Source organism: Bacillus sp. FSL H8-0534, from assembly GCF_038005885.1.
GTDB classification, from domain to species: Bacteria; Bacillota; Bacilli; order Bacillales; family Bacillaceae_G; genus Bacillus_A; species Bacillus_A pseudomycoides.
Map to the genome: position 1 here is coordinate 115,343 of NZ_JBBOUC010000002.1, position 57,671 is coordinate 173,013.

Genomic DNA, 57,671 nt, shown 5'->3' on the forward strand with positions numbered 1-57,671 from the left:
TCAGGTCCATCTGCTCTTACTGGAAGTGTTACAACAATCCCCATTTTAATAAAATCTTTACGCTCAATAGCGTTTTCAAAAGCGATTCTCGCAAATTTTGCTTGATCTGCTTTTATCTCTGCCATAGGGTATTGTTGTGCAACTTTTTGTAATTCTTGTCTAATTACAGGCTTGTTATGAAAAGCGGAAAACTCTTCAATCGCCTTAATAATTGTAGAAGTTCCTGTTCCTCCACCTAAGCCTGCAAAGAATAACACAAGTTCATCAGATGGTCTTACACGTTCCGTGATAAAATCTTTTAATTTTTCTTTTGCCTCATCATTTGATTCAAGTACCTTTACTGCACGCTCAGGATTTTTACCTAAACCACCTAATTTAAGTGAAACTTGGTTGCTTTTTGGTACATTTTTTAGTTCTGCTAGATCTCCATCATTACTGTTTAATGCTAAGCAGTTATATACTGATGTTCCATCTGTATGTTTATATTCAGCAAATTTATCTACCATTCTAGTACCAGCCTGACCAAAACCAACCATCGTCATCTTAACTGCTACTTCATTCTTCAAGAAATTTTTCGCCATTATTTTATCTCTCCTTATTTACTTATTTACTTTTTTTCTTTTCCCTAACTCAATAAGTACTTGTTGTCCTCTATAAGTTGAGATTAAAAATTTATACGGGTGCATAGACTTTTCATAGATTAAAGACATTGATGATAGTGTACTAACACTTATTTCAGCTGAACGTCTTGATATATTTGTGCGTTCAACCTCTAATGAATAAGATTTGCCTTTTGTTTTCTTTACTCTCCTATCTATGACTACATTTTCTACTATTTCATTAATTGATATGCCCCTCATGTATTTGGTTTCTTGAAATTGTTTATTAACGATGTTTCCTATGTATAGAAATACACTATATAGTATCTCATCTTGTTCAAGAATATCTGCGAACATGTTCACTACTTCATCTGTAAATTTTATCGTTTGATACTTCTCGCTTAAAACCTCGTTCAAGTTGTCCCCCCCTTAAACCATTGGTTAATTATTCCTAGAAACATAGTACATCATTATAAGGCGTATATCAAGTCATTATATATAAAACTTATATATAGAACCTATAAATTCCATTATTAGAAAACCCTTTATTTCACAAGCTTTCATTTATACAACGTATATATACAGTGTATATATAATATATTAATCTTATATTTCATGTGATTCACATTCTAAGCTCTTAATAGAATAGATTTCACTATCATTACTATATTAAGCCCCAAAAACAGCACAATACGTTAACATGAAACTCACATATTAAATAACACATTTTATTATACGCTGTATATATACATTTTATTTATACAACGTATAATAAAACCTTAATATAAAAGGAGTTTAACCTTTAACATATCAATTTTATATCAATATTAATATAATAAGGAGTTTATATAGGACTTACATATAAAGCTTATATATAAAACTTATATAAACTCCTTATTATTGATAACAAAAAATGCAATGCTGTAATAGCATTACATTAATAATACTTATACTGCTAAATTACTTTCATTTAATACCTGAAACAGCTTATCCTGAGTATCTTTTTTGTTCATTTGTTTGGTTCTATATGATTCATTTCTTGTTAGGGGAGAAGTTGTCAATGTCATGTTATATTGATGCATCTCTTCATTTAACTCTGTTGTTGGTTCCCAAAGTTGCACATACAGCAAGAAAAAATGTGTTTCTTTTGAATCTAATTCATTATCTATTTCAGTCATTTCTAGAAATTTAGTTGTGAATGTTGTTAATTTCATATCTACAAAATCATTCTTGCTTACCAATAACTTACTCAATAACTTCTGTGAACTACCCGCTACTTAACGTCCTTACGGACTGTTTGAAGTGGGGGCTTCTTGAGAACTAGATACTCTTATTAGCTATCTATCTTTACCAAGCTAGGTCTTTTTTATTTATCTTTTTCCGACAGAAGGCTCCTTCCTCAAAAATGGGAAGGTGTGAAACACCAATTTTAGGTGGGAGATGAATGGCGGTAGGCGTAAGCCTACGTTTTTTAGTATACTGTAGGCATCATACAAAAAAAGTGAGGTGCAACCCATGTTAGTAAATAAAGCATATAAATTTCGTATCTATCCAAATAAAGAACAAGAAATATTAATTGCTAAAACCATTGGGTGCAGTCGCTTTGTATTTAACCATTTTCTTGCTCTTTGGAATAATACCTATAAAGAAACAAGAAAAGGATTAACCTATCCTTCTTGCTCTGCCGAGCTCACCCAATTAAAGAAAAAACAGGATACGATTTGGTTAAAAGAAGTCGATAGTATTGCCCTTCAATCCACATTGAAAAACCTCGCAGATGCTTTTTCACGTTTTTTCAAGAAACAGAATGATATCCCACGATTTAAGTCTAAAAATAATAAAGTTCAATCCTACACAACCAAGCAAACAAACGGAAATATTGCAATTGTAGGTAACAAAATGAAATTACCGAAACTTGGCCTTGTCCGCTTTGCCAAAAGTCGTGAAGTAGAAGGGCGTATTTTAAATGCAACGATTCGAAGCAACCCAAGTGGTAGATATTTTGTATCTGTCCTTGTCGAAACAAACGTACAAGAAATGTCTAAAACTGAATCCACTTGTGGAATTGATGTTGGATTAAAAGATTTTTCCATTCTTTCTGATGGTACAACATACAAGAACCCTAAATTCTTCCGTATATTAGAAGAAAAGTTAGTGAGAGCACAGCGTATCCTTTCCAGAAGAACGAAAGGTTCTTCGAACTGGAATAAACAACGCGTGAAAGTTGCACGAATCCATGAACATATTGCAAATGCAAGAGCTGATTACTTACATAAACTCTCTACTGAAATCATCAAAAACCACGATGTCATCGGTATGGAAGACTTACAAGTCAGTAACATGCTCAAAAATGGAAAGCTTGCAAAAGCGATTAGTGAAGTATCTTGGTCACAATTTCGAGCTATGTTGGAATATAAAGCGAAATGGTATGGTAAACAAGTTGTCGTGGTATCTAAAACATTTGCTTCTAGTCAACTATGTTCCAATTGTAGATTCAAAAACAAAGACGTTAAAAATCTAACAATTCGTGTGTGGGATTGTCCTTCTTGCGGCACACATCACGATCGAGATCAAAATGCAGCACTCAATCTGAGAAATGAGGCAATTCGTCTCTTAACCGTAGGAACTACGGGGATAGCCTAAGTTCAATAGAACTCTGTACTTAGGAATCTTCCACTTCAAACAGTCCGCAAGGACGTTAAGTGGTGAGTAGTTCAGCAAATACCTTATATGTAAATAAATCCCAGGAAATCATAGTTCCTAGGATTTTTTATCAATTTGGTTAAGAAGCATAGCATGATTTAACTTAAATCTTTAAGTAGATTATTTTCCCATGGAACAACACTCAATAGAGTTTTTTTATAATCAAACAAGTACGATACGTAATTAATATTATACTTATCTTTATTTATGAATTCTGTATCATTTGCGTTAAAGTGGCTGCCAATACGAAAGGCGTTAAAATACTCGTGCCAGTCTGAATAAGAATGTTGTGAAAGTCGTGCAGCCTGTATCATAAAGTTCTTTGCTTCCTGTTTTGATAAATAACCGAGTCTTCTACCGACCCGACATAAACAGATACACCATGCATAATCAAACGCTGCAATTCCTGAATCCGTCAAAATATGTAATCCGTAATTAGCAATATAAAGTTTTTCATGGTCAGGATGGTCTTTCGATAATTGTTTTCGCGCTGCCTCGGAAAGAGGAGTCAATTGATGGCGTATACGATTAAATTCCTGCCGTGTCCCTTCTTCTAAAAACCAAATGATTTTCTCTTTTAACTCCGTCGAATTTTCGATTTGCCATGTCCATAACACGTTCTTCAAAAAACGTTTCCCAATAAAGCGGTCTCTGATAAGGGTAAATTCATATCGGGTAAAATAGTTTGTAAGGTAAACGCAATTCAAACAAACGGAAGACAGGCAGCGGAAATATAGTTCGAACTGTTTCTCTCGTTTTCTTTTATATAAAACAGGCATTCTGTCTCCTCCTTATGCGAATGTTTTAAGCCTAACGAATTTCCATGCTTCCCAAATAAGTGGGAGTAGGAGAAGTAATGCATATTTAGATGGTAATGGGGTTAAAACAATAAGAATCATAAAGAGCAAATAAACCCAGGTGCGGCTAATAAATAGAAATAAAAAGTATAGCGCATAGCGGATAATAAACTTCATATTTATTTCTTGTTTCTGTCTCTTCTCTGGAATTTCAGTGTGAATTCGAATACAGTATGAACGAAATTCGAAGCGTTCCACATAACGCTTTACCACATCCAACGCCCTAGTGGCTACAGTTTCTATATCACCTGATTCGAACGAATGCTTCACTATTAAGAATTGTGCGTCCATATGCTCCGGCTCAATCGACAGTAGATGCTCACAGTCCTTGATAGCATCTGCAAACTGCCCGCGGTCATAGTAAATCTGGGCCCGATAAAGTAAACCATCTAGGTCATCCGGGTAAATGGCAAGTATGTCATTGAATGATTGTAACGCACGTTCTTTATTTTCTATGCGCAAATAATAAATGCCCTGCATGCGTAAAAGTTCCGGATCTTCTTGATAAAGCTCGTATGCAAAATCGAGTGCACTTTTTGCTGCTTCTAAGTTATTATTCATAAGTGTGAGCTGGATTTCTTCACGTAAATGAAAATACGCTTCAAAATCTAAATCATCACTTTTCTTGAAAACATCATAACGCATTTCTTTCTCGCCGCTAATTCTCTCTAGCAAAAACTGTACTGTTTCTTCACTATATTCAAATTCCAACTCCTCTCTTTGTTCACTAAAGCGAAATACATTGTCGAGAAGTTCCCAAATCGAGCGGGGGAAATGGTAATGATATTGTAAAAATTCTATTAATCTATCTTGAATCACTGCCGCATGTTCTACGTCCCATATCACATCGGAACTTAATAAGTCTTCCCAATTTTTCGGTTCGATTCGTGCAAAGAAATCGTTATACAGCGTCTCGATTTTTTCCGTAAATGCGTAAACGGGATGTTCTGAAACGAGAGTGGCGGCAAGTTCAGCGTCACCATCCATCCATGTAGGAGATACAGGGTGGATATAGGAATTCTCTTCGTTTTCATCCGTTTTTTCTAGTTGAGAGGGAGGTGCAGTCTTCATTTGTTTTGCGCTTTTTATCGCTTTATCAAATGCTTCTCTCAGCCGCTGATATCCTTCAGGATCGTCTTCGGGATGATAAATCTTTAGAAGTTTTGCATAAGCCTTTTTAATAGCTGCAACATTATCGGTAGGCTCAATTTCTAACGTTTCCCAAATGCTCATGAATGACTGATCCACCTTTCAATATTCTCTAAATGCTCTTTTAATATATGAGCGGCTTCTTTCACTTTTTTATCATTTTGCGTTGTGAGCGCATTTTCAAATTGCTGTAACAAGATCGCGACTTTTTTGCGTTCGTCACCGAGTAACTCTTCATAGAGCCGTTCGCCTTTTGCGAGCAGCAATCGGTTTTCGGACCGGTCTCGTGGATGAATTTTAATTTCTTTCAATTCTAGTAGTCTAGCTTCAATTTCTTTTTCTGTAAGATTTCCGGCGTTTTGTTGGATAATTGCTCTTTTTTTCTCTCCAGTCGTTGTACTTATTACCTCGACTTCGAGAATGCCATTTATGTCATATGTATAACGAATGTCAATCGCCTCTTGTCCAGCAGGAGCAGGAGGGACTTTAATTTTAAGTTCGCCAAGTTTTAAGTTATTTTTAACCAAGCGGTTTTCTCCTTGATAAACATCGACAAGTATGGAGTGTTGTCTATCATTGACAGTATAAAGTCGTTCCACTCGACTTACAGGAATCGGTGTATTTCGTTCAATAATCGGGAAGAAGTATCCGGATCCTTGTTGTCCATTTCCTAATGCTTGAACAACACTAGTTCCTAACGTATATGGACAAACATCCGTTAAGATAACTTCTTCTAGTGCTTTGTTTCGTTCTTTTAAAGCAACTTGAATCGCAGCACCTAAAGCAACCGTTTCATCAGGATTAATATTCGCATGAGGCATGCGTCCGAACATTTTAGAAATGACGGATTTGATAAGCGGCATCCTTGTCGCCCCGCCAATTAGAATGACAGCATCTAAATCCTTAGGGTTTAGCGACGCATCGCGAAGTGCGCGTTCAATCGGATAGCGAAGCCGTAAGAGAAGCGGGGTTACTAATTTTTCAAATTCACTTCTGTTAATGCGAGTTTCATACGTCTCATTATGAATAACGACTTTCATAATCGCGGCAGGCTCATTACATAATGTAAGTTTGCAACGTTCTGCTTGTGCATAAATTAAAGATAGCGTTTTTGAGTCAAGGGAATCGGAATCGAGTTGGTGTGACTCTAAGAAAAAGGACATGAGACTGTTTGTGAAGTCTTCGCCTCCAAGATAATTATCGCCGGCGATCGATTTAACATCCATCACTCCTTCAAATAATTCCAAAATGGACACGTCAAATGTTCCGCCGCCTAAATCAAATACAAGAAATTTTGTCTCTGCCGCTTCCTGATACAGTCCGTAAGCGATAGCAGCTGCCGTTGGCTCACTAATGAGACGTTCAACTTTTAATCCAGCAATTTCAGCAGCTCGTTTTGTCGCTTTGCGCTGAGCATCGTTGAAATAAGCAGGTACGCTAATGACAGCACCAGTAACCGCTTCGTTTAAATAAGCTTCTGCATCTTGTTTTAAAGATTGAATGATAAAAGATGAAAGTTCTTCTGAAGAAAATGTATACATACCTAACTCGTATTTTTTCTCTGTTCCTATAAATCGCTTAAACGTTGATGCTGTAACGTGCGGATGGGTAATCAGCCGTTCTTTGGCGATGCGTCCGACTAAAACTTCACCGCTCTCGTCAACACTGATGACAGATGGTGTAAGATATTCGCCAAGTGCATTTGGGATAAGGGCTGCACCATAATCCGTCCAATAGGCTACTAAACTATTCGTTGTTCCTAGGTCAATTCCAATCGTTGCCATAATAATCTCCTCTCGTTTTTACTCTATCTTACTATATATTATTATAATAATGTATAGTAAGAGAAAAATGGAATCGTAGGGTTTTATTTCTTGAAGGAAAGGGGGAGAAACAGATAGTTTAGTAGTGTTGAGTTTGTTATAAGTAAAGAGGTATAATTTCATCAGAATGTTTTTACAAACATGGGGAAATTTTATGTAAAGGGTGGTAAAGAGGTCAGATGATAATTGGAATTATATGTTTGATTTTAGGAATAGCGTTAATTTGGATGAGTGGAGGGGGACTTTTATTATTGGTGCCTGGCATTCTGTTTACAGTGGCGGGCGGTGTTATATGTGTGATTTTTAGACGGTTAGAAAAAGAGAGAAGAAGATTAAGGAAGAATGGTTAGAAGATACATATTGTATAGTTTGTACTTACATAATTAGGCGGAAGCATCAAGTCTAAAACATCTCTTATATTTTATAAATTTTGAACTACTCACCACTTAACGTCCTTGCGGACTGTTTGAAGTGGGAGATTCCTAGGTACAGAGTTCTATCGAACTCTAATGAATTAGGCTATCCCCGTAGTTCCTACGGTTAAGATACGAATTGCTTCATTTCTAAGATTGAGTGCTGCATTCCGATCTCTATCGTGATGTGTGCCACAAGAAGGGCAATCCCACTCACGAATTGTTAGGTTTTTGACATCTTTGTTTTTGTATCCACAATTGGAACATAACTGACTAGAAGCAAATGTTTTAGATACCACGATAACTTGTTTACCATACCATTTTGCTTTATATTCCAACATAGCCCGAAATTGTGACCAAGATACTTCACTAATCGCTTTTGCAAGCTTTCCATTTTTGAGCATGTTACTGACTTGTAAGTCTTCCATACCGATGACATCGTGGTTTTTGATGATTTCAGTAGAGAGTTTATGTAAGTAATCAGCTCTTGCATTTGCAATATGTTCATGGATTCGTGCAACTTTCACGCGTTGTTTATTCCAGTTCGAAGAACCTTTCGTTCTTCTGGAAAGGATACGCTGTGCTCTCACTAACTTTTCTTCTAATATACGGAAGAATTTAGGGTTCTTGTATGTTGTACCATCAGAAAGAATGGAAAAATCTTTTAATCCAACATCAATTCCACAAGTGGATTCAGTTGTAGGCATTTTTTGTACCTTTGTTTCGACAAGGACAGATACAAAGTATCTACCACTTGGGTTGCGTCGAATCGTTGCATTTAAAATACGACCTTCTACTTCACGACTTTTGGCAAAGCAAACAAGGCCAAGTTTCGGTAATTTCATTTTGTTACCTACAATTGCAATATTTCCGTTTGTTTGCTTGGTTGTGTAGGATTGAATTTTATTATTTTTAGACTTAAATCGTGGGATATCATTCTGTTTCTTGAAAAAACGTGAAAAAGCATCTGCGAGGTTTTTCAATGTGGATTGAAGGGCAATACTATCGACTTCTTTTAACCAAATCGTATCCTGTTTCTTTTTTAATTGGGTGAGCTCGGCAGAGCAAGAAGGATAGGTTAATCCTTTTCCTGTTTCTTTATAGGTATCATTCCAAAGAGTAAGAAAATGGTTAAATACAAAGCGACTGCACCCAATGGTTTTAGCAATTAATATTTCTTGTTCTTTATTTGGATAGATACGAAATTTATATGCTTTATTTACTAACATGGGTTGCACCTCACTTTTTGGTATGATATCTACAGTATACTAAAAAACGTAGGCTTACGCCTACCGCCATTCATCTCTCACCTAAAATTGGTGTTTCACACCTTCCCATTTTTGAGGAAGGAGTCTTCTGTCGGAAAAAGATAAAAAAGAACCCTAAACTTCTCATTTTAGGGTTCTAATTATGAAAGAATCGTTATTCTATATGACTAGTTAACAAATAGACATTACATCTATTTATTGTACTATTTAAATATAATATTTCCCTGTTAAGTCATTAATTCTAATATTTTTTAAGTTATGCATATATTTATATAAGGTATAACTTATCCCAAGTAACAAACTAATTCTGTAATAAAATCTAATATAAATATATATCTTATATATATTTAAAATATAAAGATAAAACTTTTATAGGACAAGTAAATAGGGGGGTTCTCTTACTGTCACAAGGATTCTGAAGATGCTATAGCGTAAAAAATCAAAAATAGCAGTATTTAACAACGGAAAAGTAGGCATAATATTGATATAGAAACTACAAATAATCATAAACAAAAACATATATTTCTACATAAAAAATGAAACAAATAAATACATTGTTAAACATATTTATTCACTCGCTTAATTCTGTATTAATCCACTGCATGTCCACAATTTTATTTTATTTACCCACAAACTGTTCACATTAGGTGCTAAATAATTAACATAATCCGAATTTATCACAGTACTCACACAAATATTGATGATTTTTGATAGATAAGTTACTAGAATACCTTTATATCAGTGATTATTGTATTAGGTTATTCACATTCGACTATATTTATCTACTTATACACAAAACTTTAATTTTTTCTTGCGATTATTTGTAGGTATTTGAATGCATTAAGGCAGCTCATAACGTGTTTATATGAAAGTATGTGTGGAAATTTAGTCAGCTACAGTGCAGTTGTTGTATAGGATTGCATAAAAAAAGACTCTATTATTAATAGAATCGACGAAAGTTGATTGTTATTAGGAATCAGTGCAAGGCTTTCAAATAACGGAACAAACACGAATAGCCCTCTACTTTTAATTTTTTCAAAAATAGAGAGCGAAGTATTTTTAATTGGTTTCTATTACTTCAAGTACTTGTTCAGCTGTTGTTACTTGAATACCAGTGCGTATTAACTTTTCAAAGGCACGCATAAATGTAATCAAATTGAAGTCATCTGGTACTTCAATAACACGAAGCGTTTCTTTAGGTAATCTATCTATCTTTTCAATGAACAATTCGCGAACATCACTAGGAATAAAGCGCTCTTTATGTCCTCTTGCTTTTAAAAGCTCACGTATTTCAATTTCTAAAGCCATATAAGCATTTAGATTTGTACCTTGTTCATAGGCGTACTTTCTAAACAACGTTTCTTCTTGATACTTTAGATAGTTGCGGTGATACGATTCCTCTGTAACAGGTACAGCAAATTTGTATTTTAGTAATTCATACGTTTTACGGAACAACTTTTTGATGTTTCGAAGTGAGTACATAGAGAAATGTAATCCGAAATCAAATACAGCTTGTTCTTTTTGCTCTTTAGGTACATGTTGTGTAATAAGAGGATAAATACCTTCCTTAGCCGCCGTATCAAGAATTTGATATTGTGACGTTTGGTTTAATAGTTTCTTCAGTGTATATACTAACTTACTTGGATATTCCTCATTACGATCTATCATGTCACGCAAGCTATAAATTACACTACGAATTTGTCGGTGGCATGTATATTTAAGTACATGAATAAATTTATTCATGTCTTTTGTAAATTCACCAATATTCATATCTTGTAGCACAGATTCAATAAAACGAGCTTTACGAGCATAAGTAACCTTTGGCGTGAATGGATCACGATACGGTACTTCTCCTGCTTCTTTTGTACATAAGAAATCCGTATGTAAGGAGAGATATAAAGTCGTATATCTTTTTTTATTATTAACCCCTTTTTGTAATTTACAAATTTTGAATAGGGGAGTTCCTGTACATGGTAGTGCAGTTGTTAATTCTGTCATAACGGCACGGATTTGATGCGGGTATTTCTTATGTAAAAAGCGGTACATTCCACCAAAATGAGTTTTATTTCCTCTTTCATCCTGTTTGTCCAAGGAACGTTTTAGTGTAGTTTCTCTGTGCTGTTGCATAGCAATGTCCAAGAATAATTTCTTAGCTGCAACTGACAGCCCAAAGAAAGCCTTTGTAAATACCACTGGGCTAATATAAACATAAGGGTTTGCCTTTTCAGTTTCTTCATTCATAAAATGAGTTAGCTTAATGGTATAGCGGCCATCTAATTCCTTTTCAATCGTGACAATGTTATGTAGACTTAGTTTTTTTAATGCAATGTAGAATTGAGAATGCTGTATGTAAGCAAACTCTTCTTTATATTGCTTGTAATCTTCCCACATCATATGTACTGTTACATTTGGAATAACCCCATTTGTGTAACATTTTTTGTGTAGGTATAAGAAGACTTCTAAATCTGCGTTTGTAATACCATATAATTTATGTTTCCTTCCCATAGTTTCAGAAACAGCAGACAGGGTACGACGTGAAAAAGATGGTTTCGCCTGTTCTACAAAGCCATCTACATCTGCAACACGTTCTTCATATGTCATTTGATCCAGTAGATCTTCAAGGTATGTATCTTTATAGCTGTAGTATTTCTCCTCGAAAGTTTCAACAAGTTTTTGCCAAGACTTCAGTGTTACTAATACTGCATTTGTAGATTGTCCATTTAGACCACGTTGGTTATGAATAATAAATGATTTTCCCATCTTTTTCACCTCCTACCTGTAAACTCAGAAATATATGCCAGGATACTATAAAATATACCAATTTTGATTATAACAAATCGAAAATTGCTGAAAGGTGCTCCTTTAAGGGGAATTTTGAGAATATGAAACACGACATAAAACCAGTTGTGACAAGGGATACAGGATTTTCTTCATTTTTTTTTGTGTCAAGGATATGGCAAAAAACGTTTCATGTTTTAGATGTGTCAAATTATTAGTGAAACAGTAGAAAAACGTTGATATATAAGGGGTAAATGAAGATGTTTCATGTTTTTACGTCGAGGATATGGCAAAAGTGTTTCATGTTCATATATGAGTCATTTATTATGGGGATATCCATTGAATGTAGTGGTATGAAGGGTTGTAAGAGAATTGAAAAAGATATTAGGTAAACGATATGGCAAAAAACGTTTCATGTTTTAAAATTTAAAAGGTCAAGGATATGGCAAAAGTGTTTCATGTATTATATGTAGGGGAAAAAGAAAGAAACACCTATAAAACCTTGATACATAAGGGTTTATAAGTGTTTCTTATATTTGATAAGGTCAAGGATATGGCAAAAATGTTTCAGGGTGATCTAGGATCCGCTTTGTACATAGAAGGTAAAACGCTTGATATATATGAGTTTACGGGATGTTAAAAAAAAATTGAAAATATATAATCAAAATAAGAAAAATTAACTAATGTTTCATCTTTTGAATTTTAGGTCAAGGATATGACAAAGATGTTTCAATTGTTTGTTTCAAATAGATATGAATGAATCTAGCTCATTATATACGTGTTATGCATGTAAAAGCATATATAAGAGTATGGTAGAGAAGTGATAAGGGAAAAAGTGTGTTTCATATTTATAAAAAAGGTTAACAATATGTCCAAAAGTGTTTCAGTTATTAATTCGTTAGATTAATTGATGGTATATTGGTTGGTAATGTATAATAAATGTTATTTCACTTGTACAAACAAGACAAAAGTGTTTCATTATTTTTTTGAACATAACAGAATCGGAAAATAATAATGATTTATATATAAGTCGCTAAATATTGGTTTGTTTGAAAGGAATGTACGAAAGAAAGGAGTGACAGCGTGGAGAAATTAGCACAATTGTTTACTGATGCTTTGTTAATATCTGAACCTTTATATGGAAATAACAAAGCTATTTGGGAGAAATGGACTTCTTTTAGCGCAGACGTAGAAAAAGATAGTAGTAAGGTTGTAACATCACAATATGTTTCACCATCTTTTTCAGCATTAGTATCGTGGCTTAGTAAAAAGAATGAAAGTGGAATAACCTCACTACAAATTGCTATTAAGTTGAACCAGTATAAGAACGAAATCCATTCAGAAATTGAACATCTTTTAACAGAAGAGTTTAAAAATGATAACAAGCCAAAATTAAGTGATGAAACAGTAATTCAGGTAGAAGAAAACAAAGATGAAACAGATGATAAAGATTATTTTGAGGTCAATAATTCTGCGGTTTACTTTAAATTACGTGACGGGATCTCCAAGAATCATTTTGAAGAGGATTCAAATATAGGTGTTAAATCTTATCCGATTGAAACGAAAGAAAGTAATGCGATAGCTCAGCTTTCTTCTCATAGGGATGAGGATTTGAAGCTGATTAAAGATGATGAAGCGTCCCGGTGGAACACTTTAGTTAATGATGTAATGAGTAATATGGATGATCTTACAGCGGATGTATTAGATTCAATTACTATACAATGGCTAGCTCAAGCTCAGTCACCGGACGAGTTCATCGAATTTTCATATGAGCAAGTGTTGGATATGTGTAATGTACCTAAAAAGAAAGTAAGTAAGGGAGAATATTATAGACCTGAAGATAAAATTAAGGTTGCTAAGAGGATTGCTGCTTTAGCGAGCATTTTTATATATTTAAATGATGATAACGAAGTAGTTGTTTTAAATGATGAAAATGAAAATGATGAGGAATATAAAGTAAAAAGGGAAGTAATTAAAAGGTTATTTGTTTTAGATTCAGTTGTATTATGGAGACATAATACAACAAATGAATATATGGGTATTGAATCCTGCCGAATTAAACCTGGAAGCTTTTTATCAAGTTATTTATATGGTTCAAATAATACTACAGCTTTATTATCTAAAAAGGCACTTGAATATAATAGTTATCGACATAAATATCATAAACGCTTAATTCGTTATTTAACATGGCAATGGAGAATTAGGCAAATATATTCTACTTTAAAGCGCCCATACTCCATTGGAGGCGATAAAGGATTATTAGCTGTCATGGCAATTCCACTTACATGGAAACCAAGTCGTATTCGAGAACACTTAGAGAATGTTCTTACTGATTTAGAGAGAGAGAATGTGATCTCTAAGTGGGAGTATTCAAGTACATTAGATGAAGAACGTTTAAATAAGAAAAATTGGTTCAAAGATTATTGGATCGATTTAAATATTACTATTCTTCCGCCAGAAGAATTAATTAAGTCTATGTACAATTTACCAAAGAAAAAAACATTAGAAATAGAGAATGATAATGAAACAACAATAGAATATAGTGAAAAGACTAAAGATATTATTGATATGCCACAAAGCACAGTTAGTAAAGAACCTGACATTTTTGATGAAGAAGTTGTTCGAGAAAAAATACTAGAGCGACACAATGTTGATAATATAAGTATACGAGAGCTTGCAAAAGAAATAAAAATATCGGCACCTACGTTATCTAGATTTTGCAATAGACAAACCAAGCGTTTATCAGCTAATGCAGTTGAAAAAATGTCAAAGTGGTATGAGAGACAAATGATATTAGAAAAGATGTAATCGTCAAATATATATTTATAGAAATGTGAGAGAGCCTATTTTATTTTGGATATAAAATAAAATAGGCTCTTTACTTATGTTTGTGTTTCAATTATCAATCAACAGATCTATTGTAGCTTTATAATTAAAATTGATAAAAAAGAAACAGTTAATCCATTATTAGTAGCGAACAAAAAAACTCCATTTTGAAAAAAGATTGATCAAAAGGGAGTTAATTCTCTAAATGAAGTATATAATTTTTATAATAAAGTTTGATCATTTCTAGGAGCCTTATTGTACTAAAGCACCCATTAGTGCAATAACAGTTTATTATTGAATATGAACAGTTAAAAAAGATTTGGCAAAAAACGCAAAAGATCGAACGAATTATAGCTTAGGTAAAACTAATTTTGTAACTGAAATATTGGAAAAAGCTATGAAGTCTTATAAAGATTATTGTCGAACGTCATTCTAAAATGGGAATGGCTTATTTTTGTACTTTTTTGTGGTACAAATTCGAAAAAGGAAGTCATTATCATATGTATTAAATGCATCTAGAATTTTATGTGGATGGTGAGGATATGAGCCAATATCAAATGCTGTATAGTACACCTTATTTGTATTCTTCAAAAATGCTTAGACAAATGTACAAAGAAACAAAAAAAGAGGGAAATCTTTGTGCTATACGAGACCACATGTTAAGACATGAAGTGTATCTGGATCGACAATATCGGGCGTACTATTATTTAAGTCAAGACATCGAAGAGGATCTGTATGGGGATGAACATGCTTTGTCTTGGAATGAGTTATTAGATGACTACCAACTCTACAGGGATCGTAAAGGGAATTTGTCCATTAAACCAAAAGGATGGGATTAACATGACAATCATTGGAGAGTTAGGAGTTGTGTATGGTGTGACAGGAGTCTCTATTTTAGGGATTAAATTGCTGGAAAAGAAAGGTCTTTACCTTCCAGATTGGTTGCTACGTGCGGGTCTCAAATGCTTATTGATTGGGAGTGTTTGGTATGTGTTAATGGATATACTAGATGTGTTTCTACGTTAGTATTTTATCTGGTAGTCGAAAATAATTATAATAGCGCATCTTAAGTGTTTTTTCTAAGCATCCATACAGGCTCAACTACCTTAAGGAGGTATGGAGGAAATGTTATCACTTTTATTAATTCCAGCAACCTTTATAACAGTAGCTTATTTTTGCCAAGGTAAAGGAATGAGTGATAAGAAAAAAATTGCAACCTTTTTTGAAATTACAAAGATCTGTGTTCAGCATAAAGGGGAATTACAATATCCGATTTTCATAAAGGAAATGGAAGATGACATAAGTAAGAATTATGTTTACAAGTTACCACTTGGTGTCCCAAGTCAGCTAATCAAAAAGTTAGCTGAAGTATTGGAAGAAGGACTCTACAAACCTGTTAAAATATCGTTTTATCAAAGGGAGCTTCATATTCGGGTATTTAAGAAAAAAATACCTGAAAGGTGGAATTGGTCTAAGGATTTGTTAAAGGAGCAAACATGGCGTGTTATGATGGGGAAATCGTTAGATAAGTACATCTATCATGACTTTGAGAGCACACCGCATATGTGCGTGTCGGGTATGACGCGTTTTGGAAAAACAGTATTTCTAAAAAATGTGATGACGAGTTTAATTTTACAACAGCCTCAACATGTGAGTTTTTTTATTATCGATCTAAAGGAAGGTCTAGAATTTAGTCCTTATAAGGATCTGTCCCAAGTAGTAGAAGTAGCTGAAAACCCACAACAAGCGTTAGAAATGTTGGCTAAAGTACGTAAAAATATGCTAAGACAGATTGAGATAATGAAGAATTATTATTTGACCAATATCATAGACACATCAATTAGAGAACGCTGTTTCATCATAGTAGATGAAGGAGCAAATCTTTGTCCGACACAAGGGCTTCCGAAAAAACAACGGGATTTATTATATATGTGTCAGGAGATGTTATCTGAAATTGCACGAGTTGGAGGAGGTTTAGGGTTCCGGCTCATATTTTGCACTCAATATCCTACTTCGGATACATTACCAAGGCAAATTAAACAAAATGCTGATGCAAAATTAGGGTTTCGGTTACCTACAGCAATCGCTTCGCAAGTTGCTTTGGATGAACCAGGGCTTGAGGATTTACCTTCCCTTCCAGGAAGAGCATTGTTTAAGACAGATCGTACAGAAGAAATTCAGGTACCTTATCTGAAGGATAAAGAAATGTGGGATTTACTAAAGCAATACAAGGTGGTGAAACAACATGAAGCATCAAACGCTCAAACAGAAAGCGAGGCAAATCGAGATTTTATCCACTTTGAGTAAATTAGACTTTGCAACCAGGAGACAATTGCAAGCCATTCACTGTTTAGGAAGTATTCGGAATGCAAATCGTGTATTAAAGGATCTGACTCCATATTGTCACATCACAAAAATAGCTCGTGAACATGTATATTATTTAAATAAAAAAGGACGTGATTTATTAGGAATCACAAGGACAGTAAAGAAAAATAGTCAATTACAGCATATATTAATGAGAAACGAATCCTGGATGTGGCTAGGATTTCCAGAATGGAAAACAGAAAGACCTATAGAATTTTCAATCAAGGGTCAGCGATATCAAATTATCCCAGATGCAACCTATTTTGATGATAAAGTCCCTCATTTCGTAGAGGTAGATCGCATGCAACATATGAAAGCAAATGAACATAAAATACAGTTATATGGCCATATAACAGATATCTATAAAAGACAGAATGCTATTGTTCCAGTGATTATCTTTTTTACACTGTCAGACTATCGGCAATCTAAATTAGAGCAATATGCTGTAAAACAAAATGTATTTATGAGAACGTTCGTTATGGACGATATATTTTAGTTGTATTAAACATTTATGTCCCAAAAGTCATGATAATCAACACGCTTATCAAATTTTCTTAGTGTTTTAATAATTTTGGTTGCGGATGTTAAAGTGGGAACACGATCTTTTTTATTTGCTAAATCACTTATTAATGATTTACTTAATCCAGTTCGTTGTACTAACCATTGTTGTTTAATTCCTCTACGATCTAAATAATCACCAAATGGAGTTCTTTTTTTTCCTAGCCCAAACATAGGGAATCCCTCCTAATAGAGAATATCGTACTAATAGCTTGTACAATATTCCATAAAACTAAACCTTTGTTCATAAATATGGAATTATGTTTTAAAACGAAGCATAGAATAATATAAAGAAAATCGAAAAATATGGAATAATTTTGAGGAATCTAGCATTCATAGTAATAGCTACAAGTTGCTGATACACTATCCTAATGGCAACTTGTTGCAAAGGGTATTCCTATAAAATAAAAAGCTTAAATCCATTGATACACATGGATTTAAGCTTTTCTTAATTTATGAAGCAATGAAAATGAGTTTAATAAGTTAAGAGATACTAAATTGATCAGTGGTCGAATTTTGAAGAATTGCATATAATTTCACGTACCATATTCGTATTAAAAATTATTTATAAAAGGATTATAATACAAAACAATGGGTTTATAATAAGAACATGTGTTCTGTTTTTGGAGGTAAAATGATGTTCGATTACTCAAAATGCATGAATCGAATGATATTCTGTATCGACCTTTGTTCATTTTTTGCTAGTTGTGCTTGTGTTATGCGAGGACTAGATCCATTAAAAGTGAAATTAGCTGTTGTTGGAGATGTAAATCGAAATGGATCTATTGTATTGGCTGCCACTCCTGAACTGAAAAAATTAGGGATTTCTACAGCAACCAGATTTTATATTGCTGTTTTTTTTGAGTTAAATTTAAATTAACAATTCTATCAAAGGTTATTATAATTTTTCTCAAAAATAGAAAAATGTTTAGAGCGAAATTAATTAAAAAGCGTCATCTTTTCGGGGATTTTTAGTTTTTAGAAGAGAGAGATGTAAATATGGGGTTCAGCCGAGATACATTTGAAAATGGTTCTTTTTACACACTTAATGATAGTTTGACTGTTAAAACGAAGGATATACAACGTTTGTATTAGATTATTTCCATTCCCATTCCCAATCCAACTGTGGAAAGATGTAATCAAATTTGAATTTTGTTAAGAAATAGATACTTAATATAGGGAGAGGGGAAGGATTAACATCTAAATCCAAAGAAATTGTAGACTTTTTAACTAAAAATGAACAATTAACTTTAGTCCTTTATCTTAAGCTCTTATGGTTTGGCAATTATCTTAAGAATATTTTGTTTCCTAATAAAGAGGAAAATTCTAATGCAGTTCTTAAAAAGAACTGCGTTTTTTTAGTAATAAAGATCTACGATGATATCATCATTTTATAAATAAATTCACTGCATACTTGCTCCTACAGTTGGAGATTATTTCAGATGTACAGATTTGAGTAATGAAAGAAGGGGATTAATTTTGAATAAAAATCTGAAATTAGCATTTTCTGGCGGTGGGTTTCGGGCTTCATTCTATGCGCTAGGGGGATATAAACGGCTAGTTGAATGTAAACTAGATCAGTATGTGACGAGTATCAGCTCTGTTTCTGGAGGTAGTATCACCGCTGCAGCTATTATGCTTGCCCTATATAAAGGTGGTGAGTTTCGAAATGTAATTGATTTTGAAGAGCGTGTTATTACTCCCTTAGTTAAATTAGGACAAATCGACCTTCGTACAAAATTGATTACAAATTCTTTTACAAAACAAATCTTGTCTTTTAAATCTATTCGGGAGAAATGTAGCGATGCACTACCAACATTACTTGATGAATATCTTTGCGAAGGGATTCACATGAAAGAATTACAAAACCTTTCGACCACCTGGTATTGTAATACAACCTGTTTAGATACTATGAGGATGTTTTATTTCTCAAATGATCATATGTACGGAACTTATATTGGACAAACAACCAATATAGATGACATTTCCGTTTCTTATGCTGTGGCTACTTCTGCCGCTTTTCCATTATTATTTGCCCCTATCTCTTTATCGGTAGCAGATAGAATCTTTTGCGATCCGGAAAATCGAATGCAAGGGAACCCATTGTTAAAATATGACACCTTGTGGTTTTCCGATGGAGGAGTATTCGATAATATCGGAACTGAACCATTGATATTACCGGATGAGGCAGAATCAGTAAATAATCAACGTAGATCTCCCCCTTTAGCAAAGCATAGAAAAGAACCTATGAAATTTATTCCCAAAAATTCTGATGAGATATACTTTGTGTTAGATGCCTCTGCGGCTGAAAGAGAGTGGAAAGAAAATGAAAAACCTACTCATTTTGAATTAAACAAACGCATTCTAGATACATCTAATAGCCAAATTGTAGTATTAAGAAGAAAAATGTTACGTAATTTAGATCCAGATATTTACCCAGGATTACAGCTCATTCTTAGTACTCCTATTCAAACTTTATTAGATTCAAATAGGAACCCTTTTTATACTGACCATGTTTCTTTACCAGACTATCAATTATATTCCCCTCCTTCAGACGAAGAAAATATAGAAAATTTATTAGCAGGACTTCGTACGGATTTGGATGGTTTTCATGATAGTGAAATTCAAACATTGATGCGTGCAGGTGAAATTCGAATGGACATGGCTTTACGGATGTTGCTGCCAGATTATATGAAGAGTTTAAAAAACATATCTATTCCTACATTTTCATCAGAAAATATAGAGCAACTTTCAGAAATATTACGGTCAGGTGGTAAGCATCGCTTAACTGGCAGTCTTTTTCAAAAACTTCATGATATTAAGGAACCTTGAGAGAAGAAATGTCTCAATTCATTGGCTTGTATCATTGGAGAAATGTAGCATTTCTATTTAAAATATGATGGCTTCGGTATCTACGTAAAAAAGTTTATGTAATTATTTTTTTATAATAATAAATTTTGTGTATCTGTAAACAATATAGGACGTAAACATTTATATAGACTATGGAGGGAACAACTATGAGCGAACATTTACAACACCATCCCCATTTCGGGAATACGTTAGCAGATCATTTTATGGAACATCATCGAAATCCACTTTCATTCCATGCTCCCATCGTACATGTTAAAGCAACAATAAAATTAGTTGAAGAAGACGATTCTAATTCAGAAGGTGGAACACATCAGCATTTTTTAATTAATAATATTCAAGTTATTGATATAAAAGGTGCACCAAAATCTCTAGTAGAAGATGAAGCTTTTTGTGCAATTCGCTATGGGGATAAATTAGGATTAAAAAATCCTATCCCAGACTTAAAAGAAGGGGAAGAAATCGAACTACAAGGGGAGTATGTTGATAAAACACATGCAAAGGTAGGAATTGGTAACCCAGGGGATCCAGTAATACACTTCACACATCACCCGGTAGGATTTGTAAATTATAATGGTAAACATTACGAATAGATATTTAGTTGACCCTTTCATAAACAGTGGGATTTTATTTTTAGCAAATAACAAAGGTGAGATTCATAAATGGTGGAACCTTCCATATGTAGGAAGAACTCAGTGCATTCCAATTTAGCTATGCTATTTTCTCTCTTAAAAAACGCTATCCCTTTTGTGTATTTATACAATGGTCTGACCCCATTTGGTGAGACAAAGAAAAAACACCTAGACAACATGTTTCCTATAAGCTATAGGTGACATGTTATCTAATTTTCTCTGAATCCGTTCATTATTATAGTAGTGGATGTATTCATCCACAGTTTGTATTATACTAGCATTATTCGATTGTTTTATATTTTGCGCATAGAATCCTTCGGATTTCAAGTGAGAATGAAAGGATTCTATGAGGGCATTATCATGGCAGTTTCCTGTACGAGACATGCTTGTGATAATGCCTTTTTCTTTGGCATATGTTTGAAATTGTTTTGATGTATACACTTTTCCTTGATCCGAATGTAAAATCGTATCAATCACATTTCGCTTTCTTAAAGCTTCTTTTAGAGTATCTAATACAAGAGAAACATCCTGTGTCTCACCTATTTTATAACTTATAATTTCATTGTTAAACCCATCTATAATAGATGAAAAATAAAGAGTCTTATTGCCGAACATCAAATACGTGATATCCGTGAACCATTTTTCATTAGGCTTGGTAGCTTTAAATCTTCGTTGTATTCTATTTTTAGCTACCACTGGTTCATGACCGAGTACAAATGTCTTTTTCTTTTTTCTAACCCGAGATAATACGTTGTATTTTCTCATGATACGTAATACTTTTTTATGATTGATTACGATGTTAAATTGATTACGTAGACAAGCTGTAACCCGACGATATCCATACCGATATTTATGATGTTGACATATTTCTATTACGGTTTTTTCTTCATGATTAGTTACTGTTTTCTCCTGCTTTTTCCAACGATAATAAGTAGCACGTGAAATATCAAATATGGAACACAGTTCTGCAATTGTAAAAATTGATTGCCATTCCTTTATCATTTTCATTATTTCTTCTTTTCCTCCCACCTCCTTAAAATTTCTTGGCACTTTTCCAGCAATATAATCTTTGCCTTTAAATAACGTATTTCTAATTCTTTTTGTTCAAGTTCTGTTAACTTTTTTAAGCCTTTTCCATGTACAGATTGTCTTCCAATAGATTGTTCAAACCGATAGGTTTCGCCTTCACGATACCATTTCATCCAAGTTTTAATTTGAGCCACATGTTTAATTCCTAAGGCATCCATAATTTCTTTATTTTTGAATCCTTGGTGTTTCATTTCAACTACTTTCCACTTTATTTCGGCGGGATAATGCGTCTTTTTCCCCATACGAAAAACACCTCCATTAAAATCATAACTGATACTTACGATTTAGAGAGGTGTTTTTTATCGTCTCATTCTCAGGGTTCACTCCATACAAAAGGGATAGCGTTTTGGGTTATGTGGTTACAATCTCACCTTATCTGAATTCGTGATGTTATATGGCCTTAACTATGGAAATTACTTAGTGGATTCATTAATTTGGTTCCATCAAGGCTACCTAGACCTATACAAGCATCCCATCCTGAAGATGCCATATAAGCACCGTTTAAGTGGTTCTGTTGCAAAGTTTCAAAAAGCATAAACAGGTGTTGCTAAATAGGGGAACCATTTAGGCAGTGATTAATAATTTGTATAATTCATTATGCGTTGAAAAACCGAAGTCTGAGCCAAGACTTCGGTTTCTTTTATATAGAGCATGAATGGTTTCGGTTTCTTTTATCGTACGTGAAACATGACGAAGGTTTTGAAATCCTGCGGATTTGGCAAAACGCCTCTTGACATACCTATGATCCTGTTCGACGAGAATGTTCAAATGTTTGATTGTACAATGAATTGTATTTGAATAAAAACCTTGTTTTCTTAATTTCTTAAATGCGCAAAGTAATGCCGGCGCTTTGTCTGTTGTTAGAGCCGTTGGTTCGCCAAATGTTTTCACTAATCTTTTCATAAAGGTATAAGCAGCCTGATAATTCCGTTTTTTACGAAGTTGAATATCAATGTATGCCTGTCTTTATCTATTGCACGATATAAATAACACCATTTTCCTTTGACTTTTATATAGGTTTCATCTAGCTTCCAAGATAATTGGACGTTTTTATTTTTCTTCTTCCAAATTTGATAGATAAGGTTTCCGTATTCATGAACCCAGCGCATGATAGTTGTTGGGTGAACTGAGATTCCACGTTCTTTTAAAATTTCAGAGATATCACGATAACTTAAAGAAAAACGACAGTAGTACAGGGCGGCTACCAAAATAATATCTTTCTTGAACTGTTTTCCTTTAAAATATCGCATTTGTGTTTCTCCTTATTCTTTTTTCCAGAGTGTAGTCTCATTTAGAAAACTTTGCAACAGAGCCAATTTTAATACTAGTCATCGTAATCTCTTCTGGATTTATGAATTATGCCATGTAAGCACATATAAATTTTCTCCGATTTAAAAGATATTATGTAATAACGTTAAAAACGTTATTGGTGATATTTTACAAATAGAGAGGGTTTTATTTCCGAAACTATAAGCTATGTTAATGTCAAGTGTTAAGTTTGGGTTCATTTGAATAATGAGAGTAAAAACCGCTCAGTTTAAATCGTTGAATGGTAAGAATTAGTGTATATATTTATTTAAGGTATAGCAAAACATAACTTTGTTTTTAATGAAGCATATTCTTCTCAAAACTTTTAGAAAGGAAGTAATTATATGGATAAAAAGGTAAAAAAACTTCTAGATATAAAAGAAGCTAATGAAAATGTATTACTAAATAAACCTAACGTCATAGGGGTTGATGTAGGATTTAAGTATGTGGAAGGAAAACGAACTGATGAGATCGCCATACGTACATTTGTAACAAAGAAAGAGAATGTAGGACCTGAACATGAAATTCCGCGTACGATTGAAGGCGTAAAAACGGATGTCATTGAAGAAAAAAAAGTGGAATTACAGGTGTTAAAGATTCCGGTGGGTGCACCTGTTCTTGAAAATGAAACTGGTAAATTTGATCCTTTAGTTGGAGGAATTAGTGTAGGCCCTTGTAGAGCTATAAATGGATTTATATTTGTAGGTACTCTAGGTGCAATTGTTCAGAAAGAGGATAATAAATTCTACGCATTAAGTAATTTTCATGTCATGGGTGTTGATAATAATTGGAAATCTGGTGATGAAATGACACAACCTGGAAGGGTAGATGGTGGTCAATGTTCAGGAGACATAATCGGAGCTCTTGATAGCGTATGCCTTGGAGATAAAATTAACTCTCAAAATAAGCCCGTAGATGCAGCTATATCTATAATAAAAAACAGACGGACTTCTCCAGAGATTCTTAATATAGGTAAAGTAAAAGGTAAGGTCTCCCCGACTATTGGTGCCAGTGTTCGTAAGCAAGGTCGTACAACTGGATTGACTCATGGAACAATAACTGGCCTTGGTCGCACTAGTTCAATTGATTATGGATCAGGTATTGGAGTGGTCACATTAAAAAATCAAATTACTATTGAACCAGATACTACTAAAAATCCTAAGTTTTCTGATCATGGTGATTCAGGTTCAGTAATTGTTGATGAGCAAAATCGTGTCATAGGACTACTTTTTGGTGGTGCTGAGGATGGATCATCCACTTTTGCTAATTTATTTAGTGATGTTGAAGCGGCTCTCGGTATTTCACTATTTACTGGGGTTCCTGTTCATATTTAATTTGAAAAGAATACACGTAAAAGGGAAGTTAAGAAAGAAAAGTTGCTAGTATGTTCCGATAAAGAAGAGGGCATTTATGTGAAAAACAACAATTGTATACAATTAAATGTTGCCAAAGATTGTTGTTCAAATATTGGGTTATAGAAACCAAAGAAATAAGGAGAAATTCAGTATGGAAGAATATAGAAGTGATCAATTTGTTGGTATAGTAAAAAATGGGAGTTTCAGATTTTAATCCCAGAATCTGCTCGTTGTACCTCTGTAAAGCTAACAGGGATAAGAGAAATGGAAGCTGTGACACCAGAGGCTAGGGAAATTAATCTTACTTCATACGAGAATCGAGCTCTTGTGGTTCAAGGTCATCACGGAGGTGAATGGATTTATGCTGCGCATGTAGCTGAACAAGCAGGACCAGCTTTTACAGCTGTAGTTCAACAACTGGCAGGAGTAGCTTGTGTGTCATAAAAAATGAGGTTCTGTTGCAAGGTTTTTTAAATGAGACTACACTCTAGATGTCACTTTAGGATTTATTTTGCACATATAACTTTCAAACCCAGCTACCTTCACATGAAAAGGTTAGCTGGGTTTCTTAAATATTTACATCCAGGTTTTTTTTATGTACCATTAATTTTTTTGAGAAGCCAAAGTAAAAGCGAAACATAAGGTCGGTTTCTCTTGTCGGTTCTTCTTCATACATTTGCACCAGAACCACAAATCTAGTTACAACTATTTTGTCAGATTCTGTCGAGGGAAATAAAAAAAAGAGAGCCGAAACCCTCTTTTTTACGCACTAGTTACAATTTGGTCATAACAAGATAGGATTAATGCTTCTAATTTTTTTAGATCGTGAACATCGTTAATAAAAATTCTACTTACTCCCTGAGACTTAGGTGCTTGTTCAACTACAAAATTAGGACACAATTGTTTAGTAGTTTCTAAGTCTAATCTTACAACTAAGGATTTTGATTCACTTTCAAGGAATAGGCGTATAAACCATTTTGTAATTACACGATTCATAATTCCGAAATAACTAATAGTATCTTTATATTTAACGTCACTAATGTCTCTTTGATTTTTAACTAAAATTTCTTTAACGATATCAAAAGCAATTAGTTCATCATCAGTAGTAATAATTCTATCGTTTTTGTTTTCCTTAATAATTTCTTCAACTATTTCAGTTGAAGAAGCAACTTCAGCTACACTTTTTTCGACTGTCTCAGTTACTGTTGGCTCTTTTGGAGTCAAGCCGTCACTGATTATCTCTAATAACGTTTGGTTAATTGCTTTTTTTACAATTGGTCTGAATCGATCTAAAACATTGTTTGTGATTCTAGTTGAGCTAAAATCTTTAATTAGAAAACGAAGGAAATCATCTGAAGGATTCTTAAATAATTCTTTAATTGTGGAATTTAAATTAGTCATATAGATAAGCTCTTCAGCATATTTAACAATTTCCTCAGCTTCAAAATTTTCTTTTGTAAAAGTTTCAATTGTTTCTATATCCACATTACTTAAATTATCCATGTTAAATGTAAAGAAAGGTTGTTCATCCATAACATTGTCATTAGTTAGATCAGTGTAAAACTTGTACTCTACACCATTAGTAAGTACCCCTACTTTGACATCTGGTAAGGCGTTGAAATACCTAGACAATTGAGCGTCATGTTTAAGTAGATTCTCAGTTACAGATTTTGCCTCAATTAAAATAATAGGAACTCCATTTTTAAAAACAGCGTAATCCACCTTTTCCCCTTTTTTAGCTCCAAAATCTGCAATGTACTCGGGTCTAACTTCTAAAGGATTAAAAACGTCATAACCTAATTTTTGTAAAAAAGGAATGATTAATGATTGTTTAGTCATCTCTTCGTTAGTTATGTATTCTTTTCGTTCTAAAATTTGGTTAGATATTTTGTTTATATCATTTCTGAACTCCATATTGAATTTCCCCTTAACTTTAATATTTTATAGTTCGGAATATTAATAACATTTACTATAAAAATCCATAATATAACAGAATTTCTAAATATAAATAAGTAGGTTATTTATTTTCTATAGAATTCGGACAAATAAAAAAGAGAGCAAATTGCTCCCTTACCACTGTTCAATGGAAAAGATTTCTTTTATTTTGAAATCAAATCACAATATATCTTTGTTGTTTTGCAACATTTTCACGTACAATGAAACTTGCTTTGCAAAACGACCTTGCTGACGTCCATCGAGTTCCTCATAAGCCCTTTGGACATCATTAAATAGTAATTCTAGTAACGCATCTTCTTTCTCGTTTTTGAAGCTAAGAAGACGGTCTATGGAGGTGTTAAAAAACGACGCAAGTACTTTCAAACTTTCAAGATCAGGTTCATGGCGATCCACTTCCCAATTTTTGATTTGTCCACGTGATAACCCTGTTCTATCAGATAATTGTTCTTGCGTTAAACCGAAAGACTTTCTGAAATTTTTAATGTTTTGACCGACTGTAGTTTTCATAGTTTGAGTATAATAATCACTCTATTACTATACCACAATTGGTAGTTATTCTGACTTTTTTGTTTTATTTAGGTCGTATTTCTGTTTATAAGAAATAAAAGGAACAAAAGTTCGTGTTTTTATGGTAAAATATTCATATAGAGGTCTTTAAATGAAAAAATGAAAAAATGCATACTTCTTTCTATGAAATTCAAGAAAAACTGTTATATATGGATCTTTAAAATCCCTCAAAAATGATAGATTATTTAGTAATTTTTAACTATATTACATGGAGATAGCGAAAGATGGAGAAGAGGGAAGAGAATATATAGAACAATCAATCGAGAGTTTTCCACAGTATTCTACCGAAAAGAGTCTTAAAACGTTATAGATAAATTATACATAAAAGTTGGTGAAGCACTTGAAAGGTAAGGTTATTAAAGCCATTTTGACAATTGCTACTGTAGTTTGTTTTTCTATCACCGCTTTCCAATTGACACTATCAAATCGATAGTGTCATTTCTGCTCTAAAGGAAATGGAGAGTTCTTGACCCAAAGCGACAAAAGCTCATCATTTTAAGAAAGTCTACATATATTAAAGAGGATATAGGGGGAAGTAGATATGAAAAAAGAGCAATTGGTTAGGGAAGCGATAAAATTGGGTTTGAAACATGGAGCTCCGATTAAAGCAGAAGATATTTTAAAAATTTGTCTAGACGAATCTTATAAGGAAAACCAAATACATAAAAAAGAAGACTGTCACATTAAGTAGTCTTCTTTGATTAGCCATTCTTTTCATTTTGCATATAAGTAACATACATCTCTAACTGTTCCCAAGCTTTCTTTCTCTCATCTTCTGGAAGACTTTCAATTAAAGCTAGTATGTTTTTTCCTTCTTCAGTAACAATCTTGTTTTCTTCTTCGCTCAATTCTGGATCTTCTGATCTACCTAATAAATAATCAGTAGTTACACCGAAATAATCAGCAATCTTTTCTAATGATTCTCGCCCAGGTGACTTTTTTCCCTTTTCAAAATAAGAAATAGCCATTTTAGATACACCAATAGCATTACCAAGTTGCTCTTGCGTTATCTTATTATTCTTCCTTAGTTCTTTAATCTTTTCCCCGATCAATATTAATGCCCCCTTTTATAAAGTGTTTGCAATAAATAAAGTATAAAGTAAACATAGTGTTTACCACAAGTTGAAAATCATTATATTTTTTGGGGAAAAGCACTTGAAATAAACCTTAGGTTTACTTATAATGAAATTACAGGCAACGAAGGGAGGAAATAACTTGCATCAGTTAAAACAAAAACGACTAGAAAAAGGAATGTCTTGCCAAGATGTTGCCAATAAGGTCGGAATTACTAAAATGCACTACTGGTATATCGAAAACAACAAAAGAACATTAAAAATAGACTTAGCGCTAAAAATCGCAATAGCTCTTGAGGAAAATCCTAAAGAACTTTTTTTTAACAATTAAAGTAAACCTTAGGTTTATAAAGTAAAAAAGGAGTAAACCAAATGAATGAACTCAAAAAATTTTCACACAGTATGTTCGGGAACTTAGGAATTCTTATTAAAGATGGAAAAGAATACTTTCCGGCAACAGATGTCGCTAAAGCATTAGGGTATTCAAATCCACACAAAGCAATTAAAGATCATTGTAAATCTGAAGGGGTGAACGAAACGTTAGTCCCTACTAATAGTGGACGACAAAGAAAAAAATTCATCAATGAATCCAATTTATACCGCTTAATCGTAAAATCAAAACTTCCACAAGCGGATCAATTTGAAAAATGGGTAATTGAAGAAGTTCTTCCAACAATCCGTAAACACGGAGTATATATGACAGATCAAGTACTAGAACAAGTGGTAACTAATCCAGACTTCATGATCGGTCTTCTCACTAATTTAAAAGAAGAAAAAGAGAGACGCTTTGAAGCTGAACGAAAAGTATTACAGCAACAACCTTTAGTAACATTTGCTCAAGCAGTCCAAGTTTCAACGAATCTAATCAGCATAAAGCAGTTAGCGATTCTAATGAAACAAAAAGGAATAGAAACAGGTCAAAACAGACTCTTCGAATGGTTGAGAGAAAACGGCTACCTTTGCAAGAAAAGAGGAAGCATGTACAACACACCTACTCAGTATGCAATGGATTTAGGATTATTCGAGTCACAAGAATTTGTAAGAACAAATAGTGAAGGTGAATTCGTAACATCATTCACACCAAAAGTTACAGGAAAAGGCCAGTTTTACTTTATTAATAAGTTTCTTAATCAGGAGGCGATCTAAGTAGTGGAAGAAAGTACATTCTCACTATTCATGGTAGTGGTGGTTATAGCTTGTTTTGCTGGACTAGGGTATGTGATGGAGCGGATAGACAAATTGTTCATGAAGGATGAGGAGTAATGACCAAAGAGCAGCGTGACAAATACGAAGAAAATCATTGGAATTATAAACGCATTAAAGGCTAGAGGGTTACATAACAGTGTGGCAATTATCGAGAAGTACCATTATATAACTCTAGCTAAAAAAGATACATAAAAAGCCCTGTCCAGGGTTACAGGGCATCACTAAGGTTTTGGGTTAAGGGAACACATGACTTTGTACCAATATAATATCACGAACTTTTTATGAAGCATCAAAGTGATTTTGACGATTTTAAGAACATATAAAAAAAACCTGTACGGGGAGGCACAGGCTTGAAGAAAGTGATATTTCGATATGCACTTCATATTTTATCAGAGACTTATCAAGATTAATACAACAATAATACAGAATATTCAGTCTATATGTTGAGAAATAAAAAAACGTCCTACCCCTAAGACGGTTTTGGAGAAACAAGATAAAGATATTAGTACTTATATTATAACATATTTTGTTTCTCTTCTTAAATAAGGAGGAATGTGGAAATGATTGAAAATCCGATGTTAATTGGAAATCCTCATGATTCATCAGTGAATGATTCTATTGGGAATTGCGAAGGTTGCTCTCAAGAGATTTATTTTGGTGAAGAGTACTTGGATTTTGAAGGCGATTTTATACACAATTCAACAGAATGCGTTGAGGAATATGTTGTAGGCCATTCCTTGAAGAAAGTCGCAGGTGAATAAGATGAATTTACAAAACAAAATCGAAGCTGAAATTCAAATTCTTAAGAGTTTAGTTGAAAGATATAAGCAAAGTGATGAAGATAACGCTGCATCGATGGTTGTGGCTTATGAATACGGATTACAGGCACTGATAGAAGTGTATGAAGTTAGCAAACAAACGGAATTGACACTCCCATCCCTAAAGGGGCAAGCTGGCTAAATCCAGTGGGATTCTTGCTACCAAGGGCGAAGTCCATTTCTGGTATCGCTGACGTGCAAGATTGCGGTGTGCCAACACCACTCTCACGACAGACCCAATAGGTTCGTGAGCTACGGTACTATGACCATACCGTACAGCTAGTTGCGTGTTCAAACGTTTTAGCGTCTAGTTCTTGACGACACATATTATTTTACCGATAGCATGAGTTAGTCTATCGGACTTCATATGATATCTTGTTTTCAAGGAACACATAGGCGTTTTAAAGACTTGTTCTTGTCTATGGTTGAAGTATACCCAAAAAACAGGTGTTTTTCTATGAAAAAGCGATACTTTCATCCCATGCCTAAAGGCGGACTAAAGTCCTGTATGGGCTTTCCCGTATCGCGATCTGTAATCAGTGTTAAAGGCAGCAGTATGCGAAAGGGAGAATGCGTGATGAGGAAGATGGTGAACTAAATGAGTAGCAACATATTTCAACTAGAAACATTTGCAAGAAACGGTTATATGGTGCGACTTGCTTATGTTGATATCACTGGGGATTTAATTGCAGGGATTTTATTAGGTCAAATTGTTTACTGGTATATGCCTAATGAACAAGGAAAGAGCAAATTAAGGGTTAAGAAGAACGGAGAGTTTTGGCTTGCTAAAGGTCGTGAAGATTGGCGTAACGAGATAAGGATTACTCCTAAACAATATGATCGAGCAATTAAAATTTTAATCGATAAAGGATTTGTAGAAGTTAAAAAGTTCAAATTTAATGGTGCTCCTACAAATCACATTAAATTAAATACTTCCGAAGTTACCGAAAGGGTGAAATGGATTTTAACCTTTGGGGAAATTCCAAATTCCCCTTTGAGTGAAATGGAACTTATCGAAACAGTAAATTCTTTAACAGAGATTACTACAGAGACTACAACAAAGAGTACTACATTAGAAGATAATATGTCTTCTGACCAAAAAGAACGGTCAAAAGACTGCATCCCTTATGAAGATATTGTTTCTTATCTTAATGAAAAAGCAGGTAAATCTTATAAATACAAAACAGCCAAAACAAAAGACCTAATTAAAGCGAGATTTAATCAAGGTTTTACTATAGAAGATTTCAAGAAAGTAATTGATATAAAAGCTTCTCATTGGTTAACAGATGAAGAGTATAACCAATATTTAAGACCATCAACATTATTCGGAACGAAATTTGAAGAATACTTAAACCAACAACCTAAAAAAGGAGCGAGTTCGAATGCAAGTAGTGGCAAAGATAGTAGCTTCATCAGCAAATATGACTTTACCAAAGGTCGCAAATGAAAGATGTGATTTATGTAGAAGGAAAAAGTTTCTTGATGAAAATAACAAAACTTATTGCTGGCATTGCAAAGAAATCGCTCCTCAGGACGTCCAGTTAGCTCAGGAAACGCTTGTAATACAAAAGAGGAACCAAGTCATTAGTTTATACGATTCATTCGCAGATAATAGCCTAATCAACGAAAAATTAAAGAAGGCTACTTTTGATAACTATGCACCACCTACAAAGGAATTAGCAGATGCTAAAGAGACAATCATGAATTTCGTTTTTACATATAGCAAAGAAGATCCAACGAGCATGATTATAACTGGAGATTACGGAGTGGGTAAAAGTCATTTGTGTGTAGCAGCTACAAAAGAATTAATGAAACGTGGATATAGTGCAATGTTCATCCAAATGAATAAGCTATTTACCAAAATCAAATCTACATGGAATAAAAACAGCGAACTAACGGAGGAAAAGCTTATGTCTCTCCTTGCTAAAGTAGACGTACTTATTATCGATGATTTTGGAGCAGAGTTTACAGAAAAAGATAAAGAGGGCGTTACCTGGAAGCAAACGAAGACAAATGAAATTGTAGATAGTCGTATAGGTAAAAGTACGTTATTTACAACAAATTTCAACGTAGGCCAATTAGCAGAAATGTACGGAGAACGAGATTTTAGCAGAATGATGGAAAACGCAGAAATGCTAGAAATGTTTGGCGATAATTATAGATTGCGAAACTTCAAAAAGGGGGAATAACAATGTGTGCATGTAAAGAAACGGGAGTTATTAGGAACGACATGGGGAATGGCTGTTATCAATTTGCGCCATGTATTTGCACAGCAGGTAATCAGAGTCCTGAAGAAGTGGATGGAAGACGTCATGACGTCTTGGCGCGTTTGGAAATAGCTTATCAAATGCAAATGGAGGGGAAATGGGATATGGATTTGGCGGCTACATTACAAGCGAATAAGAGGAAAAGAAAGAGAAAGCAAATTAGCTAGGAGGATAAGCCATGACAGCAAAGGAACGGGCAAGACTACACGGTTTTTGGACGCATAAGAAGACAGGGCAGCGTATCGCTATATCGCGTGTGACGCTGTATGGCGAGGCACATGCGAGGAAGGTGAATTCGCTAGGGCATGAAGTGGGGCCAAAGGAAATTATATTGGTGCGAGATCTGAAGGAAGACTATGTGAAAAGTATGATTTAGGTAATGGGCAGGAAATAAATTTATATCGATGTGTTATTACATAAAGAGGTTTATACGGAAGAAGATACAGGACGGCAGCTTTATGAAATGAGCGAGCAAGAACTTTGGGATCTATTAAAAGGAGATGGGGAAAATGAGTAAGGAATTAGCAGATGAATTGTATGAGAAAAACATCTATAAATTATTGAAGTTGTTTTTCTTTCTGAATGCCATTGGTCTTCAGCGTGGTAAAACGTCTTAGAACGAAAAAAATAAACATGTTTTATGAGATTTGTTGTTTTTTACATAGAAAGTAGGTGAATTATCATTTGTTTGAATGGATGAAAGACTATCAGAAATTAGAAGAAGATATTGCTTATTTGGACTACAATTTAGATAAAACAAAAGCTGAATTAAAACGCTGGATTAGTGGTGATTTACGGGATGTTCGTTTAACTGCTGAATCGGACGGTGCGAAAGTAGAAGGACATATTGAAGCAATTGAATATGAATTAGCTCATAAGATGAATGCTATGTACGATTTAAAGTATTTGATTAGTAAGTTTACAGGATTAGAAAATCGAATACTAAAAATGAAATATGTGGACGGAATGACTTTAGAACAAATAGCTTTTGATTTGCATTATAGTACAGGCTATATCCGACGTAAGCATGCTGAAATAAAAAAGATTGTCAAGTTTCTAGATGAATTTTAATGTTACCTTTATGTAGATTACATGTGGTGTACAGAAACCATTGAAAAAATGATTTATAGTAGTAATATAAGGTTTTCACGAAAGGGCAACTATTGTATGGTTGCTCTTTTTCTTATGAACCAAGGTGAGTACTAGGAACTAGTTTTACAGAACAAAGAGCATTTAGCAGTTAGATGTACTCAGTAAAGAAGTAGGTTTTTAGGCGGAAAATAATAAGAAGGATAAGGAGATGTTTAGTAATGAATAAATTAGTTGCTTCAGCTAAAACCGTTAATCTGCCGCAACAGGTTCTACGATGGCAGACAATGGTAGAAAATGAATGTAATGCACAAGGTGTACCTGAGTTAGTACCTTATGTGCTTGGAATTATTATGGTGGAAAGTGGTGGGAATTCCGAACAGACCCCCGATATTATGCAGTCAAGTGAATCTCAAGGAAGACCTGCGAATTCAATTAACAACCCTAAGGAGTCCATTCATTACGGAGTAATGCACTTAAAAGGATCTTTTGCAGATGCAAAGAAGTACGGTATTACTGATTTAAGTGCTATTGTTCAAACATATAATTTTGGACGTGCTTACATTCGTTGGCTAGCTTCTAACAATAAACAGCATTCACTACCGGTGGCAGACCTGTATTCTAAAACTGTTGTTGCACCATCTCTTGGAAATACAAATGGTACTATGGTTCGGTATAGTCACCCTATCGCTGTAGCATACAATGGTGGTTATCGATATAAAAGCGGGGGGAATTTTTTCTACGCTGAAATTGTTAAACAATATGTGGATTTTAATGGAGGAACTGATTCTGCAGATGTGGATACTCGAAAGAACGTTTCGTTACCTTCTGGATGGGAAACAAATAATATAGGTTCTATCACTGTCACACAGCCTCATTCAAAGGTATATTCAGCGCCTAGTGAAACATCAGAGCACGTTGGTGATGTTCCCAAAGGAAGTGGCCATATATACTTAGATTGGCATTATGATGGTAGTCGTTTCTGGTATAAAATTGCAGAAAATAATTGGATCCGTGAAGACGTTTGTAAAATTAATAAAGACGGAAAATCAAAAGGAGTTGTTTGGATTTCTGGCACAAACATCAATCTTAGAAAAGGTGCTTCCACTGGAGATCCTATTATAAATAAAATTACAAAACAATCTGCTTACGATGTTCATTATCGTTATGAGAATTGGATTTATGTAACGGGTGAAGGTGTTGAAGGTTGGATGTATTTCGATGAGAGTTATACAAAGTGGCTTAGATAGTTTAAAATGATCCAAACTTTCAAATTTCTTAAGATAAAGCGGGATATAATAGGATACTAGTTTCTAAACTGATCCTCCTGAAAAACCTCTGTAACCAATAGGTCTTGGTATTACTACATCTAAATATCCGATTGGATGGGAATTTAGATGTATAGCCAAGCACAAGGTGGATATTTTACGGGTAATGTAACTAAAAACACCGTATCTTATTTTAAGTGTAGTTTGGTATGAACAGCCTATGTTATGACTTGGAAACAGTACATGGTTAAAAAAGAACATTTTGATGTTAGGTAACGACGGAGGGTTTTTTGTTCTACTCATCTTAAGATTTGAAAAACTATAATATATCCCAAAAATAATAAATATAGACAGTGAACGAAGGTGCTCATGTAAGGACCTTTTTTATATTCTGTAAAAATAGAAAGGAAGATGAATATGGCAAAATTTATTTATCCAACAGACACAATGAGAGTAACAAGCGGTTTTAGAGGTGACAGACCAGATCATCATGGGGTAGACCTTGCTGAAGCGGGGTATCATCCAATTTATGCAGCGGCTAGCGGGAAAGTTAGTCGTTCTTATTTTTCATCTAGTTATGGTGAATGTATTATGATTGTGCACACCATTGATGGAGTTACATGGGAAACTGTATACGCTCATATGCGTAGTGGTTCTCGAACGGTTAAAGAAGGCGATTATGTTACACAAGGACAAACAATTGGAGTTATGGGAAGTACGGGACAGGCTTATGGTCAGCACTTACATTTTGAATTGCATAAAGGTGGCTGGAATATTAATAAGAGTAATGCTGTGAACCCGTTAGACTACTTGGGGAAAGGGGACGGTGGCAACACTGGAAATACAGATGTGGATACTCGAAAGAACGTTTCGTTACCTTCTGGATGGGAAACAAATAATATAGGTTCTATCACTGTCACACAGCCTCATTCAAAGGTATATTCAGCGCCTAGTGAAACATCAGAGCACGTTGGTGATGTTCCCAAAGGAAGTGGCCATATATACTTAGATTGGCATTATGATGGTAGTCGTTTCTGGTATAAAATTGCAGAAAATAATTGGATCCGTGAAGACGTTTGTAAAATTAATAAAGACGGAAAATCAAAAGGAGTTGTTTGGATTTCTGGCACAAACATCAATCTTAGAAAAGGTGCTTCCACTGGAGATCCTATTATAAATAAAATTACAAAACAATCTGCTTACGATGTTCATTATCGTTATGAGAATTGGATTTATGTAACGGGTGAAGGTGTTGAAGGTTGGATGTATTTCGATGAGAGTTATACAAAATGGCTTAGATAGTTTAAAAGTCGGCTCTTATTGAATTGAACCCAAAAAGTTAGACAAGAGAATTTAAGTAGCTTCTTTGAGCATGGGTCCGATATTGTAAAGGACTCATGCCTTTTAATTTTACTGTAATTCTTTTGTGGTTATAATACTGGAACACTTCGATATACAATGGTTCAGTGCTTATTCAAAATATCCGGCAGGTTATGATATTAACACATATGATGGTTCTAACGGAAATTATACAGATAATGTAGATGGATCTGTTCCATATGGAATTTATGCGTGTCAAGACGGATATATTGATATTGGTCAAAACATTTGGGTAGAAGAAAAACATTTTGATGTAAAGTAGTATCTCGAAATTCATGAATATTAAATTAGATGAAAAAAAGCATCATAGGATGCTTTTTTTGCGGTGGGGTTAATCCCTGTAAAACGGTGATCGGAGCGTAGAGAGAAATTAATGGAAGAGCAACTGATACATAGTTGCTCTTTTTCTTTTGAAAGAAAGTGATAACAATGAATCACTTATAGAAAAAGCTAGCCATATATGCATTAAGCCATCAGGTGTACTTAGTAACACAGTAGAAATTTCAGGTGAAAAAACAAGAGAATAAAACGGAGATGTTCAGTAATGGAAATTAGACAAAAATTAGTTAACTCAAGTAAATATGGTATAAAGTGTCCCTATGCAATGACACCGGAATTCATCACAGTGCATAATACGTACAATGATGCATCAGCTGAAAATGAAATATCTTATATGATTGGAAATAATAATTCAGTTTCATTCCATGTTGCAGTAGACGATAAAGAAGCAGTACAAGGTATTCCGTTCGATCGTAATGCTTGGCATGCTGGTGATGGTAACGGAAATGGGAATCGTAAATCTATCGGGGTTGAAATTTGCTACTCTTTAAGCGGTGGGGATAGATATTACAAAGCAGAAGATACTGCTGCAATTATTATAGCTCAGTTAATGGAACAATTTAACATCCCAATTAGTAATATACGTACTCATAAATCGTGGAGTGGAAAACATTGTCCACACCGTATGCTCGACGAAGGAAGATTGGACCATTTCATTGAGAAGGTAAATAACGCATTTAACAACGGTGGCAACACTGGAAATACAGATGTGGATACTCGAAAGAACGTTTCGTTACCTTCTGGATGGGAAACAAATAATATCGGTTCTATCACTGTCACACAGCCCCATTCAAAGGTATACTCAGCGCCTTGTGAAACATCAGAGCACGTTGGTGATGTTCCCAAAGGAAGTGGCCATGTATACTTAGATTGGCATTATGATGGTAGTCGTTTCTGGTATAAAATTGCAGAAAATAATTGGATCCGTGAAGACGTTTGTAAAATTAATAAAGACGGAAAAACAAAAGGGGTTGTTTGGATTTCTGGCACAAACATCAATCTTAGAAAAGGTGCTTCCACTGGAGATCCTATTATAAATAAAATTACAAAACAATCTGCTTACGATGTTCATTATCGTTATGAGAATTGGATTTATGTAACGGGTGAAGGTGTTGAAGGTTGGATGTATTTCGATGAGAGTTATACAAAGTGGCTTAGATAGTTTAAAAATCGGCTCTTATTGAATTGAACCCAAAAAGTTAGACAAAAAATTTAAGTAGCTTTTTGAGCATGGGTCCGATATTTTAAAGGGCTCATGCCTTTTAATTTTAGTTTAAAATGCTCCAAACTTTCGATGTTAGATAAGAATAAAAGATTAGAGTCGTTCGTTTGAGTGGATCTTTATTTTGGAATCAAGGCATGACCGGAAATGAAAAATGGCAGTGTTGTCCTATACACTAAGTTGTTTTCGTGCCTCGATTCGAGAATGAAAGGAGCGGTTCAGCGATTAGTTTGTTTAAAGACTTCTTGAACTACTCACCACTGATATTATCCCCTTAAGGTAGACAGTGTAAAAAGACTATGAATAAACATGGATGTTACACTTTTACTTGGAGGGGATTTTATTATGGTTAAAAAAGGGGATAAATTTCAAACTTATTCAGATGAATTAAAGATACAAGTTGTAAAAAGTTATTTAAATGGTGAAGGTAGCCAAACAGCTATAGCTAAGAAATATAAGCTGAAAAGTAGAACACAGTTAATGAATTGGGTCCGGAGATATCAAGAAACAGGCGATATTTCAGACTTGCGGGGAAACAACGGCGGCAATAACGGCTTAAAAAACCTCTTGAAAGGTCGTCCTCGTACGAAATTCGATAGTGTGGAAGAAGAATTGGAATACTACAAGGCGCAGGTGGCTTATTTAAAAAAGCAGTATCCAAATCTATAGGAGGTGTTCTTGCTCAAACGGCTAAGTACGAGATTATTGAAGAACTACGTTCTCGATACAAAGTAACCTGGCTGATCGTCATTGCGCAGTTAAATCGATCTAGCTACTATAAGTGGCGCTCAACATGTACGCAAAGACAATTACGCCTTTCAAAGGATCATACATTGCGTGAACAGATTCAAGCCATTCACATAAAACACAAGGAATACGGTTATCCTCGCATGAAAATTGCCTTACTAGAGGCTGGATTTTTAGTGAAGCACAAAAAAGTATGTAGACTTATGCGAGAACTTCAAATTCAGTCAATCATCCGTAAAAAGCGACGCTTTTTTAACGGGAAATCCTCAAAGGTTTTTCCGAATGTAGTAGAACAACAATTCCGAAACCGCAAACCAAATGAGGTACTTGTCACAGATATCACTTATTTGCCATTCAAAGATAAATTTCTCTATTTCTCGGTCGTTCAAGACATTTATAACAATGAAATCGTTGCTTGGAAACTCTCACATCGTAATGATTTACAACTTGTCCTAAAAACGTTAGATTTAACAGCACAAAAAAGAGATGTGTATGGAACCATCATCCACTCAGATCAAGGATTCCAATATACATCTCATGCTTATTACCGTACGCTTCAACAGCTAGGCGCCATCGGCAGCCACTCCCGCAAAGGAAACTGCCATGACAATGCTTGCATTGAATCATTCTTCTCTCATTTTAAATCTGAAATGTTTTATCTTAATTATTATCAAACAAAGGAAGAACTCATTCAAGCTATTGAAACATACATCTATCATTACAACTACAAACGATTCCAAAAAAGGCTTAACCATCGAGCTCCGATTGAATATCGAATCTCGATGGCTGCATAGTCTTTTTTTACAGCTGTCCACTTGACGGGGGTAAGACCAGAGTTCATCCACCAAGTGTTTAGACTTATAGCATAAAATACGATTTCACTAGGAATCTACTATTATCCGCGTTCTTCTTCATATATTTGCACCAGAACCTTTGAGAGGGTCTGTACGACAAACTAGTACTAAATAATTGAGTATATTTTATTGGGAGAATACCCACAAGAAACACTAACCGAACCTACAGAGCAGCAATAAGCTGGTCTTTTTTATTTTGAAAGGAGTGAAACGATGCAAGAAATTATCGAGTTAAAGCAAGAAATCCAACAAATTAGATCAGATCAAAAAGATATTAAGTCCGAACAAAAAGTAATGCAGCAGGATATTCGAAACTTAGAGTCACGTACTTTAGGCAACGAAAAAGACATCATAAACATTAATAAACAGTTAGATAAAATCAGCGCTAATACTACCTGGATTCTCCGGATTATCATTGGTGCGATTGTAACAGCACTTATTGGATTACTCTTGAAAGGAGGTGTTTAAAATATGCCACTTACAAAAGAAAATATTTTAAAACGTTTGCGCAACTGGAAAACATGGGTTGCGCTTTTTTCATGCTTTGGATTAATTTTATCAGTCTTTGGAATGATCGGATTCGAAGGCAACTTGGATAAGGTGGAAAAGGCTGTTTATTTATTTGGAATCGCTCTAGGTATTTGGACAGACCACGAAGAAAAAGGAGAAGATGCTTAATGAAAAAATCAATTAAACTAGCTTTCTCTGTATCTATGACTCTATTGCTCCTGTTAAGCTTTGCGACAGGGGCTTTTGCTGGTAGAACGCTTATTATCGATGATTTACCTAAAGTGCCATACCGTTATGGCGTAGGAGCTTACGAGGGCGTTGTGGCGCATAGTACAGCAACTCCAGAAGCACCGGCTATTAATATTCAAAAGTATGAGTCTCGTACATGGCGCAACGCATTCGTTCACTATGCAGTCGATTGGAACGAAATAATTCAGATTGCTAATACAAAATACATCGCATATGGTGCAGGACCTGGTGCAAATAAACGATTTGTACATGTAGAGTTATGTGAAACACGAGACTATGAAAAATTCAAACGTTCATACGATAAATACGTGAAATTGCTTGCAAAGATTTTGCGCGACCGTGGTATTAGCGTAGAAAAAGGACTATGGACGCATAACGACGTAATGTATCATCTTGGCGGTACAGATCACGAAGACCCACTAGACTATTTACGGAGTCACGGAGTATCAGAAGCTCAATTCCGTGCAGATGTGAAGCATGCATACAATAATGCTAATATTGAAGTTTCTGTTCCTGAGCAACCACCTAAACCAGAAGAAAAGCCTACTGCTGTAACTGATGGTTTAGCGTACATTCAAGGCTACAATGTGAACTTACGTAAAGGTCCTGATGCAAGCTATTCTGTTATTCGTCAGTTAAATAAACCAGAATCATATATTGTGTGGGCTGAAAAAGATGGATGGTTAAACCTTGGTGGAGAGCAATGGATTAAATACGATTCTTCTTATGTTAAATTCGATAAGAAAAGCACAGTGGATTCATCTATTGTAGGAAAACGTATTGTGTCCAAAGTAACCAACTTACGTTTCTATGATTCTCCATCTTGGCAGGATAAAGATGTTGCTGGTACTTTAGATGCAGGATTAGGATTTGCAATTGATGCAAAGGTAAGTGTAAATGGTTCTCCGCAGTATAAGGTACACAATAGCAAAGGTAAAACGTACTATATTACTGCAAACGAAGCTTTTCTATATGTGAAATAAGAGTTGCAAAAGAGCATCCATTTAAAGGATGCTCTTTTGTATAATATGTTCTTTACAGCTTGCTCATTGATTCTATTTAAATTGCTATACTCATCTACTAAAAATCTTGAAAGAAGTTGAGTCAATTAAGGATAACTATTCTATTGTATCAATATAGCCACTGACAGATTGTATGATACCTACCTTTTGTTCTAAATCTGGAATTGTGGTGTAAGGAACATAAAATATATATTCTCCTGAACGTTGTTCCATATTGTATTGTGATATGAGAAAGGATTCGATATTCTTTCGAACTTTCCCCTTTCCTTGTACAAATTTATTATTATTTTCCACACGTAACAACATACGAATAGTGGCCGTTTATTCTTTAGCTTGTTCGGTTTGCTTATTTTTTCGGGTTCTGGTGCAAATACTTAGGAAAGATATAAAGAGGCAAAAAGTTTCCTAGTGAAATCTAGTCTTAAGCAGCAATTCCAAATAGTTGATGGATGAACTTCACTTGATTTTGGACAGACTTGTCCAGTATAACAAGTTGCCCTTTTTTTACCATATGTATAGTTTCTATTCCAGAAATAATGGATGTAGCTGTGCGAAAGGATTTCAATCCTAACATCGAATGAACTTGCTTTTTAATAAACCGATGATCTTGTTCCACTATGTTATTGAGGTATTTCACTTGCCTTAGTTGGATGCCTAATGGCATCTTTTTTTCTTTTCTCAATTCTTCAACTGCTATAGGATAAGCTGGATTCTTATCGACTGTCACGACACGAGGCTCAGAAATATGAAAAGACTGCAAAATTTTCTTGAAGAATCGCTTTGCAGCCTTGTGGTTTCTTGCTTTGCCTAGGTAAAAATCGATGGTGTTTATTTTCACTAGGTTGATAGGTATGTGGCGAGACTCCTATATGTAAAATTGCATAAGAAAACCAGGTAACATAATGGTATTATCTTGTTATAGATCTGCTCTATATTTTTTCATTAATCATGTTGAAACCCTACAGAAAAACAATTGGTGAACTAAAGAACTGAAGGAAGGCACTCATTGAGTGTCTTTTCTTTATAAAAAAATTCCCACACATTGTGCAGGGAAAGGAGCAAACTGTTCAGTTGGATGAACATCTTCATAATACCTCATCCATCCCCCACTGGCAAAATAATAAAAAAGCATTATATTCTTAATAAAATCGAATTATCAAAGTCAAAAAAAAAACAAATTTCAACTTAAAAAAGCAATTGTTTTATTGAAAGTTTGTGTAGACTAAATTATATTTTTAAGCTAGCTCTAAATGAAATCACTCTTATTCTTTGAATATAGAATGTTGTGGAATAATTTGGAGGTGTGTATTTATCTAATCGTTTTAATCGATATGCCGAGCCTTTGATTAATAATGCATTAGAAGAAGCTGGTTGTACAAGTATCACTAAAACTAAAGAACCATTTCCTGAAGGACAGATATTAGCTGAAGTAAAAAAGAAACCACGAGACTTAATTATTCATGGAGTAACGTGGGAGATAGTTGAACCTTAAAGTAGCGAATCCGCTGCTTTTTTATTTTGCATAGAAAAAGGAGCAATTATAGGCTCCTTAATTTGATTCAGAAGTTGTGTAGTTTTTCTTGATGATATCTTTCATGTTGATGATTAAGGATATAAGGAATGTAGCAGCTAGAATACCGTTTACCCAGTAATATGTATTCCCTGATGTGAACTTATTGTAGAAGGAATTGCCATTATAAAACACCAGAAGCGCTGAAAAGATAGTAGATGTTATTAACGCACCAAAACTTTTCATGTTATTCACCTCGATTCAAAATGTTATAAATTTCAATATAATTATACATTTTAATAGATGGATTTACAAAAGGATTAAAATATATGGTTCTGGTGCAAAAATATGAAGAATAACACGGAGAATAGTAAACTCCTAATAGAATCGTATTTTATGCTATAAGGCCTCACCATACATATCCATCAACTTAAGAAAAATAAATGCCCTCAAAACGAAAAAATGAGCTGACTTCTCAGAGTAACTATCTGCAGAGAAAGAAAATTTTCATTTAGGGGATACTTCAAAATCTCAGATTGATAGGTATATGGCATTTCTGTTAAGTCAATTACAGGAACCAAAAGTAATTACTTATTTTTCATTTTCACTAAAATTTTTGATATTGCTATCCATAAATTTATAAACATTAAAGTTCCGAAAATATCAGCAACAACTACATAATGTCCTATAAATAGGTTTTCAAAGTGAAATAATGGAGTGTTATAAATGGCTATTAATAAAGATATAATCATCGAAAACAGAAAAAATTTTTTCTTAGTTATCATATAACTGCAAAACAAGAACGTATAATAAGCCCAAAATTGTGCAGCATACCAGGCATGAGATAGCCGAATACCTGCTTTTGTATGCAGAGTTGTTAAAACCAGTACGAATAATACAAGTAATGCAATTAATGGAGCAAATTTAACGAATTGTAAAAGGTTTAAATAGCGCTTGTTTGAACTTGGATGGTTTACTCCATACTTAAATACCCACTTCGTTATATAATGAATAAAAAATATAAAACCCACATTAATAATTAACATAAAAAACATCATTATTATTCCTTCTTTTCCAATGTATTAATCAACTAAAAAGTTAATTGATAGTTTATTTAAACTTATCTTTATTAAACTCTTTTTTTTGTAATTTTCAAGTTTGTTTAAGTGGAATGGTCATTTTTTCCGAGTATTTGGGGGAGTGACCATTGTCATCAACCTAAGAAAACAGGTTACCGCAAAAATGATAAATAAGCTTTTTCGTTACAAGAAAGCCTAAAAATTTCGTTCTGGGGGTATAATAAAACCTTAGCTTGATAGCGATGGGGTACCGCCAGCATTTTGGAAAAAAACCACGCTAAGAGCATGCAAGATTTTATACAAAAAATAGGGAGACATAGGGAACCATCGGGCAGCCAAAAGGCGCACTAGAATAGGAATGTATAAAAAGATGTATAGAATCATAGAAAAAGACAAAGGCGGATTCCTTGTGAGAGTCGGGATCCTCCTTGTCCTTGCTATCGATAATGGGGCGTTATGTTAACTAGATTTGTATATCATATAAGGGTTGTTTAATTTGGTTATTTTTGTTATTATATCGTATATAGCGATATAATAGGAGGGAAGAGAAAGGCTCAATTATAAAAAAATGTTGATTTATCTTTATTTAATAAAATAATTGTTAGCATATCTATTTTGTATGTTTTTTAGGCTTAGTAACGATTTATATATCGTTTAATACGATATATTTAGGAGGATACTAATTATGAAAGAGAATAAGAAGAAGGACTCAGAGATAAAAAAAGATTTTTGGTACTACTTGAATGAGATTGTTAGATCTCTCATTATAACCAAATAAACAAGGATTGATATGTCTATTTTATTTGCTTTAATAGTATCCGTTTTGTTATTATATCGTATATAACGATACAAAAGAGAGGGTAATAACATGGATGTTAAGCAAATTAATGACTCATTAACAGATATTTATTTTTACTTGCACTATAAACACGAAGAAACGTTAACCCACCAAAATGTTCGGTGTATGCAAACGGTTAAGAAGCAAAAAGAAGTAACGATAAAAGATTTATCAGAAGTGCTTGATGTTACCCATCATACAGCTTCTGAGCATATTAAGAGACTTATTAAAAAAGGAATTTTACAAAAAGAACGTTCTGCTCATGACAAGAGAATTGTTTATGTAAAACTTACTCCTTATGGTGAAGAAGTCTTGAAACGAAATACAGAATTAGATGAAGAAAAGTTACAAGCGATTTTAGAACGACTTACATCGGAGGAACAACAGAAAATTATAGATGCTTTTTCTTTATTAAGAGAAGAAGTAAAACATGTATATTCCAGTTGAAGAAATTATTTTTACATTATAACGGATTGTAGTAATACGCCCGTTAGCAGGAAAAAAATATATTGTTAACCAATTTTATATCATATAAGGATGATGAAAAGATGAAATTCCGTAAAGCAACTATTAATGAAATTGATAAATTGATTTATTTAAGAAAGAAACAATTAGTGGACGAAGGAATCGAACCTAATCAAAATATTGATACGGAACTAAAAGAGTTCTTTACCAATAAAATGAATGATGGCTCTTTAATTGAATGGATAGTAGAAGATAATGAAGAAATGATTGCAACGGGTGCTATTATCTTTTATGAATTCCCACCTACTTACACTAATAAGAGTGGCAAAAAGGCTTATATTACTAATATGTATACAAAAGAAAATTATCGTGGGAAAGGAATTGCCACTAAGTTGTTAACTAAACTAGTTGCTGAAGCTAAAACAGCAGGTATTACAAAAATATGGCTTGGGGCTTCAAAGTTAGGTAGGCCGGTATATAAAAGGTTTGGTTTTAAAGAGACTGATGAATGGCTAGAATTAAATCTTTAATAATAGTTATATAAAGAATTTACTTCCGGTAACGATAATTATGGTGCGACAAGAAGTTGCATTCCCACAGTGTAGCTTACGCTACCCCTCTAGACGCAAAGAAGGTCTCCATCCGAAACTGTATTTCTGGTAACGGGAATGTAGGTTGCATGAGGAAATGCGGAAACAGAGGACAAATGCATGGTCCGGAACACTGCTAGGAGAAGATAGGTATGGTAAACGAGAGTGAAGGTTTGTAAGCTTCGTAAACGTTAGCTCAAGATAATGCATGGCTTTGCTTGGGTATTGGCAAGAGGAAAAGTAGGGTCATAATACTACTGTGCTGCGTCCCGCATCTTGCTCGGAGTAAAGAACCTGCCTAACCCTATCGCATCTGTGGAATGTGGAACTTGGTAAGCCCTATGTTATCTGTATAAACAGTAGAGAGATCGAAAGGTCAAACGATGTAACAGAGGGTATGGGATATGGGAGAAAGCAAATGCCGTTATACCGAAAGGTAACAGGAAAGCAAAAATGTATAACTGAACGGATACTGTCGTCCTTTTGAACACATTATGACAGACTTGAAAGAGGGCCCACTTCCCATAGGTCTTCAACACATAAATACATTTGTGGTTAACTTTTGATGAAAAGGAGCGTGCAGTTATGAACACCTCAGAACGAGCGTCGGCGCACGCTTCATATACAAATTGGAATTCAGTAGATTGGCATACAGTCCAAAAGTATGTGATGAAGCTACGACAAAGAATTTATCGTGCCGAACAACAAAAGAAACTTAGAAGAGTCAGGAAACTTCAACGATTACTCCTACGGAGTGAAGCTAACTTACTGTTGTCCATTAGAAAAGTAACACAACAGAATAACGGAAAGCGTACCTCTGGAGTAGACGGTTATACAGCACTTCATTCTGGAAAAAGAAACGAATTATACCGACAGCTAAAGAGGCTCAGTATATTTCAACATCTTCCCAAGCCAGCGAAACGAACCTATATCGCTAAAAAAAACGGAAAACTGAGACCTCTCGGTATTCCAACTATCAAAGACAGAGTCTATCAAAATATGGTGAAAACGGCGCTAGAACCGCAATGGGAAGCACGATTTGACCCCGCCTCATACGGGTTCCGACCGAAGCGGAGTACACACGATGCCATTAGTAATATCTTTAATAAGATTAACACAAACAGTAAGAAAAAGTGGATATTTGAAGGTGATTTTAAAGGATGCTTTGACCATCTAAGTCATCATTGGATACGAAAACAAACTTACAGTTTTCCAGGAAAAACACTGATTCAGCGATGGTTGGAGGCTGGATATATAGATCAACATTCTTTCTCTGAAACAAAGGAAGGAACTCCGCAAGGAGGAATTATATCCCCGCTTCTAGCTAACATTGCATTACACGGAATGGAGGAGGAACTTGGCGTTATATATCGAAAGACATATAAATCCAATGAAAGCTACGCAATTCATCCTAAATGCAAAATAGCGATTGTTCGATACGCGGATGATTTCGTTGTCTTAACAGAAACGAAACAACAGGCTCAATCCATATATGAAAAGATACAACCGTACTTGAATAAAAGAGGACTTGAGCTGAGTATTGAAAAAACAAAGGTGACTCACATTGAAGAGGGATTTGATTTCCTAGGTTTTTCCGTACGTCAGTACAAAACGTGGAAAGGGAATAAATTACTGATTAAACCCAGCAAAGATAGCGTTAAGAAGGCAAAGGAAAAGATAAGGAATACGTTCCGCATCATGAGAGGACAGCCTATTGGGGAACTCATTAAAGTGTTAAACCCAATTATTAGAGGGTATGGACAATATTGGAGACATGTCGTATCTCAAAAGACATATGATAAAATCGGTCATTATATTTTCGAGAAAATATGTAAACATCTTATCCGATTGCACCCTAAGAAATCATGGAAATGGATAAAGAAGACTTACTTCAAAAAGCCTCATCACGGAGGCAAGGAATCTTGGACTCCGACCTGTCCTCTAACAAATATCCAGCTCTTACAAATGCCTTGGTTTAAAATTAAACGGCATGTGATGGTCTTATATAAGAACAGTCCCGATGACCCTACTCTTAAAGAATACTGGGAAAAGCGAGACCGTAAGGTCTTTGATGGAACAAATACCTTAGATAGAATTAAACTGGCGAAAAAACAAGGGTATCGTTGTGCGTTATGCAGACAACCACTACAAAATGGAGAAAAGGTTATTATACGTGATTTACCAATACACTCAAATAAGGTTACAAAGCTAGTACATGTACCTTGCATCAAGTAAGAAGTTGTTTGGATAAAAAGAAGGCTTGAGCCGTATGACGGGAAAGCTGTCACGTACGGTTCTTAGGAGAGTTAGGGGCAGTGATGCCCCTCGCTTATCCGACTAAATGAGCTTTCCATATGGAAAGCTTATTGTATTTTTTGCTTAGCGTGTTTTTTTTCCAAAATGCTGGCGGTACCCCATGCCCATCAACTTAAGAAGGGAAATAATGGGGAATACGCCTGGAAAAGGCTCCAAAACGGGTAGAGAAGTAATAGAAAGAATGGAAAATGAAATTCCACCAAAAATCCGTACAACACGTGATGGTGAAATAGAATTTATGGCAAGTGATAATAAATGGTATCCTATAGATCAAGCAGATATGGCTCATTTAACTGATGCAGTTTCATGGTGGAACAGTACAGGTAGATATTATGGAGCGAAGTCCCCAGAGGTTAGAGAATGGATGTTAGACTCCAATAATTATGTATTAGATCATTATAGTTTAAATCGATCCGCAGGTGCAAAGTTAAATGAAACCTACTTGCCACCAAATAAATAATTATTGGGAGGAATTTATATTGGAACTCAACGATCAAGTGTATGACCGAATTGTAAAATTATGTAACGAGGGAAATGCTTTTGTTGAAAAAGGAAAAGATGATAAAGCAATAGAGAGCTATATAGCTGCTCTGGATTTGGTTCCGTTACCGAAGAACAATTGGGAAACAAGTACATGGATTTATACAGCATTAAGAGATACTTATTTTTTAAATTGTGAGTATGAGAAAGCAAAAAGCAATTTTTATAATGCATTAAACTGTCCGGATGGTATTTCAAATCCATTTATTTTACTGAGACTTGGAGAGAGTTTATTCGAGTGTGGGGAGCTTGATAAAGCTAAGGAGTATCTGTTAAGAGCTTACATTTTAGAAGGCTATAAACTCTTTTTTAATGAGGATGATAAGTATTTTGAATTGATAAAGGATATGATTTGAGGAGGATAAATATGGCTATTTTACAATCACCTATAAAAGAAGAATTCGAAAGTCTTTTGGAAAAAAGCAATGAACAATTTAATAATGGTAACTATAATGATTCTATTGTGTTATTAGAAGAGGCATGGGATATAATACCTAATCCTAAAGGTATTTATTGTGAAGAGAGTTACCATTTAGTTAAGGATATTATCTCCACTTGTTTTATGGTAAATGATTTAAAAAAAGCAAAGGAGTGGGCAGATAAAATATTTTTAACTGGATTTGCACGTATAGATTCCGGTGATAAGGAATTTATTGCAGGAAAAGTTGCTTTTGAATTAGGTGATTTAGAAACCGCAAAAGAATTTTTTAGCATTGCCAATAAAAAATCAGAAGGTAGATGTTTTGGGAATCCGAAGAATACTAAGTATCTTAAATTTTTAAAAAGTTAAAGGTTTAGCTGCGTAAAAGGAATTTGAAGATAGATTTAGTGAATTGCAAGCAGATATGATATCCATATGTATGGAATCTATGGAGGATAGAGCCGATAAAGTATATGTTGATACTTCAAGGGAAGAAGGTGTAATATCTAGCAGTTTCTTTTATTTGATCAACAATAAGTATTTAGAATCTCATAAGGTGAAATGATGCGTTGGAGGATGGGGAGAAAAGATATGATGTGTCTACCTAAAGAGGGTTTATAGTATTAAGTATTTATCAGAGTGGAAGCATCAAAGTTGAATACAAGTATGATTTAGTATACACAAATGATGGGGGGATAATATCCTTACAACTGATAGTTGCGTATAACTATATATACATTTTTGATGTATATATCTTTCTGTAAGAATGCTATATTCTTCTCTATTTACATATACTTATATTTTAACTAACTTATTATGATGAATGTGACTTTACCTATAAAATTGCCGCTAAAAGAAGCATATCTTTGCCGGGGATTAATTATTAATCCATAAGTTTGCCGTGAATGCTGTTGGTTCGTAATAAAGTTTGATTAAAAGCATGCTACAAAATTGATTTTTCAACAGAAGAAACCCAAACATTTCGAAAAAATTTTGATCAAAATGCTTGGGTTATTTGTTGCTAGTGAATAATTTTTTATAAAAAAGTTTAATCATTTCTCTATTTCTCTATTTCATGTCGTGGGTTTTCATTTTATCCAATTCTTTTTGTATCTTCTTATGAAAATACTTTCTACCTAGTTTCCATTCTATACATAAGAAAAGCATTCCTAATAATAGATAAAGGATAAAACCAATAGTACTTTCAATACGATTCGTTATAAACAACCATGTCAGAAATACAATATGTACTACTGGTAAAATTGCCCCCCAATAGATATTGTTTCTATTTGATAAGAAAAATTGAACAGCTAAAATACCAGCATAAATAAGAACCATTATTCCCCATCTCTTTCTTGTTTATATTTTTCAATAATCAATTTTGCATCTTCTACACTTATCCGATCATCAATCGACAGGCTCTTGATAAATTTAATAAATTCCTCGTTTTCTACAGCATCATTCATTTTTATTTTATCGATTAATCGATCAAGTTTAAGTCTTACTGTTGGGTATGATACCTCATAAACCTTTGCAATCTCTTTTAAAGAACCCGAATGAAGTACTAAGTTTTTAACAAACTCTAAATCCTCATTTTCCAAGGCTAAAATCCAGTTTGGAATATTGTTAATATCCACAGCTTTGTCCTCCATTTACTTTTATTAACATTAGTTTAACATATTTTTAAATAATATTAATAAAAAATTGAACTTTATTAAAAATAATTTTTATGATTTGTTTAATTAATTTATAGAATAAAAAGAACCCATTTGAATTAAGTTACTCGAGTGGGTATTACTTCACAATCTGGCCCTTTAGTGGAGTAACTTTATTGCTACTCAACAATTCCTTAATCCGCCTTTCAGTTCAGATTTTCTTTTCACTATAAAAACATCCCTTTAGATAAACATGTCCAAAGGGACAAAACATCGCGTCTTTTTTATAAACACCATGACTTTATTTAAAAGCGACATTAAAAATATTCTTCAAATCCTGGAAGCATAAGTTTGCCGTTCTGGCAAACTTATAGTTCATATCACATATCGCTTTAATAATAGGCTCAGTTAACGTTTAATGTTGATTTTCATGTTAAGATTGAAGTATGTAACAACATGTCGCTACAAAAAGAACGGAGGAAATACGGTGAAAATGCATCTTCAAGAAAGTTTATATGTTGAGTTGAAAAATGCAATTCGTTGTCATTATAATGAACTTATAACTAGGTGCGGTGTTGACACAATATATGGGTACTCCATATTAACAGACGATTGTGTCAATAGCATTGGACCAGTGGCTAATAAAGAAAGACTGATCAAAGTTAATAAATCGGACCCTTTATACAATTATTATAGATATGGAGCTGTTGAGTGGAGCGAATGGGACGATTTCGGAATGTTTGATGAAGTGAACAAAATTATTAAGAAATATCATGAAACCGTCGAAGATGACTTTAACATGCGGGTAAATACACTGTTGAAAGAATCGTTAAATGTGTTAATGGAACTTGAATCAGAAGGATTGTTTGGAGACAGAAATGATAATCGATTTATTGTCATTTGTGTAACTGATTCATCGAGCGAAATCATGATTGAATCAGCTCGATTGCTTAATACATTAAAGATATACGAAGAATATGCTTCAGAATTTGCATAAGAATGAATATAAGTAAAACTGCTCTCTATAAGAGGCGGTTTTCTTTTGTTCGAAAGTCAACAATTAATATTAACAGAGCCTAATAATAAAATAATATCCTTTTCTTTCCACTTACTATTTTACAATAAATCAAAATATATTGCATTGAAATTGGTACAAGAGAAATTATGTTATTTATGTAATATTATATTTTTGTGAAGCATAACTTTGCCGCAAATAAAAAGAACCATAACCTTGCCGAAACGGCAAAGTTATGGTTCAAATCACAATGAAGATATTAATGTAAAATTATTTATACAAAATAAATAAACGAATTCTTTAGGAAGAGAAAATGACATGCCTGTTTTCTTAATTCGCATAATTTTCAAAAATTAGAACATGAAATGTTATCATTTGTTATATAATGGAATCAAGCCATATGTAAGATGGTTTCCCCGTTATGAATAATGAGATATTTTGTGTGTCCCGTGTATTCGCTGTAATCTAAAAAAGAACTTGTAGTTATTCCTACAAGTTCTTTTTGTTTTTCTGATTGAACATGAACCAAGACTTCGAAACACCCATTTTAAATAAAGGGATTTTTCATGCTTGCTACCTTATTTGTTCACTTACGTTTAACATTTTTTTATAATAAAAGATAGGAATAATTTCTATATATTAGGAGTGATTGCATGTTTCTTACCGATAAACCTATTTCTCGCAAAGAGGATGATCTAATTCAACGTAGTGGATATTTTATCTTTTCACTCTAGTGATTATTACCAAGCTGAAAAGAAAGAGAGCAATAAAAGAAAATATCAACAAATTGTTGATAAAACTTGCTCAGCATACTCGTTTGATATCGATAAATTTATCATAACCTTATTCCCTCAGATGAGTAATCTCTTGAAAAATATTTCCTATGGACCCGATTTTTTAAGTCAATGGAATATGCAAAAAAGGCTATGTACAGCTGATCACTTCCCAATCTACTTTAAGCTTGGTTTGACATCGGATGAAGTCTCGAAAAAAGAAATCGAGACCATGTTAGAACAATTAAAAGACTTAAGTGACTTCACTACGTACTTGGATACGTTATTAGAGAAAAATAAGGTTATTCGTTTTCTCACTCGTTTAGAAGATTATACACAATCTATTGAAAGTGAAAAGGCAGCATTTATTATGAAAGGACTATTAACGTACAGTGGTAAGTTTCCTGAAGCAAAAGGGGGATTATTTGACTTTTCAACTGAAACAAGAGTAAATCGTATTCTTTTTCAGCTATATAAATCAAGAAGTACACAAGAAGAAAGGTTCCAATTGGTGAATGATGTGATACAGCATAATCCTGTACAAATGGGAGTACTAGTGTCCTTTTTCCGATCAATTGGTAAATTGAACGGTGCGTATTTCAAAGAAGAACAGGATATTATCATAACGGAACATGTTTCGCCAACTCAGTTCCAAATGCTAGAAAAAGAAATGTGTGGCAAAATCGAAGAGTGGATCACGAACCCAGATTACCCCAAAAATACTGAGCTCCCTAACGTATTATTTCGCTGGCGGGAATTTGATCCGACAGCAAAAGACAAGATCACTACATTCTTAGAACAAGAAATGGCGGAAGATACAGGGTTAATCCAAATTTTAAAGTGTTTTGAAACATATTCTTTACAGGAGTCTGCTGGTTCTATCGGTGTTACAAAAAAATACCGTATTCATTTAGAAAGCCTGAAAGAACTCTTAGGTAAAAGCATAGATTCTTATATTGACCGTATTCAGCACATCCATCTGCATAAAAATGAGTATTCATATACGGAAAACCAACTCTGTACTATAAATTTAGCCATTAAATCCATTTCGCAAGAAGCCGTTGAGTCAATTTAATTTTTTATATGAAAGATAATAACTAAATTTAATTTTGCTTTTTCTAAAACCAGCTGTTAATTTCTTAACAGCTGGTTTTATTGTAGTGGAATAACACAGGTAGAAAATAATAAAACCCCTTCAAAAGGTACACCTTTTGATACTATCGAAATTACATGAAATATCAGTTCCAAAACCTCAAAAATCCATTTTTGAAACGTTTCTAAAATACGGACACCTTTTGCAACTAATTTGTTATAATATGTATTATAAAACATCAAGAGAAGGAGATTCTGATACCTTGAATAACAGAAAATTCGGATACATCCGTGTAAGTAGTAAAGATCAAAACGAAGGTAGACAGCTAGAAGCAATGAAGCAAGTTGGTATTGATGAAAGAGATATTTTCATTGATAAACAATCTGGTAAAGATTTTAATCGTCAAAAATATCAACTTGTAAAAATGATGTTACGGGAAGGAGATATTTTGTATGTACAATCATTAGATCGTTTTGGGAGAAACAAAGAAGCGATTTTAAATGAATTGAAGGATATCACTAAAAATATTAAAGCCCACATCATTGTAATTGATATGCCTTTATTAGATACAACTAAGTACCAGGACAACTTAGGAAATCTCATTACTGACCTAGTACTTCAAATTCTTTCGTGGCTCGCTGAAGAAGAGCGATCAAAGATAAAAGTTCGACAACAAGAAGGAATACATCTGGCTAAGAAACAAGGAAAACATCTCGGAAGACCGAAGGCAGAAATTACAGATGAATTTATCACTGCTTATAACACTTGGAAAACAGGTACGATAACCGCTGTTGAGGCAATGAAACAAGCGAATCTAACAAAAGCTACATTTTACCGACTTGTGAAGAGGCATGAAAATAAAACATAAAAAAATCGAGGGGGAAATAGACCAAAATATACCATTGCAACAAGGTATATTTTCTTTAAAAACTTAGGTGTTATCAACCAATCAGGAAGGGGGTGGAGAAAGTGCCTATAAGGAAGGATATAGGAGAAATTCAAAAATTCGCCCAAGCCAAGGGGGGAGTCTGCTTATCCAAAAGATACATTAATAATAAGCAAAAGTTATTTTTTAAGTGTAAGGAAGGTCATATCTTTCAAAAATGTTTGAACGATTTAAAATCGTATGATAGCTGGTGTCCATTCTGTGCTAAAGTCAGAAAATTAACTCCTGGATATGTGGAACAGATACTCAAAGATCTGAAAGAAGAAAAAGTGAGTCTTTCGCAAAAATTACCCAAAAGCACAACACGTAATCGACTGTCGATTAAAGATATGTGTAAACTTGCTCAACTAAATAATGGTAAGTGTTTATCAGAAACTTATATAAATATTATGACGCCTCTAGAGTGGGAGTGCCGAAAAGGACACAGGTTTGAAGCAACACCTAATAATGTTAAAAATTTTAATACATGGTGTCCGTATTGTAGTAATCAAAAAGTATGTGATGATAACTGCTTAGCAACTGTTTATCCTGATATTGCGACAGAATGGCATCCGACATTAAATGGAGAGCTAACACCATATGAAGTAGTGTTTGGTTCATCAAAACGCGTATGGTGGCAATGCCGATTTGATGAAAGCCACACATGGCAAACAAGAGTAGTAGATCGGTTAAATCGAGGATGTCTAAGATGTTGGAAAGGGCAAAAGACATCTTTTCCAGAACAGGCAATTCATTTTTACTTGAAACAAGCGATGGAAGACACTGAAAATAAATTTTACCATGAAGCCTTTAAAGATAAAAAACAAGAAATAGACATCTATATTCCGTCTGTTCAATTTGCTGTGGAATATGATGGAAGACCTTTTCATGATAGAAAAAGACAACAGGAAAATGATGAACAGAAAAATTACGTTCTAAAAGAAGAGGGAGTCAAACTAATCCGAGTACGTTCTGATGGATTACCAATTATACAGTTACATGAAGCATTATTATTGACTCATTATTATTCGCAGGGGCGTTATTATTCATCGTTAGATGGAGTGATTCTCGAAATTTTTATTTCTTTGGATTTACATCTTCAAAAACAATATCCATCAATTTATAAAAAGAAGAAGGACATAATTCGAAAAGTCATGCAATCTATTTCTTCGTATAATGATCGGTTAGAAATCTTGAGTCAGTACCGTACTAATAAAAAAGAAAAAAGTTTAAAAGTGTTATTTCCAAAAATTGCAGCAGAATGGCATCCGACATTAAATAGTGTGGTAGGTCCAGAACATATTTCTGCTAATTCTCACAAAGTTGTATGGTGGCAATGTGAGCGAGGACATGAGTGGGAAGCGCCTGTGAAACAACGAAAAAATGGAGGGAGAGATTGTCCGATTTGCAACTCCATTTTCACAACACACCCCGATATAGCGGCGCAATGGCATCCAAAATTAAATAAAGAAGCCCTTCCATACGGTATTACATATGGATCAGATGTTCAAGCTTGGTGGATTTGTTCATGCGGATATGAATGGAAAGAGGAAATAGCTAAAAGAACAGGAAGAAAAGACAAAGGTTGTCCAGTTTGCCGAAACAAAATCTTAAATCAATTATCTTCATTACAGGGTAAATATCCAGAAATCGCGGCAGAATGGCATCCGACATTAAATGGAGATTTAACACCAAATGATGTTTTACCAAACTCCAAAGAATCTGTGTATTGGATGTGTCGAAACAATACAGAGCACGTATGGAAAACGAGTATTGCTTATCGAGTGAATAGAAAAACAACTTGTATATATTGTGCAGGTACAAGAACATACTTTGAAAATGGATTTGCTTCTCAATATCCTAAACTTATAGATGAATGGTGTTATGAACAAAACAAGGGAATTGATCCTGATGATCCATTCTTAAAACCTATGGAAAAAGTATGGTGGCGCTGTAAAAGGAAACAGAACCATATCTGGGATATGCCCGTTTGGTATCGTATAAGAGGAGAAGGCTGTCCTTATTGTGCCAAAAAACGCGTGTTGCCAGAAGAGAGCTTTGCAGCCCTACATCCAAAATTGCTCTCAGAGCTACATTCAAAATTGAATGAGGGAGTAGACCCATGGCAGTTGGCACCTAAATCAGGGAAAAAAGTGACATGGCAGTGCAAGAAGGATGAACGGCATATCTGGGAAATGGGAATTAATAGACGTACTCATCATGGTGAGGGCTGTCCGTACTGCTCAAAGACACGCGTGTTACCAGAGGAAAGCTTTGGTAATCACTATCCACATTTAGCAAAGCAATGGCATCCTACAAAAAATAAAAGAGACCCTTACGGATATACTCCTAATTCAAAAATGGTTGTATGGTGGTTCTGTGAAGAATGTAAACATGAGTGGAAAGAGGCAATGGTAAAACGTACAACTATAAAAAAACAGAAACCTTGTTGTGGTAAATAATAAAGTTAGATTCTAAAAAATATCCAATATTGGCATAGGGTTTGCTGAAGCTGTTTTTACAAAAGCACTTAAACATTTAGATTCATTACGGATCAATAATCCTGGATTATACAAGAGATTAGAAGAGGATACAAGTCTTTAGGATAAGAGAAAAGTTGATTCTAAAGATGTAGAACAATATCAACTAACAGAAAGCTTCCAATTCCCCTGCCCCGTATTAGATGAAAATAATGGAATCTGCACGGTATACAATAAAAGACCTATGGTTTGTAGAATCTTTGGCACTACTCATAATTCTTTTTTACTTATGATAAGCAGTCTTCAATCAGCAGTTTGTGAAAACATCCCTAGTATTCATACCAATGCATTACAAACACCTGAAATTGAATCTTCAGACTCAAAAGTAAATAGTATGCTTAAAACAACATACCTAGGACAAGAAATGTTTGTAAGAGAGTATCCAACCGTCTATTGGTTCAAGATATATCACAATAAGAACAAGAAAAAAGGAAAGCCTGTTTATTCTTCTTTAGTTCCTTCTTTTTTTCATAAGAAACTAGGAACTATTACAATTGCTGAATTGATGCCCTAATAGGCGTCTCAACACATCCTCATCAAATTAACAAAACACAATATCCACTAAAATGAAAAAATACGCTATTTTTTTCTAAATACTATGGATAGGCTGGCTAGTATTATTAATGAAAGAAGGAATAAAATGACTGTAATTACAATTGAAGATACTTATCAAGAATTATTGTTAGGCAAGCGAATGCGATTTCCTCAATATACATGGGAATTAGTTAAATTCTTTCTGCCCCCAAATGGTACA

The 57,671-nt window shown here is 34.2% G+C and carries 60 protein-coding genes and 6 pseudogenes (2 of these 66 running past the window's edge); 45 read left to right on the forward strand and 21 right to left on the reverse strand.

Annotated features, from left to right (window positions below; translation table 11 throughout):
* From MHH71_RS27560 to MHH71_RS27570, 3 genes are all read right to left on the reverse strand, one after another.
* Nucleotides 1-581: the 5' portion of a hypothetical protein gene (locus MHH71_RS27560; RefSeq protein ID WP_006097439.1), read on the reverse strand. 874 nt of this gene lie to the left of the window's left edge; the window shows 581 of its 1,455 coding nt (coding positions 1-581); its start codon is at nt 579-581; its stop codon lies beyond the left edge, outside the window.
* A gap of 18 nt (nt 582-599) precedes the next feature.
* Nucleotides 600-1,016 carry a hypothetical protein gene (locus MHH71_RS27565; RefSeq protein ID WP_006097440.1) on the reverse strand — a complete coding sequence of 139 codons (417 nt, stop codon included), beginning with the start codon at nt 1,014-1,016 and terminating at the stop codon, nt 600-602.
* A gap of 530 nt (nt 1,017-1,546) precedes the next feature.
* The gene (locus tag MHH71_RS27570; RefSeq protein WP_006097441.1) at nt 1,547-1,813 is read right to left on the reverse strand and encodes a hypothetical protein; all 267 of its coding nucleotides are present in this window, start codon (nt 1,811-1,813) and stop codon (nt 1,547-1,549) included.
* Between the two features lie 301 nt (nt 1,814-2,114).
* Here MHH71_RS27570 and tnpB (MHH71_RS27575) point away from each other — a divergent pair, with 301 nt between their 5' ends.
* Nucleotides 2,115-3,242, forward strand: a complete 1,128-nt coding sequence (gene tnpB, locus MHH71_RS27575) for an IS200/IS605 family element RNA-guided endonuclease TnpB (protein ID WP_340725664.1) — start codon at nt 2,115-2,117, stop codon at nt 3,240-3,242.
* Nucleotides 3,243-3,400: 158 nt separating this feature from the next.
* Here tnpB (MHH71_RS27575) and MHH71_RS27580 read toward each other — a convergent pair whose 3' ends face one another.
* The 5 genes from MHH71_RS27580 to MHH71_RS27600 all read right to left on the reverse strand — a co-directional run bounded on the left by MHH71_RS27580 (nt 3,401) and on the right by MHH71_RS27600 (nt 11,572).
* Complete coding sequence (locus MHH71_RS27580) at nt 3,401-4,081, reverse strand: DUF1266 domain-containing protein (protein WP_006097735.1); 681 nt, start codon at nt 4,079-4,081, stop codon at nt 3,401-3,403.
* A gap of 12 nt (nt 4,082-4,093) precedes the next feature.
* The gene (locus MHH71_RS27585) at nt 4,094-5,392 is read right to left on the reverse strand and encodes a J domain-containing protein (RefSeq protein ID WP_033799595.1); all 1,299 of its coding nucleotides are present in this window, start codon (nt 5,390-5,392) and stop codon (nt 4,094-4,096) included.
* On the reverse strand, nt 5,389-7,092 hold the full coding sequence (locus tag MHH71_RS27590; RefSeq protein ID WP_006097737.1) for a molecular chaperone HscC: 1,704 nt from the start codon (nt 7,090-7,092) through the stop codon (nt 5,389-5,391). The genes MHH71_RS27585 and MHH71_RS27590 overlap by 4 nt, the downstream gene beginning before the upstream one ends.
* Nucleotides 7,093-7,645: 553 nt before the next feature.
* Nucleotides 7,646-8,773, reverse strand: a complete 1,128-nt coding sequence (tnpB, locus tag MHH71_RS27595) for an IS200/IS605 family element RNA-guided endonuclease TnpB (protein ID WP_340725665.1) — start codon at nt 8,771-8,773, stop codon at nt 7,646-7,648.
* Nucleotides 8,774-9,871: 1,098 nt separating this feature from the next.
* Nucleotides 9,872-11,572: a hypothetical protein gene (locus MHH71_RS27600; protein WP_006097399.1), complete on the reverse strand. Its 1,701-nt coding sequence runs from the start codon at nt 11,570-11,572 to the stop codon at nt 9,872-9,874.
* A gap of 1,101 nt (nt 11,573-12,673) precedes the next feature.
* On the opposite strand from MHH71_RS27600, the gene MHH71_RS27605 reads away from it, so the two are divergent.
* The 5 genes from MHH71_RS27605 to MHH71_RS27625 all read left to right on the forward strand — a co-directional run bounded on the left by MHH71_RS27605 (nt 12,674) and on the right by MHH71_RS27625 (nt 17,276).
* Nucleotides 12,674-14,398 (forward strand): helix-turn-helix domain-containing protein, encoded by a 1,725-nt coding sequence (locus MHH71_RS27605; RefSeq protein WP_006097400.1) that lies wholly within the window; start codon nt 12,674-12,676, stop codon nt 14,396-14,398.
* Between the two features lie 560 nt (nt 14,399-14,958).
* Nucleotides 14,959-15,255: a hypothetical protein gene (locus MHH71_RS27610; protein WP_029427758.1), complete on the forward strand. Its 297-nt coding sequence runs from the start codon at nt 14,959-14,961 to the stop codon at nt 15,253-15,255.
* A gap of 1 nt (nt 15,256) precedes the next feature.
* Nucleotides 15,257-15,442 (forward strand): hypothetical protein, encoded by a 186-nt coding sequence (locus MHH71_RS27615; protein WP_006097401.1) that lies wholly within the window; start codon nt 15,257-15,259, stop codon nt 15,440-15,442.
* A gap of 99 nt (nt 15,443-15,541) precedes the next feature.
* Nucleotides 15,542-16,723 carry an FtsK/SpoIIIE domain-containing protein gene (locus MHH71_RS27620; RefSeq protein ID WP_033799470.1) on the forward strand — a complete coding sequence of 394 codons (1,182 nt, stop codon included), beginning with the start codon at nt 15,542-15,544 and terminating at the stop codon, nt 16,721-16,723.
* A complete protein-coding gene (locus tag MHH71_RS27625; RefSeq protein WP_033799471.1) occupies nt 16,662-17,276 on the forward strand; it encodes a replication-relaxation family protein in 615 nt (204 codons plus the stop codon). Before MHH71_RS27620 ends, MHH71_RS27625 begins: the two co-directional genes overlap by 62 nt.
* A 5-nt stretch (nt 17,277-17,281) precedes the next feature.
* Here MHH71_RS27625 and MHH71_RS27630 read toward each other — a convergent pair whose 3' ends face one another.
* Nucleotides 17,282-17,512: a helix-turn-helix domain-containing protein gene (locus MHH71_RS27630; RefSeq protein ID WP_003209566.1), complete on the reverse strand. Its 231-nt coding sequence runs from the start codon at nt 17,510-17,512 to the stop codon at nt 17,282-17,284.
* 463 nt (nt 17,513-17,975) lie between these two features.
* Here MHH71_RS27630 and MHH71_RS27635 point away from each other — a divergent pair.
* From MHH71_RS27635 to MHH71_RS27645, 3 genes and pseudogenes are all read left to right on the forward strand, one after another.
* Nucleotides 17,976-18,185 (forward strand): annotated as a pseudogene (locus MHH71_RS27635) (Y-family DNA polymerase); the annotation flags it as partial.
* A 632-nt stretch (nt 18,186-18,817) separates the two neighbouring features.
* On the forward strand, nt 18,818-20,170 hold the full coding sequence (locus MHH71_RS27640; RefSeq protein ID WP_033799473.1) for a patatin-like phospholipase family protein: 1,353 nt from the start codon (nt 18,818-18,820) through the stop codon (nt 20,168-20,170).
* Nucleotides 20,171-20,355: 185 nt separating this feature from the next.
* Nucleotides 20,356-20,799, forward strand: a complete 444-nt coding sequence (locus tag MHH71_RS27645) for a hypothetical protein (RefSeq protein WP_018767625.1) — start codon at nt 20,356-20,358, stop codon at nt 20,797-20,799.
* A gap of 207 nt (nt 20,800-21,006) precedes the next feature.
* Here MHH71_RS27645 and MHH71_RS27650 read toward each other — a convergent pair.
* Both MHH71_RS27650 and MHH71_RS27655 read right to left on the reverse strand, forming a co-directional pair.
* Nucleotides 21,007-22,169, reverse strand: a protein-coding gene (locus tag MHH71_RS27650; protein WP_098125495.1) for an IS3 family transposase whose coding sequence is annotated in 2 segments (ribosomal slippage) — nt 21,007-21,902 and nt 21,902-22,169 — 1,164 coding nt in all. Because the reading frame shifts where the segments join, the coding sequence is not laid out codon by codon here.
* A gap of 322 nt (nt 22,170-22,491) precedes the next feature.
* A protein-coding gene (locus MHH71_RS27655; RefSeq protein WP_139358613.1) for an IS6 family transposase occupies nt 22,492-23,177 on the reverse strand; the annotation gives its coding sequence in 2 pieces (ribosomal slippage) (nt 22,492-22,880 and nt 22,880-23,177; 687 coding nt in all).
* A 402-nt stretch (nt 23,178-23,579) separates the two neighbouring features.
* Between MHH71_RS27655 and MHH71_RS27660 the strand changes: the two genes are divergently transcribed.
* Nucleotides 23,580-24,569: a hypothetical protein gene (locus MHH71_RS27660; RefSeq protein ID WP_006097397.1), complete on the forward strand. Its 990-nt coding sequence runs from the start codon at nt 23,580-23,582 to the stop codon at nt 24,567-24,569.
* Between the two features lie 285 nt (nt 24,570-24,854).
* Nucleotides 24,855-25,034 (forward strand): hypothetical protein, encoded by a 180-nt coding sequence (locus tag MHH71_RS27665; protein ID WP_006097396.1) that lies wholly within the window; start codon nt 24,855-24,857, stop codon nt 25,032-25,034.
* 318 nt (nt 25,035-25,352) lie between these two features.
* Here MHH71_RS27665 and MHH71_RS27670 read toward each other — a convergent pair whose 3' ends face one another.
* Nucleotides 25,353-26,504: a type I restriction endonuclease gene (locus MHH71_RS27670; RefSeq protein ID WP_006097394.1), complete on the reverse strand. Its 1,152-nt coding sequence runs from the start codon at nt 26,502-26,504 to the stop codon at nt 25,353-25,355.
* 201 nt (nt 26,505-26,705) lie between these two features.
* The gene (locus MHH71_RS27675) at nt 26,706-27,053 is read right to left on the reverse strand and encodes a helix-turn-helix domain-containing protein (RefSeq protein ID WP_006097393.1); all 348 of its coding nucleotides are present in this window, start codon (nt 27,051-27,053) and stop codon (nt 26,706-26,708) included.
* Between the two features lie 601 nt (nt 27,054-27,654).
* Here MHH71_RS27675 and MHH71_RS27680 point away from each other — a divergent pair.
* A complete protein-coding gene (locus MHH71_RS27680; protein WP_006097392.1) occupies nt 27,655-27,804 on the forward strand; it encodes a hypothetical protein in 150 nt (49 codons plus the stop codon).
* Between the two features lie 10 nt (nt 27,805-27,814).
* Here MHH71_RS27680 and MHH71_RS27685 read toward each other — a convergent pair whose 3' ends face one another.
* Nucleotides 27,815-28,165, reverse strand: a complete 351-nt coding sequence (locus MHH71_RS27685; RefSeq protein ID WP_006097391.1) for a helix-turn-helix domain-containing protein — start codon at nt 28,163-28,165, stop codon at nt 27,815-27,817.
* Nucleotides 28,166-28,295: 130 nt separating this feature from the next.
* Between MHH71_RS27685 and MHH71_RS27690 the strand changes: the two genes are divergently transcribed.
* The 12 genes from MHH71_RS27690 to MHH71_RS27745 all read left to right on the forward strand — a co-directional run bounded on the left by MHH71_RS27690 (nt 28,296) and on the right by MHH71_RS27745 (nt 36,136).
* On the forward strand, nt 28,296-28,517 hold the full coding sequence (locus MHH71_RS27690) for a helix-turn-helix transcriptional regulator (protein ID WP_006097390.1): 222 nt from the start codon (nt 28,296-28,298) through the stop codon (nt 28,515-28,517).
* A 41-nt stretch (nt 28,518-28,558) separates the two neighbouring features.
* On the forward strand, nt 28,559-29,332 hold the full coding sequence (locus tag MHH71_RS27695) for a phage antirepressor (RefSeq protein WP_033799468.1): 774 nt from the start codon (nt 28,559-28,561) through the stop codon (nt 29,330-29,332).
* Between the two features lie 620 nt (nt 29,333-29,952).
* Nucleotides 29,953-30,153: a hypothetical protein gene (locus tag MHH71_RS27700; protein ID WP_018783084.1), complete on the forward strand. Its 201-nt coding sequence runs from the start codon at nt 29,953-29,955 to the stop codon at nt 30,151-30,153.
* A 1-nt stretch (nt 30,154) separates the two neighbouring features.
* Nucleotides 30,155-30,352: a hypothetical protein gene (locus tag MHH71_RS27705; protein WP_006097385.1), complete on the forward strand. Its 198-nt coding sequence runs from the start codon at nt 30,155-30,157 to the stop codon at nt 30,350-30,352.
* A 456-nt stretch (nt 30,353-30,808) separates the two neighbouring features.
* Nucleotides 30,809-31,657: a conserved phage C-terminal domain-containing protein gene (locus MHH71_RS27710; RefSeq protein ID WP_033799467.1), complete on the forward strand. Its 849-nt coding sequence runs from the start codon at nt 30,809-30,811 to the stop codon at nt 31,655-31,657.
* A complete protein-coding gene (locus tag MHH71_RS27715) occupies nt 31,593-32,399 on the forward strand; it encodes an ATP-binding protein (RefSeq protein ID WP_033799466.1) in 807 nt (268 codons plus the stop codon). Before MHH71_RS27710 ends, MHH71_RS27715 begins: the two co-directional genes overlap by 65 nt.
* Before the next feature lie 2 nt (nt 32,400-32,401).
* Entirely contained in the window at nt 32,402-32,644 is a 243-nt protein-coding gene (locus MHH71_RS27720) for a hypothetical protein (RefSeq protein ID WP_033799465.1), read from the forward strand.
* An 11-nt stretch (nt 32,645-32,655) separates the two neighbouring features.
* Nucleotides 32,656-32,853: a hypothetical protein gene (locus MHH71_RS27725; protein ID WP_006097381.1), complete on the forward strand. Its 198-nt coding sequence runs from the start codon at nt 32,656-32,658 to the stop codon at nt 32,851-32,853.
* 18 nt (nt 32,854-32,871) lie between these two features.
* A complete protein-coding gene (locus MHH71_RS27730) occupies nt 32,872-32,994 on the forward strand; it encodes a Fur-regulated basic protein FbpA (RefSeq protein ID WP_240517046.1) in 123 nt (40 codons plus the stop codon).
* Between the two features lie 167 nt (nt 32,995-33,161).
* Nucleotides 33,162-33,548 carry a hypothetical protein gene (locus tag MHH71_RS27735; protein WP_018767569.1) on the forward strand — a complete coding sequence of 129 codons (387 nt, stop codon included), beginning with the start codon at nt 33,162-33,164 and terminating at the stop codon, nt 33,546-33,548.
* 239 nt (nt 33,549-33,787) lie between these two features.
* A complete protein-coding gene (locus tag MHH71_RS27740) occupies nt 33,788-34,816 on the forward strand; it encodes a lysozyme family protein (protein ID WP_078212027.1) in 1,029 nt (342 codons plus the stop codon).
* A 435-nt stretch (nt 34,817-35,251) separates the two neighbouring features.
* The gene (locus tag MHH71_RS27745) at nt 35,252-36,136 is read left to right on the forward strand and encodes a M23 family metallopeptidase (protein WP_340725666.1); all 885 of its coding nucleotides are present in this window, start codon (nt 35,252-35,254) and stop codon (nt 36,134-36,136) included.
* Between the two features lie 37 nt (nt 36,137-36,173).
* On the opposite strand, the gene MHH71_RS30730 is transcribed toward MHH71_RS27745, so the two are convergent.
* A complete protein-coding gene (locus tag MHH71_RS30730; protein ID WP_157753651.1) occupies nt 36,174-36,281 on the reverse strand; it encodes an IS3 family transposase in 108 nt (35 codons plus the stop codon).
* Between MHH71_RS30730 and MHH71_RS27750 the strand changes: the two are divergent.
* The 7 genes and pseudogenes from MHH71_RS27750 to MHH71_RS27780 form a co-directional block, all read left to right on the forward strand.
* A pseudogene (locus MHH71_RS27750) lies at nt 36,276-36,476 on the forward strand (peptidase M23); the annotation flags it as partial. The gene MHH71_RS30730 and the pseudogene MHH71_RS27750 sit on opposite strands and share 6 nt — an antisense overlap.
* Before the next feature lie 282 nt (nt 36,477-36,758).
* On the forward strand, nt 36,759-37,715 hold the full coding sequence (locus tag MHH71_RS27755) for an N-acetylmuramoyl-L-alanine amidase (RefSeq protein WP_078212031.1): 957 nt from the start codon (nt 36,759-36,761) through the stop codon (nt 37,713-37,715).
* A 405-nt stretch (nt 37,716-38,120) separates the two neighbouring features.
* Entirely contained in the window at nt 38,121-38,444 is a 324-nt protein-coding gene (locus MHH71_RS27760; RefSeq protein ID WP_033799527.1) for a helix-turn-helix domain-containing protein, read from the forward strand.
* Between the two features lie 35 nt (nt 38,445-38,479).
* Complete coding sequence (locus MHH71_RS27765; RefSeq protein WP_240517008.1) at nt 38,480-39,316, forward strand: IS3 family transposase; 837 nt, start codon at nt 38,480-38,482, stop codon at nt 39,314-39,316.
* Between the two features lie 273 nt (nt 39,317-39,589).
* Entirely contained in the window at nt 39,590-39,844 is a 255-nt protein-coding gene (locus MHH71_RS27770; RefSeq protein ID WP_006097576.1) for a hemolysin XhlA family protein, read from the forward strand.
* A 3-nt stretch (nt 39,845-39,847) separates the two neighbouring features.
* Nucleotides 39,848-40,054 carry a hypothetical protein gene (locus tag MHH71_RS27775; protein ID WP_006097577.1) on the forward strand — a complete coding sequence of 69 codons (207 nt, stop codon included), beginning with the start codon at nt 39,848-39,850 and terminating at the stop codon, nt 40,052-40,054.
* A gap of 35 nt (nt 40,055-40,089) precedes the next feature.
* The gene (locus MHH71_RS27780; protein ID WP_371400323.1) at nt 40,090-41,118 is read left to right on the forward strand and encodes an N-acetylmuramoyl-L-alanine amidase; all 1,029 of its coding nucleotides are present in this window, start codon (nt 40,090-40,092) and stop codon (nt 41,116-41,118) included.
* 171 nt (nt 41,119-41,289) lie between these two features.
* On the opposite strand, the pseudogene MHH71_RS27785 reads toward MHH71_RS27780, so the two are convergent.
* Nucleotides 41,290-41,517, reverse strand: a pseudogene (locus MHH71_RS27785) (recombinase family protein); the annotation flags it as partial.
* 61 nt (nt 41,518-41,578) lie between these two features.
* Nucleotides 41,579-41,992 (reverse strand): annotated as a pseudogene (locus MHH71_RS27790) (DDE-type integrase/transposase/recombinase); the annotation flags it as partial.
* A gap of 468 nt (nt 41,993-42,460) precedes the next feature.
* On the opposite strand from MHH71_RS27790, the gene MHH71_RS27795 reads away from it, so the two are divergent.
* A complete protein-coding gene (locus tag MHH71_RS27795) occupies nt 42,461-42,649 on the forward strand; it encodes a hypothetical protein (RefSeq protein ID WP_006097373.1) in 189 nt (62 codons plus the stop codon).
* A gap of 57 nt (nt 42,650-42,706) precedes the next feature.
* Here MHH71_RS27795 and MHH71_RS27800 read toward each other — a convergent pair whose 3' ends face one another.
* Nucleotides 42,707-42,913, reverse strand: a complete 207-nt coding sequence (locus MHH71_RS27800; RefSeq protein WP_078212033.1) for a hypothetical protein — start codon at nt 42,911-42,913, stop codon at nt 42,707-42,709.
* A 341-nt stretch (nt 42,914-43,254) separates the two neighbouring features.
* Entirely contained in the window at nt 43,255-43,725 is a 471-nt protein-coding gene (locus tag MHH71_RS27805) for a hypothetical protein (protein WP_006097372.1), read from the reverse strand.
* An 889-nt stretch (nt 43,726-44,614) separates the two neighbouring features.
* On the opposite strand from MHH71_RS27805, the gene MHH71_RS27810 reads away from it, so the two are divergent.
* The 7 genes and pseudogenes from MHH71_RS27810 to MHH71_RS27840 form a co-directional block, all read left to right on the forward strand.
* A complete protein-coding gene (locus MHH71_RS27810) occupies nt 44,615-45,031 on the forward strand; it encodes a MarR family winged helix-turn-helix transcriptional regulator (RefSeq protein ID WP_033799461.1) in 417 nt (138 codons plus the stop codon).
* 101 nt (nt 45,032-45,132) lie between these two features.
* On the forward strand, nt 45,133-45,579 hold the full coding sequence (locus MHH71_RS27815) for a GNAT family N-acetyltransferase (RefSeq protein ID WP_006097370.1): 447 nt from the start codon (nt 45,133-45,135) through the stop codon (nt 45,577-45,579).
* Nucleotides 45,580-46,224: 645 nt separating this feature from the next.
* The gene (gene ltrA / locus MHH71_RS27820; protein WP_006096946.1) at nt 46,225-47,874 is read left to right on the forward strand and encodes a group II intron reverse transcriptase/maturase; all 1,650 of its coding nucleotides are present in this window, start codon (nt 46,225-46,227) and stop codon (nt 47,872-47,874) included.
* Between the two features lie 208 nt (nt 47,875-48,082).
* Nucleotides 48,083-48,415 (forward strand): GH-E family nuclease, encoded by a 333-nt coding sequence (locus tag MHH71_RS27825; RefSeq protein WP_006097572.1) that lies wholly within the window; start codon nt 48,083-48,085, stop codon nt 48,413-48,415.
* A gap of 19 nt (nt 48,416-48,434) precedes the next feature.
* Nucleotides 48,435-48,851 (forward strand): hypothetical protein, encoded by a 417-nt coding sequence (locus tag MHH71_RS27830; RefSeq protein ID WP_033799526.1) that lies wholly within the window; start codon nt 48,435-48,437, stop codon nt 48,849-48,851.
* An 11-nt stretch (nt 48,852-48,862) separates the two neighbouring features.
* Nucleotides 48,863-49,285: a hypothetical protein gene (locus MHH71_RS27835; protein WP_006097570.1), complete on the forward strand. Its 423-nt coding sequence runs from the start codon at nt 48,863-48,865 to the stop codon at nt 49,283-49,285.
* A 55-nt stretch (nt 49,286-49,340) separates the two neighbouring features.
* Nucleotides 49,341-49,605: pseudogene (locus tag MHH71_RS27840) on the forward strand (DUF600 domain-containing protein); the annotation flags it as partial.
* 379 nt (nt 49,606-49,984) lie between these two features.
* On the opposite strand, the gene MHH71_RS27845 reads toward MHH71_RS27840, so the two are convergent.
* A complete protein-coding gene (locus MHH71_RS27845) occupies nt 49,985-50,254 on the reverse strand; it encodes a hypothetical protein (RefSeq protein ID WP_006097569.1) in 270 nt (89 codons plus the stop codon).
* Entirely contained in the window at nt 50,254-50,553 is a 300-nt protein-coding gene (locus tag MHH71_RS27850; protein WP_016104021.1) for a DUF2089 family protein, read from the reverse strand. The genes MHH71_RS27845 and MHH71_RS27850 overlap by 1 nt, the downstream gene beginning before the upstream one ends.
* 505 nt (nt 50,554-51,058) lie before the next feature.
* On the opposite strand from MHH71_RS27850, the gene MHH71_RS27855 reads away from it, so the two are divergent.
* From MHH71_RS27855 to MHH71_RS27875, 6 genes and pseudogenes are all read left to right on the forward strand, one after another.
* On the forward strand, nt 51,059-51,568 hold the full coding sequence (locus MHH71_RS27855; protein WP_033799525.1) for a DUF4303 domain-containing protein: 510 nt from the start codon (nt 51,059-51,061) through the stop codon (nt 51,566-51,568).
* Nucleotides 51,569-52,453: 885 nt separating this feature from the next.
* Nucleotides 52,454-53,434, forward strand: coding sequence for a hypothetical protein (locus MHH71_RS27860; protein ID WP_244268570.1), 981 nt, complete (start codon nt 52,454-52,456; stop codon nt 53,432-53,434).
* Nucleotides 53,435-53,714: 280 nt separating this feature from the next.
* Entirely contained in the window at nt 53,715-54,320 is a 606-nt protein-coding gene (locus MHH71_RS27865) for a recombinase family protein (RefSeq protein ID WP_006097564.1), read from the forward strand.
* 311 nt (nt 54,321-54,631) lie between these two features.
* A complete protein-coding gene (locus MHH71_RS27870) occupies nt 54,632-56,839 on the forward strand; it encodes a zinc-ribbon domain-containing protein (RefSeq protein ID WP_006097563.1) in 2,208 nt (735 codons plus the stop codon).
* Nucleotides 56,840-57,035: 196 nt separating this feature from the next.
* Nucleotides 57,036-57,431, forward strand: a pseudogene (locus MHH71_RS30735) (YkgJ family cysteine cluster protein); the annotation flags it as partial.
* A gap of 126 nt (nt 57,432-57,557) precedes the next feature.
* Nucleotides 57,558-57,671 carry the 5' portion of a hypothetical protein gene (locus MHH71_RS27875; RefSeq protein WP_167535696.1) on the forward strand. The gene runs 42 nt beyond the window's last position, so only the first 114 of its 156 coding nucleotides appear in the window; it begins with the start codon at nt 57,558-57,560; its stop codon lies off the right edge, out of view.

Excerpts from the sequence above, each read along its gene's own strand:
- MHH71_RS27570 (WP_006097441.1), bottom strand. The coding sequence starts at position 1,813 with ATGAAATTAACAACATTCACAACTAAATTTCTAGAAATGACTGAAATA.
- tnpB (WP_340725664.1), top strand. The coding sequence starts at position 2,115 with ATGTTAGTAAATAAAGCATATAAATTTCGTATCTATCCAAATAAAGAA.
- MHH71_RS27580 (WP_006097735.1), bottom strand. The coding sequence starts at position 4,081 with ATGCCTGTTTTATATAAAAGAAAACGAGAGAAACAGTTCGAACTATAT.
- MHH71_RS27585 (WP_033799595.1), bottom strand. The coding sequence starts at position 5,392 with ATGAGCATTTGGGAAACGTTAGAAATTGAGCCTACCGATAATGTTGCA.
- MHH71_RS27590 (WP_006097737.1), bottom strand. The coding sequence starts at position 7,092 with ATGGCAACGATTGGAATTGACCTAGGAACAACGAATAGTTTAGTAGCC.
- tnpB (WP_340725665.1), bottom strand. The coding sequence starts at position 8,773 with ATGTTAGTAAATAAAGCATATAAATTTCGTATCTATCCAAATAAAGAA.
- MHH71_RS27600 (WP_006097399.1), bottom strand. The coding sequence starts at position 11,572 with ATGGGAAAATCATTTATTATTCATAACCAACGTGGTCTAAATGGACAA.
- MHH71_RS27610 (WP_029427758.1), top strand. The coding sequence starts at position 14,959 with ATGAGCCAATATCAAATGCTGTATAGTACACCTTATTTGTATTCTTCA.
- MHH71_RS27615 (WP_006097401.1), top strand. The coding sequence starts at position 15,257 with ATGACAATCATTGGAGAGTTAGGAGTTGTGTATGGTGTGACAGGAGTC.
- MHH71_RS27620 (WP_033799470.1), top strand. The coding sequence starts at position 15,542 with ATGTTATCACTTTTATTAATTCCAGCAACCTTTATAACAGTAGCTTAT.
- MHH71_RS27625 (WP_033799471.1), top strand. The coding sequence starts at position 16,662 with ATGAAGCATCAAACGCTCAAACAGAAAGCGAGGCAAATCGAGATTTTA.
- MHH71_RS27630 (WP_003209566.1), bottom strand. The coding sequence starts at position 17,512 with ATGTTTGGGCTAGGAAAAAAAAGAACTCCATTTGGTGATTATTTAGAT.
- MHH71_RS27645 (WP_018767625.1), top strand. The coding sequence starts at position 20,356 with ATGAGCGAACATTTACAACACCATCCCCATTTCGGGAATACGTTAGCA.
- MHH71_RS27660 (WP_006097397.1), top strand. The coding sequence starts at position 23,580 with ATGGATAAAAAGGTAAAAAAACTTCTAGATATAAAAGAAGCTAATGAA.
- MHH71_RS27665 (WP_006097396.1), top strand. The coding sequence starts at position 24,855 with ATGGAAGCTGTGACACCAGAGGCTAGGGAAATTAATCTTACTTCATAC.
- MHH71_RS27670 (WP_006097394.1), bottom strand. The coding sequence starts at position 26,504 with ATGGAGTTCAGAAATGATATAAACAAAATATCTAACCAAATTTTAGAA.
- MHH71_RS27675 (WP_006097393.1), bottom strand. The coding sequence starts at position 27,053 with ATGAAAACTACAGTCGGTCAAAACATTAAAAATTTCAGAAAGTCTTTC.
- MHH71_RS27680 (WP_006097392.1), top strand. The coding sequence starts at position 27,655 with ATGAAAAAAGAGCAATTGGTTAGGGAAGCGATAAAATTGGGTTTGAAA.
- MHH71_RS27690 (WP_006097390.1), top strand. The coding sequence starts at position 28,296 with ATGAAATTACAGGCAACGAAGGGAGGAAATAACTTGCATCAGTTAAAA.
- MHH71_RS27695 (WP_033799468.1), top strand. The coding sequence starts at position 28,559 with ATGAATGAACTCAAAAAATTTTCACACAGTATGTTCGGGAACTTAGGA.
- MHH71_RS27700 (WP_018783084.1), top strand. The coding sequence starts at position 29,953 with ATGATTGAAAATCCGATGTTAATTGGAAATCCTCATGATTCATCAGTG.
- MHH71_RS27705 (WP_006097385.1), top strand. The coding sequence starts at position 30,155 with ATGAATTTACAAAACAAAATCGAAGCTGAAATTCAAATTCTTAAGAGT.
- MHH71_RS27710 (WP_033799467.1), top strand. The coding sequence starts at position 30,809 with ATGAGTAGCAACATATTTCAACTAGAAACATTTGCAAGAAACGGTTAT.
- MHH71_RS27715 (WP_033799466.1), top strand. The coding sequence starts at position 31,593 with ATGCAAGTAGTGGCAAAGATAGTAGCTTCATCAGCAAATATGACTTTA.
- MHH71_RS27720 (WP_033799465.1), top strand. The coding sequence starts at position 32,402 with ATGTGTGCATGTAAAGAAACGGGAGTTATTAGGAACGACATGGGGAAT.
- MHH71_RS27725 (WP_006097381.1), top strand. The coding sequence starts at position 32,656 with ATGACAGCAAAGGAACGGGCAAGACTACACGGTTTTTGGACGCATAAG.
- MHH71_RS27740 (WP_078212027.1), top strand. The coding sequence starts at position 33,788 with ATGAATAAATTAGTTGCTTCAGCTAAAACCGTTAATCTGCCGCAACAG.
- MHH71_RS27745 (WP_340725666.1), top strand. The coding sequence starts at position 35,252 with ATGGCAAAATTTATTTATCCAACAGACACAATGAGAGTAACAAGCGGT.
- MHH71_RS27755 (WP_078212031.1), top strand. The coding sequence starts at position 36,759 with ATGGAAATTAGACAAAAATTAGTTAACTCAAGTAAATATGGTATAAAG.
- MHH71_RS27760 (WP_033799527.1), top strand. The coding sequence starts at position 38,121 with ATGGTTAAAAAAGGGGATAAATTTCAAACTTATTCAGATGAATTAAAG.
- MHH71_RS27770 (WP_006097576.1), top strand. The coding sequence starts at position 39,590 with ATGCAAGAAATTATCGAGTTAAAGCAAGAAATCCAACAAATTAGATCA.
- MHH71_RS27775 (WP_006097577.1), top strand. The coding sequence starts at position 39,848 with ATGCCACTTACAAAAGAAAATATTTTAAAACGTTTGCGCAACTGGAAA.
- MHH71_RS27780 (WP_371400323.1), top strand. The coding sequence starts at position 40,090 with ATGACTCTATTGCTCCTGTTAAGCTTTGCGACAGGGGCTTTTGCTGGT.
- MHH71_RS27800 (WP_078212033.1), bottom strand. The coding sequence starts at position 42,913 with ATGAAAAGTTTTGGTGCGTTAATAACATCTACTATCTTTTCAGCGCTT.
- MHH71_RS27805 (WP_006097372.1), bottom strand. The coding sequence starts at position 43,725 with ATGATGTTTTTTATGTTAATTATTAATGTGGGTTTTATATTTTTTATT.
- MHH71_RS27810 (WP_033799461.1), top strand. The coding sequence starts at position 44,615 with ATGGATGTTAAGCAAATTAATGACTCATTAACAGATATTTATTTTTAC.
- MHH71_RS27815 (WP_006097370.1), top strand. The coding sequence starts at position 45,133 with ATGAAATTCCGTAAAGCAACTATTAATGAAATTGATAAATTGATTTAT.
- ltrA (WP_006096946.1), top strand. The coding sequence starts at position 46,225 with ATGAACACCTCAGAACGAGCGTCGGCGCACGCTTCATATACAAATTGG.
- MHH71_RS27825 (WP_006097572.1), top strand. The coding sequence starts at position 48,083 with ATGGGGAATACGCCTGGAAAAGGCTCCAAAACGGGTAGAGAAGTAATA.
- MHH71_RS27835 (WP_006097570.1), top strand. The coding sequence starts at position 48,863 with ATGGCTATTTTACAATCACCTATAAAAGAAGAATTCGAAAGTCTTTTG.
- MHH71_RS27845 (WP_006097569.1), bottom strand. The coding sequence starts at position 50,254 with ATGGTTCTTATTTATGCTGGTATTTTAGCTGTTCAATTTTTCTTATCA.